Genomic DNA, 57,671 nt, shown 5'->3' on the forward strand with positions numbered 1-57,671 from the left:
GCAGTTTGGCGGTGATCAGGTTCTTGAAGATTTCCGCCCAACCGATGCCCCGGTGGATTTTCACGAAATACGGCCGGCCATCCACCACCGTGCGCAACGTGCGACGCGCAGCCAGTTCACGGAATACCTGGCCTTCGAGCTTCTCGACTTCGGCGAAGGCATCACGCCCGGCCCATAACGTCTTGAACGGTTCGGCAAGAATCAACTTCATCGTTTTGGCTCCGCCAGAATCACATCCGCAGCGTGCTGCGGCATGCTATAGAGGTCGGCCGTCTCGGCGAAGGCCAACCCATTGCGGCCCCAGGCCGCGCGCTGTGCAGAATCGGTCAACATCCGCGCCAGGTACTGGTTGAGCTGAGCCTGCTCGAACGGCTCATCCAGCACCAGGCCACTGTCGGCTTCGGCGATGTAGTGGGCATAGCCACACACGGCAGAAACCAGCACCGGCAACCCGGCCACCACGGCTTCGAGCAACACGGTGCCGGTGTTTTCGTTGTACGCCGGATGGATCAGCAGCTCGGCGCCCAGCAGGAAGCGCGGAATATCGCTGCGGCCCTTGAGGAACTGCACATTGTCGCCCAGCCCCAAGGTAGCGCTTTGCAGCTGGAAGACTTTGGGGTCGTCCTGACCGATGACAAACAGGCGCGTGCGTTTCTTCAGCTCAGGCGGCAACGCGGCCAAGGCCTTGAGGCTGCGGTCGACGCCCTTGGTCTTGAAGCCGGAGCCGATCTGCACCAGCAACAGGTCGTCATCGCCAAGGTTGAATTCCTGGCGAAACCCTGCGCGGATTTCGGCCGCATTCGGCGGCGCGCGACGGTCCTGGGCAATCCCCGGCGGCAGCAGATGGAAGCGCTCCAGCGGGGTGTCGTAATGCTTGATGAACAGCGGCTGCTGCACTTCGGAGATCATCAGGACTTGCGTCTTGGCATCCTTGGCAAACACCGCACGCTCGTACTCGGCGAAGTGCTTGTAACGGCCAAAGCTGCGGTACAGCGAATGACGCAGGTTTTGCGCCTTGTCTTCGAAGCAGCCGTCGGCGGCGTAGTAAACGTCCAGGCCGGGCATCTTGTTGAAACCGATCAGGCGGTCCACGGGGCGCTTGGCCAGATCGGCCTCCATCCACGCACTGAGCTTCTCGTTGCGCTTATGGTTGAAGAACGCCTTGACCGGCGCCACCAGCACTTCGAAGCCGGGCGGGATGTCGCCTTCCCAGATCAGCGTGTAGACCCGAATCTGATGGCCGCGCTGCTGGCACTCCAGGGCGATGCGCATGAAGTCGCGCTGCAGGCCACCGAAGGGGAAGTATTTGTACAGAACAAAAGCCAGTTGCATCAGTGCAGCTCCTCAGCCAATAACAACGTGCTCAGCCGGCTTGCCACACGCTCAGGGTTCAGGCGCGTGAAGCACAGGGGCGACTCGCGCTTGATGTCGAACCGACGCAGGTCGTCGGCCGTGGGTTGATAAGTACATTGCTTTTGCAGGCACGGCGCGCACGACCAGTCGCTGCCGAGGTGAATCTGGCCCTTGCCGTAGGCGCCAGTCAGGCCGGGGTTGGTGGGGCCGAACAGGGAAATGGTCGGCACGTCCAACGCGGCAGCCAGGTGGCCGAGCCCCGTGTCCACCGCCACGCAGGCACGGGCGCCGGCCAAGACACGGGCGACGCCAGCCAGATTGAGCTTGGGCAGCACTTCGGCGTTGTTCAGGCCTTGGGCCAAACGCTCGGCGCGGGCTTTTTCGGCGGCGTTGCCCCACGGCAGCTTCACGTCCACGCCCAGGCGGCCCATGCGCTCGGCCAGCTCGCGCCAATAGGCTTCGGGCCAGTGCTTGGTGTCCCAGGTGGTGCCGTGCAGCAGCAGCACGAAGGGTTTTTTCGGCGGCAGGCCGAGCAGTTTTTCGGTGCTCAAGCCGTAATCGCCCAGGCCTTTGGGCAGGTCATAGCCCAGCGCCACGGCGAACAGCTGGCGCAGGCGCTCAACCGCGTGTTGCCCACGGGCCACGGCCAGACGACGCGAATAGAAGCGCGCCGCGATGGGTTCACGGGCAGAGTGCTTGTCGAAGCCCGCTACCGGCGCACGCACATAGCGGGTCAGCCAGGCACTTTTGAGCAGGCCTTGGGCGTCGATCACCAGGTCGTATTTGGTCGACTGGATCTGCTGCTTGAAACGCCGCCACTCACCGCTCTTGAGGGTCTGCCAGAGGTTCTTGCGCCAGCGGCGGATGGCCACCGGGATCACTTTGTCCACCGCCGGGTGCCAGGTGGGGATCTCGGCAAAGCCTTCTTCCACTACCCAGTCGAATCGAATGCCGGGGATCGCCCGCGCCGCGTCGGTGAGTGCCGGCAGCGCATGAATCACGTCGCCCAGGGATGAGGTCTTGATTACCAGTACCCGCAACTCAGTGAACCTCGACCGCAGTGCCCTGCAACCGCTGCAAAGCTTCGTTCACCGGCTGCGGCAGTAATTGGCGCATGCAGTTGTAGTGGCCGAAACGGCAGGTACGGTCAAAACACGGGCTGCACTCCAGGCCCAGGCGCACCACTTCGACCTTGTCGGCCAGGGGCGGGGTGAAACCTGGAGACGTCGAACCGTACACCGCCACCAACGGGCGGTTCAGCGCCGCCGCCACATGCATCAGGCCGGAGTCGTTGGACACCACCGAATCTGCGCAGGACAGCAGGTCAATCGCCTCGGCCAGCGACGTGTCGCCACTGAGGTTGACCGACTCTTCGCGCAGGCCGGGAATCAGGCGCTGGCGAATCTCTTCACCCACCGGGTGATCTTTTTTCGAACCGAACAACCACACCTGCCAGCCTTCGCGAATCTTCATCTCGGCGACTTTGGCGTAGTGCTCCGCCGGCCAGCGCTTGGACTCGCCAAACTCCGCGCCTGGGCACAGCGCCAACACCGGGCGGTCCAGGGTCAGGCCGAACTTGGTCAGGGCCGCGTCGCGGGTTACCGGGTCGATCTGCAGGCTCGGGCGCGGGTACGGCTTGGGCAGCTCCGCGCCAGGCTCATACGCCAATGCCATGAAGCGTTCGATCATCAGCGGGTAGCGCGCTTTATCCAATGTGCGCACATCGTTAAGCAGCACGTAGCGAAACTCGCCGCGCCAGCCGGTGCGTTTGGGGATGCCGGCAAAAAACGGCACCAGCGCCGATTTCAGCGAGTTGGGCAACAGGATCGCCTGGTCGTACTGGCCGGCCAGGGATTTGCCGATGCGACGACGGGTGGCAAGTTCCAGGGCGCCGTGGCCGAGCGGGAAGCTCAAGGCCTTGCGTACTTCGGGCATGCGCTCAAGGATCGGCCGGCTCCACTCAGGGGCGAGCACGTCGATCTGGCAGTCTGGATGGCGCTGGCGCAGGCACTGGAACAGTGTCTGTGCCATCACCATGTCACCAACCCAACTGGGCCCAACGATCAGAATATTCATGTAGTTTCCACAAACGATGCGGGGAGGCTTATGCCTCCCCGCCCTAATAGTGTTTCAGCTCAACCCCAGCGCCTGCCAGATGCGCATCACCTGTCGCCGTTCATCGGCGAACTGATCCCCCGCCACCGTACCGGCCTCGTTCTGCAAGGCCTGGCGATGTGCCGCGGAACGGTAGGCCTTATACACCTCGCGCAGTAGATGGGCATCGGCGGCGGGCATCAACCCCACCTGCTCCAGGCCTTCCAGAATGCGGATATTGTCGGTGTAGCGCAGCAACGACGGGTGCTGGGCAGACCACGCCAAAGCCGCGTATTGCACCATAAATTCAATATCGACGATACCTCCGGCGTCCTGCTTGAGGTCGAACACCGCAGCAGCGTCGAACGCATTGGCGCCGGTACCGGCCGTAGTGGCCTTGGTGCCCAGGTTGTCACGCATTTTCGCGCGCATCTCGCTGACCTCCTGGCGCAACTTCGCCAGGTCTCGTTCACGTCCCAACACTTTAGCCCGTACCTGCTCGAACGCACGCCCCACATCCTGGCTGCCCACCAGCACCCGCGCGCGGATCAGGGCCTGATGTTCCCAGGTCCATGCTTCATTTTGTTGATAGCGGTCAAATGCGCCAAGGGAACTCACCAGCAAGCCTGACGCACCGGAAGGCCGCAGGCGCATGTCCACTTCGTACAGTTGGCCGGAGTTGGTCTGGGTGGTCAGCAGGTGAATGATGCGCTGGCCCAGGCGCGTGAAGAACTGCGCGCCGTCAATCGGTTTGGCGCCATCGGTCTCGGCCTGCGGGTCGCCATCGTGGATAAACACCAGGTCCAGGTCCGAACCATGCCCCAATTCGATGCCGCCGACTTTCCCATAACCGACAATGATGAACCCAGGATCGCACAGGGTGCCGTCCAGCCGCTGCGGCGAGCCATGGCGCGCCACGGTCTGGCGCCAGGCCAGGGCCAGCACTTGTTCGAGGATGGCTTCGGCGAGCCAGGTCAGGTAGTCACTGACTTTCATCAACGGCAGGCTGCCGGCGATTTCCGAGGCGGCCACGCGCAGGCGGTGGGCGAGCTTGAAGTGACGCAGGGCTTCCATCTGCTGCTCAAGGTCGTCTTCGGGGATGCGCGTGAGGCGCTCGCGCAACTCAGCGGCGAGTTCCGGCGCCAAGGGCGGCTTGAACAGACGACCTTCGTTGAGCAACTCGTCCAGCAGCAGCGGGAAACGGGTGATCTGCTCGGCAATCCACGGGCTGGCCGCGCAAAGGGTCAGCAGGCGGCGCAGGGCATCGGGGTTCTCCGTGAGCAGTACCAGATAGGCGGAGCGGCGGGCGACGGCCTCCACCAGTGGCAACACGCGCTCCAGCACCAAGTCCGGATTGGCATGTTCGACGGCCTGGGCCAGCAGGCGTGGGATAAACGCATCCAGGCGCTCACGGCCGAGGCGCTGCATCGCACGTAACTGCGGGCTGCCGCGCAAACCCGCCAGGGCCTTGAGCGCCTTGGGTGCGTCAGTGAAACCGCCTTCGGTCAACTGGCGGCAGGCGGCGTCTTCATCTTGGGATTCTTCCCACAGTGGCAACCACTCACCGCCTACGACCAACTCGCTTTCTTCGCCCTCTTCTTCATCCGGGTCGGCAATCACCTGGCGGAAATGCCAGTCCACCCGGCCACGCCAGTACATCAGGCGCTCATGGAATGCGGCCCAGTCGGCAAAGCCCAGCATGAAAGCGATGCGCGCCTGGTCTTCCGGGGTGTTGGGCAGCATCTGGGTCTGGCGGTCGGCAATCGCCTGGATCGCGTGTTCGGTGTAACGCAGGAATTCGTAGCCATTGCGCAACTCGGCGATCACCGCCGGCGGCAGGTAACCCTGGCCTTCCAGCGTGCCGAGCACTTTGAGCAGCGGGCGCTGCTGCAGGCTCAAGTCGCGACCGCCGTGAATCAACTGAAACGCCTGGGCGATAAACTCCACCTCGCGGATGCCGCCAGAGCCCAGCTTGATGTTGTCGGCCATGCCTTTGCGCCGCACTTCCTGCTGGATCAACTGCTTCATGGTGCGCAGCGCTTCGATGGCGGAGAAGTCCAGGTAGCGGCGGTACACGAACGGTCGCAGCATATCGAGCAACTGCGCACCGGCCACCTGGTCGCCAGCGACTACACGCGCCTTGATCATGGCGTAGCGTTCCCAGTCGCGGCCCTGATCCTGGTAGTACTGCTCCAGCGCATTGAAGCTGAGCACCAGCGCACCCGCCGAACCGTAGGGACGCAAGCGCATATCGACGCGGAACACAAAACCGTCGACGGTCATTGGGTCGAGGGCCTTGATCAGTTTTTGACCAAGCCGAATGAAGAATTCCTGGTTATCCAGTGAACGCTTCACGCCCACCGTCTCGCCGCCTTCGGGGTAAGCAAAGATCAGGTCGATATCCGACGAGAGGTTCAACTCCACCGCGCCGAGCTTGCCCATGCCCAGGATGACCATGTGCTGCGGCTCGCCGCTGCGCCGGCCAGTGGGAGTACCGAACTGCACGCAGTGGCGCTGGTACAACCATTGATAGGCCTGGTCGATGCTGGCGTCGGCCATGTCGGAAAGATCACGGCAGGTCTGCACCAGATCCGCCTGGCGGGTCAGGTCGCGCCAGATAATCCGTACTTGCTGGCGCGTGCGCTGGCGACGCAAGACGCGGCCCAGTTCGTCTTCTGTTTCAGCCTGTTGCACAGCGCCTGCAATCTGCCCGCACAGCTCGCCCGGCGCAAAGCCGCGGTCCAGCTCGCCCCAGGCCGCCAGCTCCAGCAACATCAAAGGGTCACGAACACTCTGTTCAATCACGAAATCACTGGCGGCGCACACGCGGGTGAAGTCGGCCCAGCGTTGCGGCGTCCACTCAGAAAGGCCATGATCGTCGTCCAGCGCGGCCACTGCGTCACGAAATGACTGCTCGGCCCGCTGGGCAATTGAAAGGAGAATGGCCGGCAATTCGGCCAGCGTTGGAAGGCTCATGGTCTATCCTTGATCGGCGCGCAAATGGCTTGTAGTTGTGAACGCAAGCACGGCGCTCGATGAAGGACTGTCGAACAAAGGTTATAAATAGCTGAAAATTGATAATTTTTGGCAGGTAACATTAAGCTCATACCTTTTCTTGTTCGCAAAAGATCAACAATAACGATTATGCTCACCAGCCAGACCGAGCCATACGCTCAGTCTTGTGTAGTTTTACTACTCGTATATACATTCGAAAGGCTGAAATGGCCGACGATTTGTAGTAAAACTACAGGACGCCGAAGCAACCTTCGGCCATCCAAGAATTTATGTCGTCTGCCCACAAGGCCAGTCGCAAACTTCAGGCAACCGATTCTGGTAGCCTTTCCGCCCTGGAGCAAGCCATGCAAGACCTCGATCCCGTCGAAACCCAGGAATGGCTGGACGCCCTGGAATCGGTTCTCGACAAAGAAGGCGAAGACCGTGCTCACTACCTGATGACCCGTATGGGCGAACTCGCGACCCGCAGCGGCTCGCAGTTGCCTTACGCCATCACCACGCCATACCGCAACACCATCCCCGTTACCCACGAAGCACGCATGCCTGGCGACCTGTTCATGGAACGCCGCATTCGCTCGCTGGTACGTTGGAACGCCATGGCGATGGTAATGCGCACGAACTTGAAAGATTCGGACCTGGGCGGTCACATCTCCAGCTTCGCGTCCAGCGCAACCCTGTATGACATCGGCTTCAACTACTTCTTCCAGGCCCCGACCGACGAACACGGCGGCGACCTGATCTACTTCCAGGGCCACACCTCGCCAGGCGTCTACGCCCGTGCGTTCATGGAAGGTCGCATCACCGAAGACCAGATGAACAACTTCCGCCAGGAAGTGGACGGTGGCGGCTTGTCGTCCTACCCACACCCTTGGCTGATGCCTGATTTCTGGCAGTTCCCGACCGTTTCCATGGGTCTGGGTCCAATCCAGGCGATCTACCAGGCTCGCTTCATGAAGTACCTGGAAGCCCGTGGCTTCATTCCGGAAGGCAAGCAGAAAGTCTGGTGCTTCCTGGGCGACGGCGAGTGCGACGAGCCGGAATCCCTGGGCGCCATCTCCCTGGCCGGCCGCGAGAAGCTGGACAACCTGATCTTCGTCATCAACTGCAACCTGCAGCGCCTCGACGGCCCGGTTCGCGGCAACGGCAAGATCATCCAGGAACTCGAAGGCGTGTTCCGCGGTGCCCAGTGGAACGTGACCAAAGTCATCTGGGGCCGTTTCTGGGACCCTCTGCTGGCCAAGGACGTTGACGGCATCCTGCAACGTCGCATGGACGAAGTCATCGACGGCGAGTACCAGAACTACAAAGCCAAAGACGGCGCGTTCGTACGTGAACACTTCTTCAACACGCCTGAACTCAAGGCGATGGTTGCAGACCTGTCCGACGACGAGATCTGGAAACTCAACCGTGGCGGCCACGACCCGTACAAGGTCTACGCGGCATACCACGAAGCGGTGAACCACAAAGAACAACCGACCGTCATCCTAGCCAAGACCATCAAGGGTTATGGCACCGGTGCTGGCGAAGCGAAGAACACTGCGCACAACACCAAGAAGGTTGATGTTGAAAGCCTGAAGCTGTTCCGCGACCGCTTCGACATCCCGGTCAAGGACGAAGAGCTGGAAGACCTGCCGTTCTTCAAGCCAGAGCCAAACAGCGCCGAAGCCCGCTACCTGAGCGAGCGCCGCACTGCCCTGGGCGGTTTCGTACCCCAGCGCCGCGCCAACAGCTTCGCCGTACCGACTCCGGACCTGAGCACCCTCAAGGCCATCCTGGACGGCTCGGGCGACCGTGAAATCTCCACCACCATGGCCTTCGTGCGGATCCTCGCGCAGCTGGTCAAGGACAAGGACATCGGCCCGCGCATCGTCCCGATCATCCCGGACGAAGCCCGTACCTTCGGTATGGAAGGCATGTTCCGTCAGTTGGGCATCTACTCCTCCGTCGGCCAGCTCTACGAGCCAGTCGATAAAGATCAGGTGATGTTCTACAAGGAAGACAAGAAGGGCCAGATCCTCGAAGAAGGCATCAACGAAGCGGGCGCCATGAGCTCCTTCATCGCTGCCGGTACTTCGTACTCCAGCCACAACCAGCCAATGCTGCCGTTCTACATCTTCTACTCGATGTTCGGCTTCCAGCGCATTGGCGACCTGGCTTGGGCAGCAGGCGACAGCCGTACCCGTGGCTTCCTGATCGGCGGCACCGCCGGCCGCACCACGCTGAACGGCGAAGGCCTGCAACACGAAGACGGTCACAGCCACATCCTGGCTGCCACCATCCCGAACTGCCGCACCTTTGATCCAACCTACGGCTATGAGCTGGCGGTGATCATCCAGGACGGCATGAAGAAGATGACCGAAGAGCAGCAGGACGTTTTCTACTACATCACCGTGATGAACGAGTCCTACCAGCAGCCAGCCATGCCGGCCGGTGTCGAGGAAGGCATCATCAAGGGCATGTACCTGCTCGAAGAAGACACCAAGGAAGCAGCGCACCACGTGCAACTGATGGGCTCCGGCACCATCCTGCGCGAAGTGCGTGAAGCGGCGAAGATCCTGCGTGACGAGTTCAACGTCGGCGCCGACGTATGGAGCGTTACCAGCTTCAACGAACTGCGTCGCGACGGCCTGGCCGTAGAGCGCAGCAACCGCCTGCACCCTGGCCAGAAGCCAGCGAAGAGCTACGTCGAAGAGTGCCTGGCTGGCCGTAAGGGTCCAGTCATTGCCTCTACCGACTACATGAAACTGTTTGCTGAACAAATTCGCCAGTGGGTCCCGTCCAAGGAATTCAAAGTCCTGGGCACCGACGGTTTCGGCCGTAGTGACAGCCGCAAGAAGCTGCGTCACTTCTTCGAAGTCGACCGTCACTTCGTGGTGTTGGCAGCCCTGGAAGCCTTGGCTGACCGTGGTGAGATCGAACCAAAGGTAGTGGCTGACGCTATCGTCAAGTTCGGGATCAACCCGGAAAAACGCAACCCACTGGACTGCTGAGGAGATTTTTTGTGAGCGAACTCATTCGCGTACCTGACATCGGCAGCGGTGAAGGTGAAGTAATCGAGCTGTTTGTGAAGGTCGGCGACAAAGTCGAAGCCGACCAGAGCATCCTGACCCTGGAATCGGACAAGGCGAGCATGGAAATCCCTGCTCCCAAGGCCGGCGTGGTCAAGAGCCTGAAAGTGAAGCTGGGCGACCGCCTGAAAGAAGGCGACGAACTGCTCGAACTGGAAATCGAAGGTGCCGCTGATGCGGCCCCTGCGGCTGCCCCGGCTGCCGCTGCTGCCCCCGCACCTGCCGCTGAAAAGCCTGCCGCTGCTGCCGAGGCCCCAGCGGCACCGGCTGCTGCACCGGCCGCTGCCTCTGTTCAGGACATTCATGTTCCGGACATCGGCTCGTCGGGCAAGGCCAAGATCATCGAGTTGCTGGTCAAGGTCGGCGACACCGTCGAAGCCGACCAGTCGCTGATCACCCTGGAGTCCGACAAGGCCTCCATGGAAATCCCTTCGCCGGCTGCCGGCGTGGTGGAAAGCATCGCAGTCAAGCTGGAAGACGAAGTCGGTACCGGTGACTTCATCCTCAAGCTGAAAGTACAAGGCGCCGCACCGGCTGCCGCTCCAGCACCTGCCGCTGCTCCGGCTGCAGCAAAAGCTGAAGCTGCACCGGCCGCCGCCCCTGCACCTGCTGCAAAAGCCGAGGCCGCACCGGCCCCTGCTGTTGCCGCACCTGCGCCAAGCGGCGCCAAGGTTCACGCCGGCCCGGCGGTACGCCAACTGGCCCGTGAATTCGGCGTCGAGCTGAACGCCGTATCGGCCACTGGCCCACACGGCCGTGTGCTGAAGGAAGACGTGCAGGTTTACGTCAAGGCCATGATGCAGAAAGCCAAGGAAGCTCCGGCTGCCGGCGCTGCTACCGGCGGCGCAGGCATTCCACCGATTCCGGTCGTGGACTTCAGCCGCTTCGGCGAGACCGAAGAAGTGCCGATGACCCGCCTGATGCAAATCGGCGCGTCGAGCCTGCACCGCAGCTGGCTGAACATCCCGCACGTGACTCAGTTCGACCAGGCCGACATCACCGACCTTGAAGCTTTCCGCGTTGCGCAGAAAGCCGTGGCCGAGAAGGCTGGCGTGAAACTGACCGTGCTGCCGCTGCTGCTCAAGGCCTGTGCACACCTGCTCAAGGAACTGCCGGACTTCAACAGCTCGCTGGCGCCAAGCGGCAAGGCGATCATTCGCAAGAAATACGTGAACGTCGGCTTCGCGGTAGACACTCCTGACGGCCTGCTGGTACCGGTCATCAAGAACGTCGACCAGAAGAGCCTGCTGCAACTCGCTGCCGAAGCGGCTGCGCTGGCTGCCAAGGCCCGCGACAAGAAGCTGACCGCAGACGACATGCAAGGCGCCTGCTTCACCATCTCCAGCCTCGGTCACATTGGCGGCACTGGCTTCACGCCAATCGTCAACGCGCCGGAAGTGGCGATCCTGGGTGTTTCCAAGGCCACCATCCAGCCAGTCTGGGACGGTAAAGCGTTCCAGCCGAAGCTGATGCTGCCACTGTCGCTGTCCTACGATCACCGTGTGATCAACGGCGCGGCCGCTGCACGCTTTACCCAGCGTCTGAGCCAGCTGTTGAATGACATCCGTACTATCTTGCTGTAAGTCTCTACGGGCCTCCCCTTTACCGGGGAGGCCTGGTTGCACCGATTTCCGAGCGCCACGCTCGTACCTCAACCCCGTCAATTTGGCGGGGCTTTTTTTGCTTTTTTGTACAGACAGAACAGGGTTGTACACCTTCTGTCAGCGCGCCTACAGAAATCAGCCGTCCGGCCGATAACCCACTTATAGCACTTAGCCTTCATCCTCTCTTGTCAGTCTGTGCTGCATGATGCAACCTTGCCACAGGCAGTAGAAAAGAGGGCGTGAGCCCGGCGCCGTGCGCGTTATTTGAAGTGAGTTCCCCCCATGAAAAGCCAACCCGATGTCGCCCGTATGGCGGCCGAGGTAGTGACGCAGTTACCGGTGCCTTCGCGCCTCGGTATGCTGCGTTTCGAGCGGCTTAATGAGGCTAGCTGGACCCTCCTGTACCTCGACCCCAATTGCGAGCGCCAATTCGGCCTGCCGGCGGTTGAGTTGTGCGCCCTGCTCGGCACGCCCTATGCCAGCCTGATGGAACCCCAGGCCCGCTATCAACTGCACGACACCATCCAGCAGCAACTGACCCAGAGCCCTCACTACCTGGTGCGCTACACCCTGCACACCAACGACGGCCCCCTGAGCCTGCTGGAAATGGGCGAGGCCTACAAACAACACAATCGTCACCTGCTGCGCGGCTACCTGATGGTGGTCGATGGCCTGTTCAGCGAACTGCCCTTGCTCCTTCCGACCGAAGACCTGGAAAGCCAGAACAGCCGCCTGCAAATCGCCCTGGAGCTCAACCAACGCGCCCAGCAGGAGCAACTGCAGCATCTGGAACGCGTGCGCGCCCAACAGGAGCTGATCCTGCTACTGGCGCGCCAGCGCTACACCGTCAACAATTCGTTGCAGGAAGCCGCCGAGCTGATCACGCGCAGCGCCTGCGATATCTACCAGATCGACTGCGCCAGCATCTGGAACCTTGAAGGCCAGCGCCTGGTGCCCATCTCGGCTTACCACCGCGACGATCAACAGCACCATCTGCCCGAGCCCATCGATGCCAGTTGCTTCCCGGATTATCTGGAAGCCTTGCACAGCAGCCGCGCCATCGACGCCACCAACGCCATGCGCGACCCGCGCACCCGCGAGATGGCCGAGAACCTGCGCCATAGAGACATCCACGCCATGCTCGATGCGAGCATCCGCGTCGACGGCCAGGTGGTCGGCGTATTGTGCCTGGAGCAGTGCGGCAGCCCGCGTGACTGGCAGGCTGACGAAATCGCCTTCGCCGGCGAGCTCGCGGACCAGTTTGCGCAAGTGATCAACAACCACAACCGCCGCACCGCCACCAGCGCCCTGCACCTGTTCCAGCGGGCCGTGGAGCAAAGTGCCAACGCCTTTCTGCTGGTCAACTGCGACGGCGTGGTGGAGTACGTCAACCCGAGCTTTACCGCGATCACCCAGTACAGCGCCGAAGAAGTCCACGGCCACCGCCTGGCGCAACTGCCCGCGCTGGAAAACCTCAGCGAATTGCTGTTCGACGCGCCGTCGAGCCTGGCCAAGAGCAACAGCTGGCAGGGCGAATTCAAGAGCCGGCGCAAGAACCTCGAACCCTACTGGGGCCAGTTGTCGATTTCCAAGGTGTATGGCGATAACCGTGAGCTGACGCACTACATCGGCATCTACGAAGACATCACCCAGACCAAGCTGGCCCAGCAGCGCATCGAGCGCCTGGCGTACACCGACAACCTGACCAACCTGGGCAACCGCCCGGCGTTTATCCGCAACCTCGACGAACGCTTTGCCCGCGACAGCGACAGCCCGATCAGCCTGCTGCTGGTGGACATCGACAACTTCAAGCGCATCAACGACAGCCTCGGCCACCAGACCGGCGACAAGCTGCTGATCAGCCTGGCCCGACGCCTGCGCAACAGCCTGAGCGCCGGCGGCAGCCTGGCGCGCTTTGCCAGTAACGAGTTCGCGGTGCTGCTCGACGACACCGACCTGGAGAGCGGCCAGCAGGTTGCCAGCCAACTGTTGGCGACCCTCGATAAACCCATGTTCGTCGACAACCAATTGATCAGCGTCACCGGCTCCGTAGGCCTGGCCTGCGCGCCGCTGCATGGCCGCGACCCGCAGACCCTGATGCGCAACGCCGGCCTGGCCCTGCACAAGGCCAAGGCCAACGGCAAACACCAGGTGCAGGTGTTTACCGAAGCGCTGAACGCCGAGGCCAGCTACAAGCTGTTCGTGGAAAACAACCTGCGCCGCGCCCTGACCCAGAATGAATTGGATGTGTTCTACCAACCCAAGCTGTGCCTGCGCAGCGGCCGCTTGCTGGGTATGGAGGCGCTGCTGCGCTGGAACCACCCGGAAAAGGGCATGATCCGCCCCGATCAGTTCATCAGCGTGGCCGAAGAGACCGGGCTGATCATCCCCATCGGCAAATGGATCGCGCGCCAGGCCTGCCGCATGAGCAAGCAACTGAGCGCCGCCGGCATGGGCAACCTGCAGGTGGCGATCAACCTGTCACCCAAGCAGTTCTCCGACCCGGACCTGGTGGCGTCGATTGCCACCATCCTCAAGGAAGAAGAGCTCCCGGCCAACCTGCTGGAGCTGGAGCTGACCGAAGGCCTGCTGCTGGAAGCCACCGAAGACACGCGCCTGCAACTGGACCAGTTGAAGAGTTTCGGCCTGACCCTGGCCATGGACGACTTCGGCACCGGTTACTCATCGCTGAGTTACCTGAAAAAATTCCCCATCGACATCATCAAGATCGATCGCAGCTTTATCCACGAAATCCCGGACAACCAGGACGACATGGAAATCACCTCCGCCGTGATCGCAATGGCTCACAACCTCAAGCTCAAGGTCGTGGCCGAAGGCATCGAGACCGCCGAGCAACTGGCGTTCCTGCGCCGCCATCGCTGCGACGTTGGCCAGGGCTACCTGTTCGACCGGCCCATCCCCGGCGCAGAGCTGCTTGAGATGCTCAAACGCTACCCGCGCGGGCCAATCGCCTGACAGCGCGGTAACACTCGGGCACACTGGCTGTCTGAATTCTTACCTTACTCAATCTGACTGAGAGGACTGATCATGGTCTTGCGCTCGGAAATCCTGGTGAACAAAAACGTGCTGCCTACTCAAGAACAAGCGTTGCCTGGTCGTGAAACCCCGATGAACTTGCCGGAGACGCACTTCGTCAACGGCAACCCGCTGCTGGGCCCATTCATGGACGACGTCGGCTTCGCGATCTTCGGCCTGGGTTGCTTCTGGGGCGCGGAGCGCAAGTTCTGGCAGCGCGATGGCGTGGTCAGCACGGTGGTCGGTTACGCGGGCGGCTTTACGCCGAACCCGACTTACGAAGAAGTCTGTTCGGGGCTGACCGGCCATAGCGAAGTGGTGCTGGTGGTGTATGACCAGGCCAAAGTGAAATACGAAGACCTGTTGAAGATGTTCTGGGAATTGCACAACCCGACTCAGGGCATGCGCCAGGGTAACGACATCGGCAGCCAGTATCGGTCGGTGATCTATGCGACCACGCCGGAGCAATTGGCGGCGGCAAAGGCCAGCGCCGAGGCGTATCAGGCTGAACTGACCAAAGCGGGCCTTGGTGTGATTACCACCGAGATCGACGAGGCGCCAACGGTGTACTTCGCCGAGACGTATCACCAACAGTACCTGGCGAAGAATCCCCAGGGTTACTGCGGGATCGGCGGCACTGGCGTGACTTGCCCGATCTAAGATCGACATGAATCAAAATGTGGGAGGGGGCTTGCCCCCGATGGCGGAGTATCAGTCAGTACATCTGTAGCTGACCCACCGCTATCGGGGGCAAGCCCCCTCCCACATTGGTTTAGCGCCAGACTTGGTTACTCGGCAATAAGCCAATCCATCTGCCACCCACCCTGGGTCTGGCCAAGTTTCTTGGACAGCCACGGCAGCAGTTCGCGCAACTCTTCTTCCAAGCCCCACGGCGGGTTGGCAATCGCCAGGCCCGAACCCGTCAGGGTGTTGGGCGTGTCCAGCGGATGCACCAGCAACTCCACACGCAGCAGCTTCGGCGCGCCGGTGCCGGCCAGGTCTTGGTAGAAGCGGCGCAACATGCGCTGATCTTTCACCGGGTACCAGATCGCCGCGACGGTCTGGCGCATGCGGCTGACGGCTTCCTTGAGGGAAGCGGCGCAGCGTTGCATCTCGTCGAGTTTTTCAAACGGCGGGTCGATCAGCATCAGCGCGCGTTTTTCCGGCACGGGCAGCAAGGCGCGCGGTACATGCCAGCCTTCGCCCAAGTGCACTTTGACCCGGCGATCACCCTTCATGTTGTCCTTGAGCAGCACGCCGTCTTCCGGGTGCTTTTCATTGAGCAGCACGCGGTCCTGTGGGCGCGTCAGGCGCCGTGCCAGTTCCGGCGAGCCTGGGTAGTAGCGCAACTGACCGTCCGGGTTCATCTCGTGCAGCACGCGCATGTAATCGGCTGTCAGCGGCGGCAGATCGCTTTCGCCCCACAGGCGCGCGATGCCTTCCAGGTACTCACCGGTGCGGTTGGCCTGATCGCCTTGCAAATCGTACAGACCAATCCCGGCGTGGGTGTCGAGGTAGGCGAACGGCTGCTCCTTGCGCGACATCAGGGCGATGAGGCGGGTCAAGGTCAGGTGTTTGAAGACATCGGCGTGGTTGCCGGCGTGAAAGGCGTGACGATAATTCATGGTTGCTCCTGCGCAGGGGGCGAAGTTTACCTTCTACGAGGGCAAAGGTGCAGGGCGGCGTGCCGGGCGGTGCTTATGCCCTAATGCCAGGACGCGAGCTGAAAAAAATCTAATGGCTGGCCCAGGGCGGATTTATTGTGGCGATCCACTATCCAGGGAGGTCAATAACAATCATGAAAGACGCCACCATCGCACTGCACCACGCCTTCAAGTCGGATCCGACCACCAAGGCCGTCGCCGTGCCGATCTACCAGAACGTCGCATTCGAATTCGATAACGCCCAGCACGGTGCCGACCTGTTCAATCTGGACGTGCCCGGCAATATCTACACACGCATCATGAACCCCACCAATGATGTGCTGGAGCAACGCATCTCCGCCCTCGAAGGGGGTATCGCGGCGCTGGTCGTATCGGCCGGCAGCGCGGCCATTCACTACGCGATCCAGACCCTCACCCGCGCCGGCGACAACATCGTCACCACCCCGCAGCTCTACGGCGGCACCTACACGCTGTTCGCCCATTTGCTGCCGAGCTTTGGCGTCGACGTACGTTTCGCCCGCGACGACAGTGCCGCTGCCATCGCCGAATTGATCGATGACAACACTAAGCTGGTGTATTGCGAAAGCATCGGCAACCCGGCGGGCAATATCATCGACATCGAAGCCCTGGCGGACGTCGCCCATGCCCGTGGTATGCCGCTGATGGTGGATAACACCGTGGCCACGCCCATCCTGTGCAAGCCGATCCAGTTCGGCGCCGACATCGTTGTGCACTCGCTGACCAAATACATCGGCGGCCACGGCAACTCCCTGGGCGGTGCGATCGTTGACAGCGGCACCTTCCCCTGGACCCAATACCCGGAAAAATTCCCCGGCCTCAACCAGCCCGAGCCGGCTTACCACGGCGTGGTCTACACCGAAAAATTCGGCCCCGCCGCCTTCATCGCCCGCGCCCGCACTGTGCCGTTGCGTAACACCGGCGCAGCCCTGGCGCCGATGAACGCCTTCCTGCTGCTGCAAGGCTTGGAAACCCTGGCCCTGCGCATGGAGCGTCATACGGAAAACGCCCTCAAGGTCGCGCAGTTCCTGCAAGGCCATGCCGATGTCGAATGGGTCAGCTATGCGGGGCTGCCGGATCACCCCCATCACGCATTGGCGCACAAATACCTGCAAGGCAAACCCTCGGCGATCCTGTCCTTCGGCCTGAAGGGCGGGTACGCAGCAGGTGTACGCTTCTACGATGCGCTGCAAATTTTCAAGCGCCTGGTGAATATCGGTGACGCCAAGTCCCTGGCCTGCCACCCCGCGTCCACCACCCATCGACAGATGAACGAACAGGAACAGGCCAAGGCTGGTGTGAAGCCGGAGATGATTCGCCTGTCAGTGGGCATCGAAGCGATTGAAGACTTGATCGACGACCTGCAACAGGCGCTGGGCTCAACTCAACTCTAAGGCCAGGTAATCGGTGAGCACCTCATGGCTGATATCCGGCCGACGGGCACAGTAGGCGACCTTGTGCTGCAAGGTCGCCGGTGTGAACGCGGTGTACAGGTCGGGGCGCTGCTCTTGCAGCCATTGCAGCAGGTTGTCGATCAGGGTTTGCGGTGATTGCCCTGCCAAGTGCGCCTGCAGCGCTGCTGGGACTCGCCACCAAGGGCTGGCCTTGGCCTCGGTCGCTGGCCCCGTTGCAACCGTGAGCGGTTGGCCATTGATCAGGTACCGCTGAAAAACCGGCAACACGCTTGCCGCCTCATCACCCAAGCCCTGCAACATCGGCAGAAACTGGGTGCCATCCCAGAATCGCAAAAACACCTCCGGGCCGTCCGGCAGGTAGACCTTGGTCAAGCTTTGCAGGTGCGCGAGCACGGGTTCCAGCGAACTGGACGACACCGCCAGCCAACCCCAATCCGGGGCTTCAGTGGTTGCCACCCATTCGAGGAATGCACTGTCAGGCGAGACAATGCCTACGTAAGGCATGACCTCCTCCCATTCTGCGTAAGCCGTGCCAGCCCAGATGGGTTGGGGCAGCATTCCAGCTGCGGTGGTTCGCCAGGCGGCAAGCGGCTTGGCGTCGCTGGCAGCGCTCAACACCACGAAGAGCTGCTCATTCGCAAGCAAAGGAGCCTGTGCCAGCCAGGCGCTGGGAGCCAACCGTTCAGACATGGGGATAAATTCCTTTTAAGGCTGAGTTGAATGGGTGACAGCGCACTGCCCGTTCCTGCAACGCTCACATTCCTCACAAAAGGGCGCACTACGTTTCAAGCTGGCCACCTGCACCAGGCTAAGCGGTGCGGGGATTATCGCCAGCAGTTTTTCCTGAATACCCGGCATCAACGGTGCCGCCGCCGGAGCGGGCCCGCCGCCAAGCTGGATCGGCACGCTGCTGAAAATCCCGCCCGCCGAAAGGGTGATCGATTGCCCGCCCGCCTGAATCGTCACGCTCGCCCCGGCGTCAATCACAACGCTTTGCCCTGCGCCGATCTGAATGGTCTGCCCGGCGCGCATCTGCTGCGAACCACCAACGACCAAGTGATCATCCTGCTTGAGTTCGATCAGGCGGTTGCCGTGGGTAATGCGCTGCTCTTCACCTTGCAGTTCATGGTGCGACTCGCCCCCCACCCTGATGCGACGCTGATTGTCGACCTCCACCCGCTGGTCATGCAGCACATGCTGGGTAAAATCCCGCTGGGCGCGCAAGTAGATTTCCTCGGAGCCCTTGCGGTCTTCGATGCGCAGCTCGCTGTAACCACCGCCGCCGGGGCTGCTCTGGCTACGGAAGACACTGCGGGTCTTGTCTGCGGGCAGGTCGAGGGGCACCGCCGTCGCCGCATTGGGCAGGCAACCCATCACCAGCGGCATGTCCATATCACCATTGACGAACCCCACCAGCACTTCCATACCCACTCGCGGAATAAGTACCGCACCATAGCGGTCATGGGCCCAACCGCTGGCCACCCGCAGCCAGCAGCTGGAATGGTCGTTGTGCTCCCCGAGTCGATCCCAGGCCAGTTGCACCTTGACCCGCCCGTATTCGTCACAATGAATTTCACTGTCGACGGGGCCAGTCACCACAGCGTTTTGATAACCCGCCAATGTCGGCCGCGGTTGCTCGGGCAAGGGCGGGCGAAAGATCACGTCCCACGGTGAGGCAACAAACTCATTGCGATAACCCTGACGAAAATCGCCACCGGCAACCTCGGTCACAGCCTCCTCCAGCACCTGGGGTTGTTTGCCTTCGTGGGTAACGTGCGTCACCAGCCACAAGTCATTCCATGCGTCACGCGGGTGACCGGTCAACGTGAGGAAATGGCCGCAGACCAATGCGGGATCATCACCGCTGCCACGGGCAATTCGATAGTCGCTACGGTGCCGCTCCAACACCCGTTGCGCGAGGTATTTACCGTGGGGCCGATCAGAAAAGTGACCGGGGTACCCCTGCTCTTCAAGCCGTGGCGACTGTGCGCCGGCAACGCCACTCTCCAACACCAGGTTCGGCTTACGGAAATCGTAGTCGCGCAGGTTGACCGCCGTGGTGCGGGTTGCCAGTTGCACCACAAAGCGCTTGATCGCAGGCGTATCCGCCACCATCCCGGAACCTGGCTGATAGGGCGTCGGCTGGTCTGGCTGGGCGAACACGGTCTGGTCATCGCCAAACACCAGCAGATGCCGTTCGGGCGAGTGCCGGAAGTGATAGTGAATACCCTGCTCGGCACATAGCCGCTGAATGAAGGCCAGGTCGCTTTCACCGAATTGCACGCAATACTCGCGCTCGGGGTAATGACCACTCAGGTGAAACTCGAATTGGTCGGCATGGACCCCCTGCTCCGCCAGCACCAGCGTAACGATCTGCGGCACTGTCTTGTGCTGGAATATGCGCTGGTGACTGCTGTGCTGCAGATACGCAAGCTGCGGCACGAGCTGGATCTGATAACGCGTCAGGCGCCGCCCGGAATCGCCCTGCGCCACCCGATAGACCAGGCCATGGATGCCATGCCCCTGATCGTCGAAACCGAGATAGACCTGGCGATGCAGCAAGCTCTCCAAATCGAGGTCGGGCTGCTCACTGACCAGCTCCAGGTCAAAACAATAGGGCTGGCTGACGGCTTCGGCGCCGTGAAACTCAAATACCTTGAGTTCACTCGGTTCCCCGTCAAGGGTCAGGGTAAAGGCATGTTGATTGGCAGGAGCGAACATCCGGTGTTTCTCTGCGAGGGGTAGGCGGTGGATTCTGCACCACTGCCTTGCCCTGCAGAGCGCGCGTCCGATAAATCAGTAAAGCCCTACACATGGGCGTATGAATCGCCCTCAACCCGTGAAAAAACACGCACAAAAAAAAGGCCCGCCATCCGTAGGACGCGGGCCTTTTTTTCAACTCATCGGACGCTCAGCGCCAGACGAATTACTTGTTGAGGTTGTAGTCTTTTTCCGCTGCATCAAAACGCTCAACCATACCGGCAGTCGGTGCGCCCATTTTGCTCACGAAGTAGATCGCGAGGCTGGCGAAGATGAAGCCTGGGATGATTTCGTACAGGCCCAACAGTTCGAAGTGCTTCCACACGATCACGGTGATCGCGCCGACCAGGATACCGGCCAGTGCGCCGTTGCGTGTCATGTCTTTCCAGATCACCGAGATCAGGACCACAGGACCGAATGCGGCACCGAAACCAGCCCAGGCGTAGCTCACCAGACCCAGTACACGGTTTTCCGGGTTGGCGGCCATGGCGATGGCGATCAGGGCAACCACCAGCACCATCAGGCGACCGATCCATACCAGTTCGAGCTGGGAGGCGTTCTTGCGCAGGAACGCTTTGTAGAAGTCTTCGGTCAGGGCGCTGGAGCACACCAGCAACTGGCAGCTCAAGGTACTCATTACAGCCGCCAGGATCGCCGACAGCAAGACACCGGCAACCCACGGGTTGAACAGGATTTTGGCCAGCTCGATAAACACACGCTCAGGGTTTTCGGTCACGGGACCTGCCACTTCCGGGTGCGCCGAGAAGTAGGCAATACCGAAGAAGCCTACGGCCACAGTACCGGCCAGGCACAGGATCATCCAGGTCATGGAGATACGACGCGCCTTGGCGATCGACTTGACCGAATCCGCCGCCATGAAGCGCGCGAGGATGTGCGGCTGGCCGAAGTAGCCCAGGCCCCAGCCCATCAGCGAGATCACGCCGATGAAGGTGGTGTTTTTCAGCATGTCGAAACTGGTTGGGTCCTTGGCTTCAATCGCCAGGAACGTGGTGTCAACACCGCCGGTGGCCAGCAGCACGATGATGGGCGTCAGGATCAACGCGAAGATCATCAGCGTGGCTTGCACGGTATCGGTCCAGCTCACTGCCAGGAAACCACCGATGAAGGTGTAGGCAATTGTCGCGGCAGCACCGGCCCACAGCGCCGTCTCGTAGGACATGCCGAAGGTGCTTTCGAACAGACGGGCACCGGCCACGATGCCGGATGCGCAGTAGATGGTGAAGAACACCAGGATCACGACCGCAGAGATGATGCGCAGCAGGCCGCTTTTATCTTCGAAACGGCTGGAGAAGTAATCCGGCAGCGTCAGGGCGTCACCGTTGTGCTCGGTCTGTACCCGCAGGCGACCGGCCACGAACAACCAGTTGAGGTAAGCACCGACGATCAGGCCGATGGCGATCCAGCTTTCCGACAGACCGGACATGTAGATCGCGCCCGGCAGGCCCATCAACAACCAGCCGCTCATGTCGGAAGCACCGGCGGACAAGGCTGTCACCACGCTACCGAGGCTGCGACCGCCCAGGATGTAATCGGAAAGGTTGTTGGTGGAGCGATAGGCCATCAGGCCGATCAGCACCATTGCTGCGATGTAGATCACGAACGTGATCAAGGTTGGATTACTAACGCTCATATGAGTGACGCCCTGGCTTTGTTTTTATGTAGCAGCGGTCTGACAGACGCTACCCACTGTATAGCTGGGTAAACGAACCTGCGTGCCGCGCATTTATGACTGACGTTTCCCCAGGAAAGCCGTCAGCCGATGAACCTCGTTTTACCGACGGTTGCACCTTGGTCGCGAATGCTATTCAACAAAGCAAATAAGGTGCAACCAGTTTCTTTCGAATAAGTTGCACCCAGATATGAAATCGACAAAACGCCCTGTTTTTGCTCCTTTTCGGAGCAAGAACAGCCGAAGTCAGAAGCAAATGCACCAAGACAAAGCGGATTCAGTTGTCGCCAAATTTATTTCGGATGAACGTCGAGAATTTCATGGATAAAAAAGGTTGCACCCGGTTGCACCTCTTGATGCGCAAAGCTAATCTTGCCGCCAGCTGATGCCACTCGGTAGTGGCACCCATGAGGATAAGAAAATGGCGACAACCACCCTTGGGGTCAAACTTGACGACCCGACCCGCGAACGCCTGAAGGCTGCCGCGACCTCCATTGATCGCACGCCGCACTGGCTGATCAAGCAGGCGATTTTCAATTACCTGGAGAAACTGGAGGGTGGTGCAACCCTGACCGAACTCAACGGCTTGAGCAGCAAGGACGCCGATGATGCAGGCGAGGTCCAGGCGGACCACGCGCACCAATGCTTCCTTGAGTTCGCCGAGAGCATCCTGCCGCAGTCCGTACTGCGCGCCTCGATCACCGCCGCTTACCGTCGCCCTGAGCCGGAAGTGGTACCGATGCTGATCGAACAGGCTCGTCTGCCGGCCCCGATGGCCGAAGCTACCAACAAGCTGGCCGCCTCCATTGCAGAGAAACTGCGCAATCAAAAGAGTGCCGGCGGCCGTGCCGGTATTGTTCAGGGCCTGCTGCAAGAATTCTCGCTGTCGTCCCAGGAAGGCGTGGCGCTGATGTGCCTGGCCGAAGCGCTGCTGCGCATCCCGGACAAAGGCACCCGTGACGCGCTGATCCGCGACAAGATCAGCACCGGCAACTGGCACCCGCACCTGGGCAACAGCCCGTCGCTGTTCGTCAACGCCGCCACCTGGGGCCTGCTGCTGACCGGTAAACTGGTCGCCACCCATAACGAAGCGGGCTTGACCTCGTCCCTGAGCCGCATCATCGGCAAGAGCGGCGAGCCGATGATCCGCAAGGGCGTCGACATGGCCATGCGCCTGATGGGCGAGCAGTTCGTCACCGGCGAAACCATCGCCGAAGCCCTGGCCAACGCGAGCAAGTTCGAAGCCAAAGGTTTCCGCTATTCCTACGACATGCTCGGTGAAGCCGCACTCACCGAACACGATGCCCAGAAATACCTGGCGTCGTACGAACAAGCCATTCACTCCATCGGCAAAGCCTCTCACGGTCGTGGGATTTATGAAGGCCCGGGCATTTCCATCAAGCTGTCGGCACTGCACCCGCGTTACAGCCGGGCGCAGTACGAGCGTGTGATGGACGAGTTGTACCCGCGCCTGCTGTCCCTGACCCTGCTGGCCAAGCAATACGACATCGGCCTGAACATCGATGCCGAAGAAGCCGACCGCCTGGAGCTGTCCCTGGACCTGCTGGAGCGCCTGTGCTTCGAGCCGCAACTGACCGGCTGGAACGGCATCGGTTTCGTGATCCAGGCCTACCAGAAACGTTGCCCGTATGTGATCGACTACGTCATCGACCTGGCGCGCCGCAGCCGCCATCGCCTGATGATCCGCCTGGTAAAAGGTGCGTACTGGGACAGCGAAATCAAGCGCGCCCAGGTCGAAGGCCTGGAAGGCTACCCGGTCTACACCCGCAAGGTGTACACCGACGTTTCCTACATTGCCTGCGCACGCAAACTGCTGTCGGTGCCGGAAGTCATCTACCCGCAGTTCGCCACGCACAACGCCCATACCCTGTCGGCCATCTACCATATCGCCGGCCAGAACTATTACCCCGGCCAGTACGAATTCCAATGCCTGCACGGCATGGGTGAGCCGCTGTACGAACAGGTTGTAGGCAAGGTATCCGAAGGCAAGTTGAACCGTCCGTGCCGCGTGTACGCACCGGTCGGCACCCACGAAACACTCCTGGCTTATCTGGTTCGACGCCTGCTGGAAAACGGCGCCAACACCTCGTTCGTCAATCGCATCGCCGACCAGTCCATCTCCATTCAGGAGCTGGTGGCCGACCCAGTGGCCAGCATCGAGCAAATGGCTACGCAGGAAGGCGGCTTCGGCTTGCCGCACCCGCGTATCCCCTTGCCGCGTGACCTTTACGGCAGCGACCGCGCCAACTCGGCGGGTATCGACCTGGCCAACGAACACCGCCTGGCGTCGCTGTCCTGCGCCTTGCTGGCGACCGCACACAACAACTGGAAAGCCGCGCCGATGCTGGGTTGCGCCTCCAGCGACCAGCCGTCTGCGCCGGTATTGAACCCGTCTGACCTGCGAGATGTGGTCGGCCAGGTTCAAGAAGCCACGGTCGAAGACGTCGACAACGCGATTCAATGCGCCATCAACGCAGGCCCGATCTGGCAGGCTACTCCGCCCGCCGAACGCGCTGCGATCCTGGAACGCGCCGCTGACCTGATGGAGGGCGAGATCCAGCCGCTGATGGGCCTGCTGGCTCGCGAAGCTGGCAAGACCTTCGCCAACGCCATTGCCGAAGTGCGTGAAGCCGTGGACTTCCTGCGTTACTACGCCGTACAGGCCCGTAACGACTTCACCAATGATGCCCACCGCCCACTGGGCCCGGTGGTCTGCATCAGCCCATGGAACTTCCCGCTGGCAATTTTCAGTGGCCAAGTTGCCGCCGCATTGGCCGCCGGCAACCCGGTACTGGCCAAGCCTGCCGAGCAAACCCCGCTGGTTGCTGCACAAGCCGTGCGCATCCTGCTGGAAGCCGGTATTCCGGAAGGCGTGCTGCAACTGCTGCCGGGCCAGGGCGAAAGCGTGGGTGCCCGCCTGGTGGGTGATGATCGCGTCAAAGGCGTGATGTTCACCGGCTCCACCGAAGTGGCGCGCCTGCTGCAACGCAATGTCGCCGGTCGTCTGGATGCCCAGGGTCGTCCGATCCCGCTGATCGCCGAAACCGGTGGCCAGAACGCGATGATCGTGGATTCTTCGGCGCTGACCGAGCAGGTGGTTATCGACGTAGTCTCTTCGGCCTTCGACAGTGCCGGCCAGCGTTGCTCGGCCCTGCGTGTACTTTGCCTGCAGGAAGATTCGGCAGACCGCGTCATCGAAATGCTCAAGGGCGCCATGGCTGAATGCCGCCTCGGTAACCCGGAACGCCTGTCGGTAGACATTGGCCCGGTGATCGACGCCGAAGCCAAGGCCGGCATCGAGAAACACATCCAGGCCATGCGCGACAAAGGCCGCAATGTGTACCAAGTGGCGATTGCCGATGGTGAAGAGGTCAAGCGCGGCACCTTCGTGATGCCAACCCTGATCGAGCTGGAAAGCTTCGACGAGCTGCAACGCGAGATCTTCGGCCCGGTGCTGCACGTGGTGCGCTACAAGCGTAAAGAGATCGACCAACTGATCGGCCAGATCAACGCATCCGGTTACGGCCTGACCCTGGGCGTGCATACCCGTATCGACGAGACCATCGCCAAGGTGATCGACAACGTCAATGCCGGTAACGTCTACGTGAACCGTAACATCGTGGGTGCCGTGGTCGGCGTGCAACCGTTCGGCGGCGAAGGCTTGTCGGGTACTGGCCCGAAGGCCGGCGGCCCGCTGTACCTGTACCGCCTGCTGTCGACTCGTCCTACCGATGCGATCGAGCAATCCTTCGTACGTGGCGACAAGTTGGCTGCACCGGATGTACGTCTGCGCGACGCCATGAGCCAACCGCTGACCGCCCTGAAAGCCTGGGCTGACAGCCAGTCGTTCAGCGAGCTGAGTGCCCTGTGCAGCCAGTTCGCCGCGCAGTCCCAGAGCGGTATCACCCGTCAACTGGCCGGCCCGACCGGCGAGCGCAACAGCTACGCCATCCTGCCCCGCGAGCACGTGTTGTGCCTGGCGGACGTGGAAGGCGATCTGTTGACGCAACTGGCGGCAGTGCTGGCGGTGGGTGGTTCTGCGGTATGGCCGGAAACTGACCTGACCAAGGCCTTGTTCCCACGCCTGCCTAAGGACATTCAGGCGAAGATCAAGCGCGTGGCGGATTGGACCAAGGACGAGGTGGTGTTTGACGCGGTCCTGCATCACGGTGATTCCGACCAACTGCGTGCGGTGTGCCAGCAAGTGGCACAGCGCGGTGGGGCGATTGTCGGCGTGCATGGTTTGTCGCAAGGCGAAACGGCGATCGCACTGGAGCGCCTGGTGATCGAGCGGGCGTTGAGCGTCAACACCGCTGCGGCGGGCGGCAACGCCAGCCTGATGACCATCGGCTAACTAATGTGGGAGGGGGCTTGCCCCCTCCCACATTCTGGTCCTCCATCACCCAGATCAATCTTGCTATCCACCCTCCATTCGCACACTTAGACTCAGGCCAATTCCTCCAAAGGTAAGCCGCCATGTCCGAGACGCTGCTCAGTTCCCGCAATCTGGCTTTCGAGCTGTACGAAGTCCTCGATGCCGAGGGCCTGACCCAGCGCGAGCGGTTTGCCGAGCACAACCGCGAAACCTTCGATGCGGCCATCAGCACGGCCCGCTCCATCGCCGAAAAATATTTCGCGCCGCATAACCGCAAAAACGACGAAAACGAACCGCGCTACGAAGACGGTCAGGCGATCCTGATCCCGGAAGTCAAACCGGCCGTGGATGCCTTCCTGGAGGCCGGCTTCCTCAATGCCGCCCGCAGTTTCGAAGCCGGTGGCATGCAACTGCCGACCTTGCTGTCCCAGGCCTGCTTTGCGCACTTCCAGTCGGCCAACGCAGCGTCTACTTCCTACCCGTTCCTGACCATGGGCGCGGCCAACCTGATCGAAAGCTTCGGCACCGAGGAGCAGAAGCAACGCTTCCTGCAACCGATGATCGACGGACGCTTCTTCGGCACCATGGCCCTGACCGAACCCCACGCGGGCTCATCGCTGTCGGATATTCGTACACGCGCCGAACCTGCGGCTGACGGCAGCTATCGCCTCAAGGGCAACAAGATCTTTATCTCCGGGGGCGACCATCCGCTGTCGGAAAACATCGTGCACATGGTGCTGGCCAAGCTGCCGGACGCGCCGGCCGGGGTGAAGGGCATTTCGCTGTTTATCGTGCCCAAATTCCTGGTCAACGATGACGGCAGCCTCGGTGCACGCAACGACGTGTTGTTGGCCGGGCTGTTTCACAAGATGGGCTGGCGCGGCACCACGTCGACCGCGCTGAATTTCGGCGATAACGGCAACTGTGTCGGCTATCTGGTGGGCAAGCCACACCAGGGGCTGAGCTGCATGTTCCAGATGATGAACGAAGCGCGCATCGGCGTCGGCATGGGCGCGGTCATGCTCGGTTACGCCGGCTACCTGTATTCCCTGGAATACGCCCGCGAACGCCCGCAAGGCCGTCTGCCTGATAGCAAAGATCCTACAACGGCGCCGGTCTCGATCATCCAGCACGCTGACATCAAGCGCATGCTGCTGACCCAAAAAGCCTACGTCGAAGGCGCCTTCGACCTGGGTCTGTACGCCGCGCGCCTATTCGATGACACCACCACACTGGCAACCGAGACCGAGCGCAAACAGGCCCACGAGCTGCTGGACCTGCTCACGCCCATCGTCAAATCCTGGCCCTCGGAGTTCTGCCTCAAGGCTAACGAACTGGCGATCCAGATCCTCGGCGGCCACGGCTACACCCGCGAATACCCGGTGGAACAGTACTACCGCGACAACCGCCTGAACCCGATCCACGAAGGCACCCACGGCATCCAGTCCCTGGATTTGCTCGGGCGCAAGCTGGCGCAGAATGGCGGCGCGGGGCTAAAGCAACTGATCCGCCTGATCGCCGAAACCGGCACCCGCGCCCAGGAGTACCCATCACTTACCGCCATCAGAGAACCGCTGGAACACCTGGTAGCGCGCCTGCAACAAGTCACCCTGGGCCTGCTGACGGATCTCGCCCACGGCAAGGTCAACAGCAGCCTGGCGAACTCGGCGCTGTACCTGAAAGTGTTCGGGCATACGGTGATTGGCTGGCGCTGGCTGGAGCAGGCGATTCGCGCCGAAGAAGGGCTGGCCAGGGGCAATGCGGCGGATGTTGCCTTCTATAAAGGCAAGCTCCAGGCCGCCCGTTACTTCCTGACCTGGGAAGTACCGGGCTGCCATCATGAACTGGCTATTCTGGAGGCACGCGATGATACGTGCCTGGGGATGCAGGATGCGTGGTTCTAAGGCTGGATCGCCTTGGAAATCACCTCGACCGTGGCGCTGACTTGCTCTTGGTAACGGTCGAGTTCCTGTTGATGAGCCTGCTGCAATTCGATCTGCTCGGCGCACAGGTTCAGCGCCGCCAGCACCAGTAATTTGTCACCGATCAGGGTCGGGTACTTTTTCTTGGTGGTGGCCAGGGAGGCCTTGAGCATGGTCACGGCGTGCATCAGGGTCTTGTCTTCCCCCGCTGGCGCCTTGATCGAGTAATCCTCTCCGAGAATCGAAACGACCTTTATCCCTTCATTCATGCGCTGACAGGCCCTGCGCTCACACGCTCAACCAACGCCTGGATACGGGCAGCGGTAGCGCCGTGTTTTTCTTCCTGTTCCATCAGGCTCAGTTGCAGGCTGTCGTTCTCATCCTTGGCATTGGCCAGTTCGGCCTTGAGGGATTCGTTGCGGCCCAGCAGGTCTTGATTCTGCTGTACCAGGTCGCTGACCAGTTGTTCCAATTGGCTGAGGGATGCTTCTAACATTTTGATTTCTCGGGCTTTTTCAAAGGGCGGTGACGATAAAGAAAATTCACCTCGTATGCCAGGGTTATCCCCGGCGCGCAGCCCGATTTTTAAGGGCCGGGCCGCACTTTCGAGCCTTAGTGACTGCATTTACCCGATCTGGTTCCTGAATCGGCCAAACCCCTCGTCAGATGCGACAAAAACGCACACGCCCCTTTAGACTTTAGTCGTAGGACCGATAGAGAGGCACACCCCGTCTCACCCCCCGCACGGATCGCGCTTCTCCCCAGGATTCCCGCATGTCGCTTCGTAATATGAATATCGCTCCGAGGGCCTTCCTCGGCTTTGCGTTTATTGGTGCACTGATGCTGTTTCTCGGTGTGTTCGCCCTGAACCAGATGAGCAAGATCCGTGGCGCGACCGAAGACATCACCCTGTCCAGCGTGCCAAGCATCCGTGCGCTTGATGAGTTCACCCAACTGACCCTGCGCCTGCGGGTGCTGTCGTACCGCTTGCTGACCAACCGCGAGCCGGACGTGCAGCAAAAGACCCTGGAGTCCTTCGAGCTGCGCAACCAGCAGATCCGCACCGCCCAGGACGTCTACGAAAAACTGATCGAAAGCAGCGAAGAGCGCTCCACCTACAACGAATACGTGCGCTTGCTCGGCCAGTACCATCAGATCGAAGAGCGCATGAAGAGCCTGTCCCGCGCCAATCAGGTGGAAGAGTTGCGTACGCTGCTCAATACCGAGCTGCTGAGCAACTCCGAGCAGGTCAACGCAGTGCTCACCCGTTTGCTGGACATCAACAACAAGATGGCCCTGGCGACTAACCAGGAGGCTGAAGACCAATACAACGCGGCCTTCGACCTGGTCGTGGGCCTGCTGGTGATCGCCACGGCGCTGACCGTGCTGTTTGCCTGGCTGTTGACCCGCAGCATCACCGTCCCGATCGCCCAGGCGCTGGAAGCCGCCGAAGAAGTGGCCGAAGGTAACCTGACGCGGCCGATCAAGGTTGATGGCAACGACGAAGCCGGACGCCTGCTCGCCGCCATGGCCAAGATGCAGGACAAGCTGCGCGACACCCTGCAACGCATCGCCGGCTCTGCCACCCAGTTGGCCTCCGCCGCCGAAGAGCTGAACGCCGTCACCGACGAAAGCGCCCGTGGCCTGATCCAGCAGAACAACGAAATCGAGCAAGCCGCCACCGCCGTCAACGAGATGACCAGCGCTGTCGAAGAAGTTGCGCGCAATGCGGTGAGCACTTCCGAAGCCTCGCGCAATGCCACCTCTTCGGCCGGCGATGGCCGTGACCTGGTACAGGAAACCGTCAGCGCCATCGAACGCATGAGCGGCGACGTACAAGCCACCGCCACGCTGATTGGCGACCTGGCCAATGAGTCGCGGGATATCGGCAAGGTGCTGGACGTGATTCGCGGTCTGGCCGACCAGACCAACCTGCTGGCCCTGAATGCCGCCATCGAAGCAGCGCGCGCCGGTGAAGCCGGGCGTGGGTTTGCGGTGGTGGCCGACGAAGTACGCGCCCTCGCCCATCGCACCCAGCAGTCCACCAGCGAGATCGAGCGGATGATCGGCAGTATCCAGGCCGGCACCGAGCACGCGGTGGACTCGATGCGTAACAGCACCGAACGTGCTGAATCGACACTGAACATCGCCAAAGGCGCAGGGATGTCGCTGGACACCATCAACACGGCGATTGTGCAGATCAATGAACGTAACCTGGTGATCGCCAGCGCAGCGGAAGAGCAGGCGCAGGTGGCACGGGAAGTAGACCGCAACCTGGTGAACATTCGTGACCTGTCGGTGCAGTCGGCGACCGGCGCCAGCCAGACCAGTGCGGCGAGCAGTGAGTTGTCGCGGTTGGCGGTGGATTTGAATGGGATGGTGGGGCGGTTCCGCCTCTAACTGAATGCACTCAGTTAAAAATGTGGGAGGGGGCTTGCGCCCTCCCACATTCAGATCTGCGCCCGGCGTTAAAAGCTTTTTGACAGCACCGCAATTCAACAGGTTAGAATCCCTGGCACGCAGACTGCATGGTCAGTTTGCGTCCCGTCTTGTTTGCTTATGGAGTACTGCCTTTGAATGCGACGACCATCAACAGCCTGTTCTTGATCGGCGCGTTGCTGGTGAGTGCGAGCATTCTGGTGAGTTCTCTTTCGTCGCGCCTGGGGATTCCGATCCTGGTGATCATCCTGGCCGTGGGCATGGTCGCCGGCGTCGATGGCGGCGGCATCATTTTCGACAACTACCCGACCGCCTACCTGGTGGGCAACCTCGCACTGGCCGTGATCCTGCTCGACGGTGGCTTGCGCACGCGGGTGGCGAGTTTCCGCGTGGCACTCTGGCCGGCGTTGTCCCTGGCCACGGTGGGGGTGTTGATCACCACCGGCCTCACCGGCATGGCGGCAGCCTGGCTGTTTGACCTCAATATTATCCAAGGCTTGTTGATTGGCGCGATTGTCGGTTCCACCGACGCCGCGGCGGTATTCTCGCTGCTCGGCGGCAAGGGCCTGAACGAACGGGTTACCGCCACGCTGGAAATCGAATCCGGCAGCAACGACCCAATGGCGGTGTTCCTCACCGTCACCCTGATCGACATGCTCGCCAGCGGCCAGACCGGCCTGCACTGGAGCCTGCTGACGCATCTGGTGCGCGAATTCGGCATCGGCGGCATGGTTGGCCTGGGCGGCGGCTGGCTGATGCTGCAGATGGTCAACCGCATCAACCTGGCCACCGGCCTGTATCCGATCCTGGTGATCGCCGGTGGCCTGTTCGTCTTCGCCCTGACCAACGCCTTGCACGGCAGCGGTTTCCTCGCCGTTTACCTGTGCGGCCTGGTGATCGGCAACCGCCCGGTGCGCAGCCGTCATGGCATCTTGCATATGCTCGACGGCATGGCCTGGCTCGCACAGATCGGCATGTTCCTGGTGCTGGGCCTGTTGGTCACGCCCCATGATTTGCTGCCAATCGCCCTGCCGGCCCTGGGCTTGGCGCTGTGGATGATCCTGTTTGCGCGGCCGTTGTCGGTGATGGTCGGCCTGCTGCCGTTCAAGGCATTCCACGGTCGCGAAAAAGGCTTTATCGCGTGGGTCGGCCTGCGCGGCGCGGTGCCGATCATTCTCGCGGTGTTCCCGCTGATGGCCGGCCTGCCCCATGCGCAGCTGTACTTCAACCTGGCGTTCTTTATCGTGCTGGTGTCACTGCTGGTACAAGGCACGAGCCTGCCGTGGGTGGCCAAGTTGCTGAAAGTGACCGTACCACCGGACCCGGCGCCGATCTCCCGTGCAGCCCTGGAAGTACACGTTACCAGCGAGTGGGAGCTGTTCGTGTACCGCCTGGGCGCCGAAAAATGGTGCATCGGCGCAGCCCTGCGCGAGCTGAAAATGCCCGAAGGCACGCGGATTGCGGCACTGTTCCGTGGCCAGCAACTGCTCCATCCGTCGGGTAGTACGGTGCTGGAAGTCGACGATCTGCTCTGTGTGATCGGCCATGAACACAACCTGCCAGCCCTCGGCAAACTGTTCAGCCAGGCACCGCAACGCGGCCTCGACCTGCGCTTCTTCGGCGACTTCGTGCTGGAAGGCGACGCCCAACTGGGCGCGGTTTCGGCCCTGTACGGCCTGAAGTTGGAGGGTATCGATCCGGACATGCCACTGAGCAGCTTCATCACCCAAAAAGTCGGCGGCGCCCCCATCGTCGGCGACCAGGTGGAGTGGAACAACACCATCTGGACCGTCGCGGTCATGGACGGGAACAAGATCGGCAAAGTGGGCGTCAGATTCCCCGAAGGAAGTCGCCCGGGCCCCGGACTCTTCCTCTAAACTGCGGAGCGACAGCACGCTCCCGATTCTTCACCTTGCAAGACCGGTGTCTATGCCAACCCTGCGCACGTTTCTCGCCACTGCCCTGCTGGGCCTGACCCTTTGTTTCGGCAGCGTCTATGCCGCCGACCCGCCCAGCGCCGATGCCATCCAGCAAACCCTGGACAAGCTGCCCGACCGCAAGCTGCCCGACGCCGACATGAAGGCGCTGCAAACCATCCTGCAGCAGACCCTGACGTATCTGGGCAACCAGCAGGATTACGAGCAGCGCCTGGTCGAGCTCAAGCGCCAGCTGGAAGACGCGCCGCGCCAGACCAGCGAAAACCAGCGCGAGCTGACCCGCCTCAAGGCTACCAAAATCATCCCGGTGGCCCAGCGCTATGCCACGCTGCCGGTGCCGCAGCTTGAGCAATTGCTAGTGCAGCGCACCACCCAGCAAGGCGACCTGCAAAAAGACCTGGCCGAAGCCAACAGCCTGACCATCGCCGCCCAGACCCGCCCCGAACGCGCCCAGACCGAAATCAGCAGCAGCCAGACGCGCATCCTGCAGATCAATTCGACGCTAAAGGCCGGCAAGGACAATGGCAAAGCGCTTAACAGCGACCAACGCAACCAACTGAACGCCGAGCTCGCCGCACTCAATGCCCTGATCCCCCTGCGCCGCCAGGAACTGGCCGGCAACAGCCAGCTGCAAGACCTGGGCAACAGCCAGCATGACCTGGTGGTGGAAAAAATCGCGCGTCTGGAACAAGAGATCCAGGACCTGCAAACCCTGATCAACCAGAAGCGCCTGGCCCAGTCCCAACAGACCGTGACCCAGCAGTCCATCGAAGCGCAAAAGGCCGGAGGCAGCAGCCTGTTGGCCACGGAAAGTGCGGCCAACCTGAAGCTTTCCGACTACCTGCTCAAAAGCACCGACCGCCTCAACGACCTGACCCAGAAGAACCTGCAGACCAAGCAGCAACTGGACACCGTGACCCAGAGCGACTCAGCCCTGGATGAGCAAATCAGTGTGCTCAAGGGCAGCCTGCTGCTGTCGAAGATTCTGTATAAGCAAAAACAGGCACTGCCGCGCCTGACCGTGGACCGTGACCTGGCCGACGACATTGCCAACATTCGCCTGTACCAGTTCGAGGTCAACCAGCAACGCGAACTGATCAGTTCCCCCAGTACTTATGTCGACAACCTGCTGGCCAACCAGCCACCGGACGACGTCACCCCGCAACTGCGCCGCACCCTGCTGGAACTGGCGGTCACCCGCAGCGACCTGTTGGAGCGCTTGAGCCGCGAGCTGAGTGCACTGCTCAACGAATCCATCACCCTGCAACTCAACCAGAAACAACTGCTCAGCACCGCCACCACCCTGCGCGCCACGCTCGACGAGCAGATGTTCTGGATCCCGAGCAACAAGCCGCTGGACACCGAGTGGCTGGAGACCGTGCCGGCGCACCTGAGCAAGCAAGTCACCACCCTGCCCTGGGCCTCCAGCGTCAGTGAGCTGTATGACGGCCTGACCCAGCGCCCATTGCTGTTCCTGCCGCTGTTGCTGTTGATCGGCTTCCTGCTGTGGCGGCGCACCGCGCTGTACGCCCGCCTGAAAAGGGTCCACCTGGACATCGGCCACTTCAAACGCGACAGCCAGTGGCACACGCCGCAGGCGATCCTGGTGAATATCCTGCTGGCGATGCCGGTAGCCCTGGGCCTGGCGCTGTGCGGTTATGCGCTGCAAATCGACGCCCGTGGGCAAAACGCCAACCTGGGCGCGGCATTGCTGCAGATCGCCCAGGCGTGGCTGGTGTTCTACACCGCCTACCGCATCCTGGCGCCGGGCGGCGTGGCCGAACTGCATTTTCGCTGGGAAAAACCCCAGGTCGAATTCCTGCAAGGCTGGGTGCGTAAACTCGGCCTGGTCGTACTGGCGCTGGTGGCCGTGGTGGCGATTGCCGAGCATCAACCGGCGGCACTGGCCGACGACGTGCTAGGCATCGCCGTGGTCCTGACGTGCTATGCGCTGATGGCCTGGCTGCTCGGGCGCCTGCTGCTGCACAGCCCGACCCACGAAAAAGCCTCGCTGTTCCGCAAAGCCGTGGGCCTGCTGTTTACCGCACTGCCCATCGCGCTGTTTATTGCCGTGTGCTTCGGCTACTACTACACCGCCCTGAAACTCAGCGACCGGTTGATCAACACCCTGTACCTGCTGATGTTCTGGCTGGTGATCGAAGCCACCTTCGTGCGTGGCCTGGGCGTTGCCGCCCGCCGCCTGGCCTATGCCCGAGCCCTGGCCAAACGCCAGGCCGCCAAGGAAGCCGGTGATGGCGAAGCCGTGATCGAAGAACCGACCCTGGACATCGAACAGGTCAACGAACAGTCCATGCGCCTGATTCGCCTGGCCCTGCTTGGCGGCTTTATCGCCGCGCTGTACTGGGTGTGGTCGGACCTGATCTCGGTGTTTTCCTACCTGGATAACGTCACGCTGTACGAATACACCAGCGGCACGGGTGCGAATATCAGCATGGTGCCTATCAGCATCGGCGACTTGCTCGGCGCGCTGATCATCATCGGCATCACCTTCGCCCTGGCGCGCAACCTGCCCGGTCTGCTGGAGGTGCTGGTACTGTCCAAGCTGGACCTGGCCCAGGGCAGCGCCTACGCCACCACCACCTTGCTGTCCTATGTGATTGCCGGCGTGGGCTTCGTGTCTACCCTGTCTACCCTCGGCGTGAGCTGGGACAAGCTGCAATGGCTGGTGGCCGCACTGTCGGTGGGCCTGGGCTTCGGCATGCAGGAGATCTTCGCCAACTTCATCTCCGGCATCATGATCCTGTTCGAACGCCCGGTGCGTATCGGCGACACCATCACCATCGGCAACCTGTCGGGCACGGTGAGCAAGATCCGCATCCGCGCCACCACCATCACCGACTTCGACCGCAAGGACATCATTGTCCCGAACAAGACGTTCATTACCGGGCAACTGATCAACTGGTCGCTGACCGACACCATCACCCGCGTCACCCTGAAGCTGGGCGTGGACTACGGCTCTGATCTGGACCTTGTGAGGGAATTGCTGCTCAAGGCTGCCAGGGAAAACCCACGGGTTCTGAAGGAGCCGGAACCTCACGTGTATTTCCTCAACTTCGGCGAAAGCACCCTCGACCACGAGCTGCGCATGCACGTGCGCGACCTCGGTGACCGCAACCCAGTGCTGGACGAGGTCAACCGCTATATCAACCGCGAGTTCAAGAAGCAGCACATCAACATCTCGTTCCGGCAGATGGAGGTGTACCTCAAGAACATGCACGGCCAGGAGTACAAACTGGTGCCGGTCGAGGATGATCGCAAGACCATCGCCGCGCCTGCCGCAGAGCAGGACGCCCCCGAGCCGCCGCCCGGTAAAGTCGAAGACGCGCCGGAACCGCCACCGAGCAAACTCGACTAAACGCCCTATCCCCAGCAGAATGTTCGGACATTCTGCTGGAGATGGCCGGTGAAAGCCCTCGACGAACTGACCTTCGACAACCGCTTCGCACGCCTGGGCGACGCGTTCTCAACCCACGTTTTGCCCGAGCCCCTCGACGAGCCGCGCCTTGTCGTGGCGAGCGATGCCGCCATGGCCCTGCTCGACCTCGACCCGACGGTGGCCGACACGCCGGTATTCGCCGAGCTGTTCGGCGGCCACAAGCTGTGGGCCGAAGCTGAGCCGCGTGCGATGGTCTATTCCGGGCATCAATTTGGCGGCTATTCCCCGCAGTTGGGCGATGGCCGTGGGTTGTTGCTCGGCGAGGTGTACAACCAGGCCGGCGAACACTGGGACCTGCACCTCAAGGGTGCCGGAATGACGCCTTACTCGCGGATGGGCGATGGCCGTGCGGTTTTGCGCTCGTCGATTCGGGAGTTTCTTGCCTCTGAAGCACTCCACGCGCTGGGCATCCCCAGTAGCCGTGCGCTGTGCGTGATCGGCTCCAGCACGCCGGTATGGCGCGAAAAACAGGAGCGCGGGGCGATGGTGCTGCGCCTGGCGCCGAGCCATATCCGCTTCGGGCATTTCGAATATTTCTACTACACCAAGAAACCAGAGCAGCAGGCGGAACTGGCCGAGCACGTGCTTTCACTGCACTACCCCGAGTGCAAGGAACAGCCTGAACCTTACCTCGCGATGTTCCGCGAAATCGTCGAACGCAATGCCGAGATGATCGCCAAATGGCAGGCCTATGGCTTCTGCCATGGCGTGATGAACACCGACAACATGTCGATCCTGGGCATCACCTTCGACTTCGGGCCGTTTGCGTTTCTGGATGATTTTGACGCGCACTTCATCTGCAACCATTCCGACCATGAAGGACGCTACTCGTTTAGCAACCAAGTGCCGATTGGCCAGTGGAACCTCAGCGCGCTGGCCCAGGCGCTGACGCCGTTTATCAGCGTTGAAGCCTTAAAGGAAGCCCTGGGCCTATACCTGCCGTTCTACCAGGCCCACTACCTCGACCTGATGCGCCGCCGCCTGGGGCTGACCACAGCCGAAGGCGACGACCAGAAATTGGTGGAGCGCCTGCTCAAGCTGATGCAGAACAGCGGCGTGGACTACACCCTGTTCTTCCGCCGTTTGGGGGATGAATCCGCAGCGCTGGCCGTGGCGCGGTTGCGCGATGATTTTGTCGACATGGCTGGGTTTGACGCCTGGGCCGAGCAGTACAAGGAACGTGTCGCACGGGATGGGAACTGCAGCGAAGAGCAGCGCCGTGAGCGGATGCACGCGGTGAACCCGTTGTACATCCTGCGCAACTACCTGGCACAGAACGCTATCACCGCCGCAGAATCAGGCGATTACAGCGAAGTGCGGCGGCTGCATGAGGTGCTTTCCAAGCCGTTTGAGGAACAGGCCGGAATGGAACAATACGCGCAGCGGCCGCCGGATTGGGGCAAGCATTTGGAGATAAGTTGTTCGTCGTGAAATCTTTAGATAAAGGTTTCCACTGAAACACCGAAACGCTCCGCCAGCCAACGAATCTGCCGCACGTTGAGCTGGCGCTTGCCGCTCAGTACTTCGGACACAACCGATTGAGCACCAACGCCCGGCAAGTCGCTCTGGGTGAGGTTGTGCTCGCGCATCATATAGCGCAGCACATCTACACCACTGGCGACGGGCATTGGCCGATGCGCATGATCATAGGCTTCGATCCAATCGCTGAGGATGTCCACCAAACTCATCAGCGGGCTGTCCTCATCTTCACCGATTAGGCTCAATAACTCGTCCAGGCAGCCTACCATCGCGTCGTAGTCTGCCTCGTTTTCCGGCTTTCGTAGTACTGGCGAAACGAATTGCCAGTGTTCGACCGCGACTCGCATAAGCGCGCTCATCTGATTTTTTCCTTCCATTTGTCTTTCTCATAATCGCGGTGATCAAGCAGGTGCTTGATGTAAACGTGCTGCACCTGATACTCCACGCTAGCAATCAACCTAAGCTTGTTGCCTCCAATATCAAATACATGAAACGCTCCGACCTTATCGGTGGCGGGGAACATGGTTTTCATCGCCGCAAAGTCTTTGGGGGAATTTCGCTTGATGATGCGATACCACTGATCCAACGCCGCTGCGGAACGGGGCCATTTTTCCTTTGCTTCCCAAATCCTTTTTTCACTGATGACTCGCATGCAACATCCTTATCGCATCGTGCTATGGAGGCTAAACCCGAATTGCGACTATCGCAATTTGCTATAGCCACAAGCAGACCAATGGTTCAAGACAAAACCGGCTCTAGCAGCCTAGATAGACAATCTCGCTTCGACATGGGCAGAACTGTGAGCGGATGAGTCGCATCTGCCTGACTTGATAAACCTAGCCCCCGACTCCAAATACAGTGCCATTGGCCACTTCCAAGGAGCCCTCAATGTCCGAACCTCTCGTCATCCCCTGCCCTCACTGCAACGGCCTCAACCGCATCCCCGGCGAACGCCTGGGAGATGCGCCCAAATGCGGGCGTTGTAAGCAACAGGTGTTGTTGAATAAGCCTTTTGAGCTGAAACAAGGCGACTACGCCAGCCAGATCAAGGGCGACCTGCCGCTTCTGGTCGATGTGTGGGCCGACTGGTGCGGGCCGTGCAAGTCGTTCGCGCCGGTGTTCGAACAGGCGGCCGGGCAGTTGGAGGCCAAGTGTCGGCTGGCCAAGCTGGACAGCGAGGCCAATCAGCAGTTGTCGGCGCAGTTGGGGATTCGCTCGATTCCCAGTTTGATTCTGTTCAAGAACGGCCGCGAAGTGGCGCGCCAGAGCGGCGCATTTCCGTTGCCGCAGTTGATGAGCTGGTTGCGCAGCCAAGGGGTGTAAACCAGCCCCTCAATCAACGGGATCAAATGTGGGAGGGGGCTTGCCCCCGATGGCGGTGGATCAGTACCAGGTGGGCTGGCTGACACACTGCTATCGGGGGCAAGCCCCCTCCCACACTCGATCTAGGCGCTTTCCAGCAGGTTATGCAACTCCACAAACTGCTGCGTCAGTTTATGCCGAGGGTCCAGGTGGATCAGCGGCTTGCTCTCCTGGTGCGACTCGCGCATGCGCACCGAACTGGCCAGGTACACCGGCAGCACCGGCAAGCCTTCGGCGATCAACTCCTCCAGCATCTGCTGCGGCAGGCTCGCTCGGGCCTGAAACTGGTTGACCACGATGCCTTCCACTTCAAGGCCTTCGTTGTGGTCTTCCTTCAATTCTTCGATTTCAGCCAGCAGGCCATACAAGGCCTGACGCGAGAAGCTGTCGCAATCGAAGGGGATCAGCACACGATCAGCGGCAATCAATGCTGAAACCGCATAAAAATTCAGTGCCGGTGGCGTATCGAGATAAATCCGGTCGTAATCTTCGGCCAGTTCATCCAGCAACTTTCGCAGTTTGTTGATCTTGTGCTTGGCTTCAAGCTTAGGCTGCAGGTCCGCCAGCTCTGCGGTGGCGGTGATCACGTGCAGGTTGTCGAACGGCGTTTCGTAAATATCGACCTTGTTCTTCTTCGAAAACGGTCCGGAAGACAGGGTTTGCTTGAAAAAGTCCGCGATCCCCATGGGGATGTCGTTGCCGGTCAGCCCGGTGAGGTACTGGGTAGAGTTGGCTTGTGCATCGAGGTCCACCAACAGGGTTCGATAGCCTTCGCTGGCGCTGACCGCCGCCAGGTTGCAGGCGATGCTGGACTTGCCAACGCCGCCTTTCTGATTGAACACCACACGCCGCATGGAAAAACCTCCGTGTATCAATGAATGTCCGAGTGTAGAGGGCAAAAGCGCCTGTTAGCTACCTCGTTCAACAATGCATCGCTGCATCAAAGGCAAGTCACGTACGAGTGATTAGGAACGGGCCGACAAGCCAACCCAGCCGTCCATAACGGACAATCTGTAAATCTTTACCAACAATTTGTATTCCGCCGTGAACAAACCTTTACCAAAGTTTGCTAGAACCCCACGGCACCGGGATAATGCGCGCCATTCGGCGATTGCTCCCTGTCCCGGTATTCGGGGCCAAAAGCCGCACATGGAAGCCCGCAGGGGCGGGATAACTTCTCAGTGATCAACTTCAATATCGCCCAATGGCGCGCCTGGGCCCCAGGGCTGGAGAGTGCGCACGACTGGCACGCCTGGTGCCAGGCCCCTGCGCTGCTGCCCGCCAGCGATGCCTCGCCCGACGTGTCGTTCCTGCCTGCTATGCAGCGCCGCCGCCTGAGCCGGCTGGCACGCATGGCGTTCAGCGTGGGCTGGCCGCTGGCCGAAGGCCTGCAAGACCTGCCGCTGGTGTTTATTTCCCGGCATGGCGAAACCCCGCGCACCCTCGACATCCTCAGTGACCTGGCCAACGACCAGCCCCTGTCGCCAACCCAGTTCAGCCTGTCGGTGCATAACGCGGTGATTGGCCTGTGGTCGATCCTGCGCAATGAAACCAGTGAAATGACCGCCCTCGCCGCCGCCGGCGACGGCCTGGAGCACGGCCTGCTGGAAGCCGCCGCGCTGCTCAACGAAGGCGCCCCGGCTGTTTTGCTGGTAATCACCGAAGAACAGCCGCCCGAGGCCTACGCCAGTTGGATCGTTGACGTGCCCTTCCCCTACGCCCTCGGCCTGCTGCTGACCCCAGGCGACGAGTGGCAACTGGAACTCACGCCCGGCACTGTCCAAGCCACTCAAACCCAGTGGCCCCATGCCCTGAACCTGCTGCGCACCCTGCTCACCGAACAGGGTGCCTGCCAACATGCCTGGAAGAACCGTGTATGGAACTGGCAACGCAAGCCCTGACCGACAAGCCACGGGACGCCTATTACTGGCGCCTGTTCGCCACCGCCGCCAGCTTCTTCCTGTTTGGTGTCGGTGGGCTGTGCCTGCGTTTGCTGGTGTTTCCGGTGCTCAGTTGCCTGCCGGGCAGCGCCGACAAGCATCAGCGTCGCGCCCGTCACACCATCAGCAAGCTGTTCTGGTTCTTTATTCGCCTGATGCAACGCGCGGGCGTGCTGACCTACAGCGTCGAAGGCGCCGAGAAACTCGGTCGCCCTGGCCAGATGATCGTCGCCAACCACCCGTCGCTGATCGATGTGGTGTTCCTGATCGGCCTGATGCGTCAGACCAACTGCGTGGTCAAGCAGAGCCTGTGGCAGAACCCGTTCACCCGTGGGCCGATACGCGATGCCGGCTATATCAGCAATGACGGCAGCGCAGAGATGCTGGATGCCGCCGCCGACGCCCTGCGCGAAGGCCAGACGCTGATCATCTTCCCTGAAGGCACCCGCACCACGCCCGGCGCAGCGCCCGCCTTTCATCGCGGCGGCGCCGCCATTGCGCTGCGGGGTGCGACAATCATCACCCCCGTGGTGATCAAGGTCAGCCCCACCACCTTGACCAAGGCCGAACCCTGGTATCGCATCCCCAAACGCCGTTTTCACTTCAGTTTGCGCGTGGGGGCCGATATAGAACCACAGGCGTTCGCAACACTGGGGCCCGCGCCTCAGGCTTCACGCAAGCTCAACGATTACCTGCACCACTATTTCATTAAGGAGCTCGCCGAAGATGAGCGACCAACACCGCCTTGAGCACGACATAAAGATGCTGATCATCGAGGCCCTGGGCCTGGAGGACATCAGCCCCGACGACATCGGCAGCGAGCAGACCTTGTTCGGCGAAGGCCTGGGCCTGGATTCGGTAGACGCCCTGGAATTGGGCCTGGCAATCCAGAAAACGTACGGCATCAAGATCGATGCCGACGCCAAGGACACACGCAATCACTTCACCAACGTGGCCAGCCTTGCGGCGTTCGTCACGGCCAGAAAGGCAGCTTGAGACCGGACCATGCAAACTCGTGACGATATTTTCAACACCCTGCGCGATGCCTTGGTGGAACTGTTTGAACTCCCCCCGGAGCGCGTCACCCTGGACGCCAATCTGTATCAAGACCTGGAAATCGACAGCATCGATGCCGTGGACCTGATCGACCACATCAAGCGCCAGACCGGCAAGAAGATTGCCGCCGAAGAGTTCAAGGCCGTGCGCACCGTGAACGACGTGGTAGAGGCGGTGTACCGTCTGGTCCAACCCGCCGCATGAGCCGGCTGATCGGCCTTGGCCTGTTGTTGGCGGGGCTGCTGTACCCCTTCGCGGTGTATTACGGCACTGAGCACTTTGCACCGTGGCAATTCGGGCTGCTGCTGGGCAGCCTCTGGCTGTTGCGCGCGTTTACCGGCGCACCACGCCCCGGCAGCCGCTGGATGGCGTTGGCGGTGATCGTGTTTTGCCTGTTGCTGGCCTGGTTCGACAACCCGCACTTGCTGCGCTGGTACCCGAGCCTGGTCAGTGCGTTCATGTTGGCGCTCTTTGGGCTGAGCCTGAAATACGGCCCGCCGATGGTGGAGCGCCTGGCCCGCATGACCGACCCGCAACTGCCGCCCCATGCGATTGTGTATACACGCCAGGTCACCGTGGTGTGGAGCGTGTTTTTTCTGTGTAATGGCCTGCTCGCCGCCGCCCTCACCCTGTGGGCGCCGTTGAGCTGGTGGACGTTGTACAACGGCCTGATCGCCTACGGGCTGATGGGTTTGTTGTTTGCCGTGGAATGGCTGGTACGACAAAGGGTTCGAGGCCGCATATGAATGGGTTGAAACTTGAGCACTTGCTGCTTGAGCCGCTGCAACAGCGTTGGGTCACGACCGAACCTGCCATGAATCACGCCCAGCTGTGGGAGCAATCCCTCAGTCTGGCCGCGGGCCTGCAAACGCGCGGCATTCGGCGCCTGGCGGTGCACCTGGAAGATGCCGGTGTGCTGGCGATCGCCCTGCTGGGCGCCTGGCGCGCCGGGGTCAGCGTGCTGCTGCCTGCCGATCTGCAGCCCCAGACCCGCCAACGCTGGGCCGATGCCGTCGATGCCTGGCTGGTCGACGCTGCCGATCTCGACGCGCTGTACCAGGCGCCGTTGCCTGGCGCCGCGCTCGACCTGGACAGCTGCCAACTGAGCCTGTGCACCTCCGGCTCAAGCGGCGAACCCAAGCGTATCGACAAGACCCTGCGCCAACTGGCCAACGAGGTTCAAGCGCTGGAAACCTTGTGGGGTGCGGACCTTAAAGACGCCTGCATCATCGGCAGCGTCGCCACCCAGCACATCTATGGGTTGCTGTTCCGCGTGCTGTGGCCGCTGTGCGCCGGTCGCACCTTTATGCGCAAGCAATTGGCCTTCCCCGAAGACTTGCAGCGCGCCAGCCGCGAGCACACGCAGTTCGCCTGGGTGGCCAGCCCGGCACTGCTCAAGCGCATGGGCGACAACCTCGACTGGCCGGCGCTGAGCCAGGTGTCGCGGGTGTTTTCCTCCGGCGGCGCCTTACCCGTCGAAGCCGCCGCCAGTCTTTACGAGCGTTTGCAGCAATGGCCGACGGAAATCCTCGGCAGCTCGGAAACCGGCGGCATCGCCTGGCGCCAAGGTGCGCAACCCTGGCAGCCGTTTGCCGGTGTGGCGCTGAGCCAGGACGCCGACGGCGCGCTGCGCATCGCCTCGCCTTACCTGCCCGCAGGGCATATCGAACAAACCGCTGACGCTGCGCGCATCCACGCCGATGGCCGCTTCGAGCTGCTCGGCCGCCTGGACCGCATCGTCAAACTGGAAGAAAAACGCATCTCCCTGCCCATGCTGGAGCAGGCGCTGATGACTCACCCCTGGGTCGCGGAAACGCGCCTGGGCGTGGTGCAAGAGAGCCGCGCCTCACTCGGCGCCCTGGTAGTGCTGAGCGCCGAGGGTTTGCACGCCCTGCGCAACCAAGGCCGCCGCAGCCTCACTCAAACCCTGCGCCAACATCTGAGCCAGCATTGCGAAGCCCTGGCCCTGCCCCGTCGCTGGCGTCTGCTGCGCCAGTTACCGCTGAACGCCCAAGGCAAGTTGCCCCAGGCCGATGTGACCGCGTTGCTGCTGGCGCCACGGCCAAAGGCGCCGCAGGTGCTAGAGCAGAGCGAAGCCAATGGCGAATGGACCGTGCAACTGAGCGTGCCGCCGGACCTGGCCTACTTCAGCGGGCACTTCCCGGTCACGCCGGTGCTGCCGGGCGTGGTGCAGGTGGAATGGGCGTTCAACCTGGGCCAGCAATTGCTCGACCTGCCCGCGACCTTCGCCGGCATGGAAGTGCTCAAGTTCCAGCAACTGGTGCGACCGGGCGACCGTATCGAACTGCACCTGCGCTTCGACCGGGAGCGCGGCAAGCTGTACTTCGCCTACCGCAACGGCGTCGCGGCGTGTTCCAGTGGCCGGATCCAACTGGTGGCCGAGCATGCATAAGCCCTGTGCCCTGATCCCGGTCTATAACCATGAAGCCGCAGTGCCAGCCGTGGTGAGCAGCCTGTTGAACAGCGGCCTGCCGTGCCTGCTGGTAGACGACGGCAGCAGCCCGGCGTGCGCCGCCGTGTTGGCGCAGTTGGCGACCCTGGATAACGTCACCCTGCTGACCCTGCCGAGCAACCAAGGCAAGGGCGGCGCAGTGATGGCCGGCTTCCGCGAAGCCGCGCGCCTGGGCTACTCCCACGCCCTGCAAGTGGACGCCGACGGCCAGCATGATTTGCGCGAAGTCGAGACGTTTGTGGACACCTCCCGCAGACACCCCGACGCGATTATCTGCGGCTACCCCGAATACGACGAGAGCGTGCCCAAAGGCCGCCTGTACGCACGCTACCTGACCCACGTGTGGGTGTGGATCAACACACTGTCGCTGCAGATCCGCGACTCGATGTGCGGCTTTCGCGTGTACCCGCTGGCACCGGTGCTGGCGCTGATGGACTCGGCCTATATCGGCACGCGCATGGACTTCGATTCCGACATCCTGGTGCGCCTGGCCTGGCGCAACCAGCCGATGCGCTGGCTGCCGACCCAAGTGCATTACCCCACTGACGGCCTGTCGCACTTTCGTCTGTTTCACGACAACGTGCGTATCAGCGCCATGCACACGCGGCTGTTCTTCGGCATGTTGGTGCGTGCGCCGATGATCCTGTGGCGGCGGTGGCAGGCATGAGCGACAACACCCGACACTGGGCCGACCGCGAAGAGCGCGGCAGCTACTGGCTGATGAAATTCACCGCCTTCGCGGCCAAAGTCCTCGGCCGCCGCCTGCTGAGCCCGGTGCTGTATGGCATCGTGCTGTACTTCTTCCTGTTTGGCCGCAGCGCGCGCCAGAGCGCCTGGCAATACCAACAGCGCCTGGCCGAGTGGAGCGGGCGCGATGAGTTGCGCCCCAGCCACCGCAAAGTATTTGGCCAGTTCATGGCCTTCGCCGATTCCCTGCTCGACAAACTCGACGTGTGGAACCGCAAGCTGCGCCTGGAACAGATCGAAATCAACGACCCCGCGCAATTGCGTGGGCAACTGCGTGGCGAGCGCGGGCAGATGCTGGTGGGCGCACACCTGGGCAACCTCGAAGTGTGCCGTGCCCTGGCCGAGATCGGTGAGCAAGTCACCATGAACGTGCTGGTGCATACCAAGCACGCCGAACAATTCAACCGCCTGCTGGGCGAAGCCGGTGCTACCCATTTGCGCCTGATCCAGGTCAGCGAGCTGGACCCGGCGACCATGTTGCTGCTCAGCCAGCGCCTGGACGAAGGTGAGTGGCTGGCGATTGCCGGCGACCGCGTGCCCCTGCACGGCGGGCGCACGGTGCGCGTGGACTTTCTCGGCCATGACGCCGCGTTCCCTCAAGGTCCGTGGCTGCTGGCCGGCCTGCTCAAATGCCCGGTCAACCTGCTGATGTGCCTCAAGCACAATGGCCGTTACCGCCTGACGATCGAACCGTTCACACCCTTGATCGAATGGAAACGCAGCACCCGCGAGCAGGTCATCGCTCAGTGGACCGCACGCTACGCCGCACGCCTGGGCCAGTTCTGCCTGCAAGCGCCCCAACAATGGTTCAACTTTTACCCTTTCTGGAAGACCGATGACGACGCATCTTGAGCCGGTAACCTTTGGCGAACGCCCCCTGCGCATCGAAGACGTGCTGGCCCTGGCCAACCGTCAGGCGCCCCCCCAGTTGCAGGGCGACGCCGCGTATCGCCAGCGCATCGCCAAGGGCGCGCAGTTTCTCGACTCGCTGCTGGACAAGGAAGGCGTGATCTACGGCGTAACCACCGGCTACGGCGACTCGTGCGTGGTAGCGGTGCCGTTGCAGCACGTCGAGGCCCTGCCCCGTCACCTTTACACCTTCCACGGTTGCGGCCTGGGCAAACTGCTCGATGCACAGGCCACCCGCGCGGTGCTGGCCGCACGTTTGCAGTCGCTGTGCCACGGCGTTTCCGGCGTGCGTGTCGAGCTGCTGGAGCGCCTGCATGCGTTCCTGGAACACGACGTGCTGCCGCTGATCCCGGAAGAGGGCTCGGTGGGTGCCAGCGGTGATCTGACGCCGCTGTCCTACGTGGCCGCGACCCTGTCGGGCGAACGTGAGGTGATGTTCCGTGGCGAACGTCGCCAGGCTGCCGATGTGCACCGCGAGCTGGGTTGGGACCCGCTGGTGTTGCGTCCCAAGGAAGCCCTGGCGCTGATGAACGGCACCGCCGTCATGACCGGCCTCGCCTGCCTGGCCTTCGCCCGCGCCGACTACCTGCTGCAACTGGCCACGCGCATCACCGCGCTGAACGTGGTGGCGCTGCAAGGCAACCCGGAACACTTCGACGAGCGCCTGTTCGCCGCCAAGCCGCACCCTGGGCAGATGCAAGTCGCGGCCTGGCTGCGCAAGGATCTAGCGATTGATGCGCCGACCGCGCCGCTGCACCGCCTGCAGGATCGTTATTCGCTGCGCTGCGCGCCCCATGTGCTCGGCGTGTTGGCCGACAGCCTGAACTGGCTGCGTTCGTTTATCGAGATCGAGCTGAACAGCGCCAACGACAACCCGATCATCGACGCCGAAGAAGAGCGCGTGCTGCACGGTGGGCACTTCTACGGCGGGCATATCGCCTTTGCCATGGACAGCCTCAAGACCCTGGTGGCCAACGTCGCCGACCTGCTCGACCGGCAACTCGCGCTGCTGGTGGACGTGCGTTACAACCACGGCCTGCCGAGCAACCTGTCGGGCGCGCCCGCCGACCGCGCCATGATCAACCACGGCTTCAAGGCCGTGCAGATCGGCACCAGCGCCTGGACCGCCGAAGCGCTGAAAAACACCATGCCGGCCAGCGTGTTCTCGCGCTCTACCGAGTGCCATAACCAGGACAAAGTCAGCATGGGCACTATCGCCGCCCGCGACGCAATCCGCGTGCTGGAGCTGACCGAACAGGTTGCAGCTGCCACCTTGCTCGCCGCCAACCAAGGTGTGTGGCTGCGCGCACAGGCCGAGGATGCGCGGCCGCTGCCACCGGCGCTGGCCGCCATGCACGAGGAACTGGCCAAGGACTTCCCGCCAGTGATCGAAGACCGCGCCCTGGAAGGCGAACTGCGCCTGTGTCTGCAACGCATCGCCGAGCAACACTGGAGGCTGCATGCGTAGCCCCGGCGTATTGCACAGCGACACACACATCCTGGTACCGTTTTTCGATGTCGACACCATGAACGTGGTGTGGCACGGGCACTACGTGAAATACCTCGAAGTGGCGCGCTGCGCGCTGCTGGACAAGATCGGCCACAACTACACGGCGATGCTCGAAGCCGGCTACGCCTGGCCGGTGATCGACATGCAGTTGCGCTATGTGCGCGGCGCGGTGTTTGGCCAGACCATCAACGTGCGCGCCAGCCTGGTGGAATGGGAGAACCGTTTGAAGGTCAATTACCTGATTACGGACCTGGCCAGCGGCGAGCGCCTGACCCGCGCCACCACCGTGCAAGTGGCGGTGGAGATGGCCAGCCGCGAGATGCAGTTGGCCTCGCCCAAAATATTCACTGACGCCGTAGAGAGAGCCTTGAAATGAGATCCCCTGTGGCAGCGCTAGTCCTGTTGTTAAGCATTCCAGGCCTGGCTCACGCGTTTGACCTGCAACAACTCAGCGATCAATTGGCCAAACCGTCCGTGATCCACGGCAGCTTCATCCAGGAAAAACACCTGCGCGCCCTGCCGCAGCCGTTGGTCAGCAAGGGCACCTTCGTCCTCGCCAAAGACCACGGCCTGCTGTGGCTGCTCAAGACCCCGTTGCAACAGGACTACCGCATCAGCGCCCAGGGCATCGCCCGGCGTGACGCCAATGGCTGGCAAACGCTGCCAAACAAGAGCGCCGGTGCCGAGCAGAATCGCTTGTTCCTCGCGGTACTCCAGGGCGACAGCAGCGGCTTGCAGCGGGATTTCGAGCTGCAACTGCAAGGCGAGGCCACACAATGGAAACTCACGCTGATCCCGCGCTCGCTGCTGCTGAAGCAGGTGTTCACCCAGATCAATATCGACGGTGGCGCCCTCGTGCAAACCATCGAGCTGCGGGAAACCCAAGGCGACAGCACCCTCCTGCGCATGCAGGACAGCACCGCCGAACAACCGTTGAGCGACGCGGAGCAACACGACTTTGCCCAGTGAGCGCTTGCTGCCGCGCCTGTTCCTGATCCTGCTGGTGGCCGTGCTGGCCCTGGCCGGCTGGCAGTGGCGCCATGGCGCGCCGCTGTCGGCCAACCTGATGGAACTGGTGCCGGGCAGTACGCCGGACGCCCTGGAGCTGCAGGCCGAACAGCGCATGCAGGAACCGCTGAACCGCGAGATGCTGGTATTGGTGGGGCATGCCGACCGCCAGCAAGCGGTGAACGTGGCGCAACAGTTGGGCGAACGCTGGCAGGCCAGCGGCCTGTTCGAAAAGGTGCAGTGGAACCTGCAGGCCGACCTGCCTGCGCTGCGCGAACAGTTGCTGCGTGGTCGACTGGCAATGCTCTCGACCAAGGACCGCGAGCAACTGATCGAACACCCCGACGCCTTTATCCAGCAGCGCGTGCAGGCGCTGTTCGACCCCTTCACCGGGTTCAGCCTGGTGCCGAGCCAGGATGACTGGCTGGGCCTGACCGGACGTATCCAGAACAGCCAGCCGCAACGTGGCTTGGTGCAGTTGGATATCGGCAGCGGCGCGTTGATCGCCGATGCCGACGGCAAAAGCTGGGTGCTGTTGCGTGCGCGCACCACCGGCAATGCCTTTGACATGAAACTGCCGCTGCAGGTGGCGGATTTGCTCCAGGCGAGCCGCGAACAGGCCGGTCAGCAAGGCGCGCAACTGCTGGCGGCCAGCGGTTTGTTGTACGCCGCCAATGGTCAGCAGCAGGCCACGCGGGAAATCACCTGGGTCGGCGGCGGCGCGACCGTGGGCATCCTGCTGTTGCTGCTGCTGGCGTTCCGCCGCTGGCGGGTAATGCTGGCATTCGTGCCGGTGCTGGTGGGCATGTTGTTTGGCGCGGTGGCGTGTGTGGCGCTGTTCGGCCAGATACATGTGATGACATTGGTGCTTGGCTCCAGCCTGATCGGCGTCGCGGTGGATTACCCACTGCATTACCTGTCGAAAAGCTGGAGCCTCAAGCCGTGGCGCAGTTGGCCGGCATTGCGCCTGACCCTGCCGGGGCTGAGCCTGAGCCTGGCCACCAGTTGCATCGGTTACCTGGCGCTGGCCTGGACGCCGTTCCCGGCGCTGACCCAGATCGCGGTGTTCTCCGCTGCGGGTTTGGTCGGTGCGTATCTGTCGGCCGTGTGCCTGTTGCCGGCCTTGCTCAAAGGCGTTGAGTTGCGCCCGGCGCAATGGCCTCTGCGTATCGCTGAAGGCTTGTGGCAGGTTCGTGCGGCGTTGCTCACTCGCGTGCCGAGCCCGGTGCTGCTGGCGCTGGTACTGCTGTTTTGCGCCGGCGGGTTGTGGCAGCTCAACAGCAAAAACGATATCCGCCAGTGGATCGGCGCACCGCCGCAGTTGCTGCAAGAGGCCCAGGCCGTGGCGCGGATTACCGGTTTCCAGCCCACCAGCCAGTTCTTCCTGGTGCGCGCCGACAATCAACAGCAGCTGCTGGAACGCCAGGCCGCGCTGGGCCAGCGCCTGGATCAACTGGTAAATATGGACAAGCTCAAGGGTTACCTGGCGCTCAATCAACTGGTCAACCTGCCCGCCCAGCAGCAACAGCTGCGCGATGCCCTGAACGCACTGCCACAGCACTGGCAGCCGCTGCTCGACCTCGGCGTACCGGCCAGCGCGCTGCAAGCCGAGGTCGCGCAGTTGCAAGCGCTGCCCACCGAAGACATCGACGCCGCACTGATCGGCCCGATGGCCGAACCCTGGCGTACGCTGTGGCTCGGCCCGGTGGACGGCGGCGTCGCTGCAATGGTCAGCCTGCAAGGCTTGAACAACCCGGCGCTGTTGCGAGTGCAGGCCCTGGACTTGCCGGGCGTGCATCTGGTGGATCGCCTCGGTGATCTGAACCGCGTGTTCGCCGCCACCCAGATCAGCGCCGCGCAACTGAAATTGATGTCGTGCGTGCTGATCGTGCTGCTGCTGATCCTGCCGTTTGGTTTCGGCGGCGCCCTGCGCATCGTCGCGCTGCCATTGCTGGCCGCACTGTGCAGCCTGGCCAGCCTCGGTTGGCTGGGCCAGCCGCTGACGTTGTTCAGCCTGTTCGGTTTGCTGCTGGTGACGGCGATCAGCGTCGACTACGCGATCCTGATGCGCGAGCAGATCGGCGGCCCCGCCGTGAGCCTGCTGGGTACGCTGCTGGCGGCGCTCACGACCTGGTTGTCGTTTGGTCTGCTGGCCGTGTCCAGCACGCCGGCAGTGAGTAATTTCGGCCTATCGGTCAGCCTCGGCCTGGCATTCAGCTTTATGCTGGCGCCTTGGGCCGGACAACAGAAACACGCCTTATGAATCGGATTATCGCCAAAGCGGCAAGGAGCCCTCGTGCCCACAGTTGAAATGGAACGTCGCCAGGTTGTAGTGATTGGCGCCGGCCCGTCCGGCGCCATCGCCGCCGCGCTGCTCAAGCGCAAAGGGCATGATGTATTGATCATCGAGCGCCAGTATTTCCCACGGTTCTCGATCGGCGAAAGCCTGCTGTCCCACTGCATCGACTTTATCGAAGAAGCCGGCATGCTCGACGCCGTGCAGGCCGCCGGCTTCCAGGTAAAAACCGGTGCCGCGTTCGCCTGGGGCGAGCGCTACAGCGCTTTTGATTTCAGTGACACCTTCAGCAACGGCAAGCCGACCACCTTCCAGGTGCAGCGCGGCGAGTTCGACAAGCTGCTGGCGGACCAGGCAGCGTTGCAGGGGGTGGAGATCCGCTACGGCGAGACCATCGTCGGCGTGGACTTCGCAGGCGATAGCCGCTACCTGCATGTACGCCGCGAGAACGGCAGCGAATACCACCTCAAAGCCAGGTTCGTGCTCGATGCCAGCGGCTACGGCCGCGTGCTGCCGCGCCTGCTGGACCTGGAAGCGCCGTCGAATTTCCCGGTGCGCCAGGCGGTGTTCACCCACGTTGAAGACCGCATCGAACACCCAGGTTTCGACCGCACCAAGATCCTGGTAACCACTCATCCAACCCAGCGCGATATCTGGTTCTGGACGATCCCGTTCAGCAACGGCCGGTGCTCGGTGGGTGTGGTCGCGGCCAAGGAGCATTTCGACAGCCGCGACGCCGACCTCGATGCCTGCCTGCGCGGCTTTATCGACGAAACCCCAAGCCTGTCCGGCGTGCTGCACAACGCGGTGTGGGACACCCCAGCGCGCACCATCGGCGGCTACTCGGCCAACGTCAAAACCCTGCACGGCCCGGGCTTTGCGCTGCTGGGCAATGCGGCGGAATTCCTCGACCCGGTGTTCTCTTCCGGCGTGACCATTGCCATGCGCTCGGCCAGCATGGCGGCCGGCCTATTGGACCGTCAGCTCAAGGGCGAAACCGTAGACTGGCAAACCGAGTTTGCCGCGCCGCTCAAGCGCGGGGTCGACACCTTCCGCTGCTACGTCGAAGGCTGGTACGCGGGGACGTTCCAGGATGTGATTTTCCACCCCGAAAGTTCGCCGGAAATTCGCCGCATGATCAGCGCGATCCTCGCCGGCTACGCGTGGGACGAGCGCAACCCGTTTGTCAGCGAGCCCAAGCGACGGTTGCGGATGTTGTCGGAGATTTGCGCGAGTGAGCCGGTATGAGCACTCAATACCTGAGTAAAAACTACGTCGAAGAAACCAAATTCGGCTTCTGGTTCCTGCGCAGCCACACCTGGCAGCACCATGTGCTGCGCGTGGCAATCAACGACCTGCGCAGCCTGTTCAGCGACCCGCTGCCCGAGGCGCCGGTATTGCTGGACGCCGGTTGCGGCCAGGGCAAGTCGTTCCGGTACTTGCAGCAGGTGTTCGCCCCCGAGCGCCTGATCGGCCTGGATGCCGACCCCCACAGCCTGGCATTGAGCAAGGCTGAAGCCGCACGCCAGGGCCTGGCCATCGAGCTGATCGGCAGCGACTGCGCGACCCTCGATGTGCCGGACGAAAGCGTCGATATCCTGTTCTGCCACCAGACCTTCCATCATCTGGTCGAACAACATCGCGCACTCAAAGAGTTTTACCGGGTGCTAAAGCCGGGGGGCTACCTGCTGTTTGCCGAATCCACCGAGGCTTATATCGATACGTGGGTGATCCGCTGGCTGTTCCGTCACCCCATGCACGTGCAGAAAAGCGCCGAAGAATACCTGCAGATGCTCCGCGAGCAGGGCTTTGAGTTCGGGCCGCAGAACGTTTCTTACCCGTACTTGTGGTGGAGCCGTTCCAGCGACTTCGGCCTGCTGGAACGCTGGGGCCTGCGGAATCCGCCGCCAGTGGGCCAGCGCGAAGAAACCCTGGTCAACTGCGTGGCGCGCAAGCCCCTGGCGAGTGCCGCACCATGATGCGCAGCCTGTTGATCGGCTGCCTGTTGCTGCTGAGCGCCTGCGCCAGCCAGCCGCCGTTGCCGGAAAAAACGCCCGCGCTCGCGTTGCCGATGCAACTGCATGTGCAGCGCCAGGCCGACGGCCAGAGCCAGGACTGGTTGCTGGTGATCCAGCGCGAAGGCGGCGCCATCCGCTGGTCGATGATGGACCCGCTGGGCATTCCCCAGGCCCGGCAAAAACTGATCGATGGCGCCTGGCAGGCCGATGGCTTGCTGCCGCCCAATCCCCAGGCGCGAGAGCTGTTCGCCGCCCTGCTGTTCGCCCTGACCTCGGCGGACGACGTGCGCGCGCTGTATCCGAGCGCCCAGGCGAGGGACCTCACACGGACCCTGCCGGGGCATTGGCAGATCGTCTACCAGTCTTCAGAAGTCTTCAGCGTGAACATGACCGGCCAACCCATGAGCTACCGCATCACACCGCTCGGTGCCGCCCAATGACCGCCTACCTCAACGCCCTTGGCGTGATTTGCGCCCTTGGCCGGGGTCAAGCGCAGGTCAGTCGCAACCTGTTTGCCGGTGACTGCTCAGGCATGTGCGCCGAAAACGGCTGGGTGCCCGAGCGCGTGCTGCCGGTAGGCAGTGTGCGGGGCGAATTGGCGACCATCCCAGTGGAACTCGGCCAGCAGAGCAGCCGCAATAACCAACTGTTGCTGGAAGCGGCGTTGCAAATCGAGGACGAGATCCGCCAGGCGATCCACACCTACGGCGCTTCGCGGGTCGGCATTGTGCTGGGCACCAGCACCTCGGGCATCGACGAAGCCAGCCGCGGCATCGCCCTGTACCTGCGCGACAAGCACTTCCCCTGCGACTACGACTACCAGCAACAGGAACTCAGCGCCCCGGCGAACTTCCTCGCCGACTGGCTGCAACTGAGCGGCCCGGCCTATGTGATATCCACCGCCTGCACCTCCAGCGCCCGCGCCCTGATGAGCGCCCAGCGCTTGCTCGACCTGGGGATGTGCGATGCGGTGATCTGCGGCGGTGTGGACAGCCTGTGCAAGCTGACCCTCAATGGGTTCAGCGCGCTGGAAGCCGTGTCGAACGAGCGCTGCAATCCGTTTTCGGCGAACCGCAACGGCATCAATATCGGCGAAGCAGCGGTGCTGTTTGTGATGAGTAAAGCGCCTGCGCCCATCGCCCTGCTGGGCAGTGGCGCCAGTTGCGACGCCCACCATATTTCTGCGCCCGAGCCTACCGGCAAAGGCGCATTGCAGGCGATGCGCAAAGCGCTGGTCAGTGCAAAACTGGCGCCCGAGCAGATCGGTTACCTGAACCTGCATGGCACCGCCACCCAGCACAACGACGCGATGGAAAGCCTGGCCGTCGCCAGCCTGTTCCCCGACGGCGTGGCCTGCTCATCCACCAAGCCCATGAGCGGCCATACCCTCGGCGCAGCCGGCGCACTGGAAGCCGCGTTTTGCTGGCTGAGCCTGACCCACGGCCGCGTCCCACCCCACGTGTGGGACGGCCAGGCCGACCCCACGTTGCCTGCCCTGCAATGGGCGCGCAGCGGCGATAGCCTGGAAAAACCCTGCCTGATGAGTAACTCGTTCGCCTTCGGCGGCAACAACGTCAGCCTGATTATCGGAGAGGCTCCATGACCGCTTGGCCACTCGCCGACCTGCTGCCCCACGCGGGCGACATGATCCTGATCGACCAGGTGCTGTCGTTCGATGAAGAGCAGATCCACACCCGCACCACCGTCAAGCCTGGCGGCCTGTTCAACCGCGCTGACGGTAGCCTGCCAGCCTGGGTCGGCATCGAGCTGATGGCGCAGAGCGTTGCCGCCTACGCCGGTTGCCGTGCGCGCCAGAAAGGCGAAGCGGTGGAGCTGGGCTTCCTGCTCGGCACACGTAAGTTCGAGTGCAACGTGGAACACTTCCCGGCAGGCGCCGAGCTGACCATCCACGGCCTGCGCTCTCTGGAAGACGACAACGGCATGGGTGTGTTCGAATGCCACCTGACCGGTGACGGTATCCAGGCCAGCGCCCGCTTGAACGTATTTCGACCGCCCCAGGCGGCCACTTATTTAGATGAATCGAAGGACGAAACGCCATGACTGAATCCGTACTGGTCACCGGCTCCAGCCGTGGCATCGGCCGCGCCATTGCCCTGCGCCTGGCCCAGGCCGGGCATGACATCGTGCTGCATTGCCGCAGCGGCCGTGCCGAAGCCGACGCGGTGCAGGTCGAAATCCAGGCCCTTGGCCGCACAGCACGGGTGCTGCAATTCGACGTGGCGGATCGTGCGACCTGCAAGCAGATCCTTGAGGCGGACGTCGAGCAACATGGCGCCTACTACGGCGTGGTGCTCAACGCCGGGCTGACCCGAGACGGCGCGTTTCCGGCCCTGTCGGAAGACGACTGGGACGTGGTGATGCGCACCAACCTGGATGGTTTCTACAACGTGCTGCACCCGGTGATGATGCCGATGATTCGCCGTCGCGCCGCCGGGCGTATCGTGTGCATTACCTCGGTGTCGGGGCTGATCGGCAATCGCGGCCAGGTCAACTACAGCGCCTCGAAAGCCGGCCTGATCGGCGCGGCCAAGGCCCTGGCGATCGAGCTGGGCAAGCGCAAGATCACCGTCAACTGCGTCGCGCCTGGGCTGATCGACACTGCGATGCTGGACGAGAACGTACCGGTGGAAGAACTGATGAAAATGATCCCGGCACAGCGCATGGGCACGCCGGAAGAAGTCGCCGGTGCGGTGAATTTCCTGATGTCGGCCGAAGCCGGCTATATCACCCGCCAGGTGTTGGCCGTGAATGGAGGCCTGTGCTGATGAAACGTGTAGTCGTCACTGGCATGGCCGGCATGACCTCCCTGGGCGGCGATTGGGCGACCATCTCGGCCAACTTTCGCGCCAACCGCAGCGGTATCCGGCGCATGGACGAGTGGGACCGCTTTACCGAACTGAACACGCGCCTGGCCGGGCCCATCGATGATTTCGTGGTGCCAGCCCATTGGACCCGCAAACAACTGCGCAGCATGGGCCGCGTCTCGCGCCTGGCGGTGTGGGCGGCGGAGCAGGCATTGCAGGACGCCGGGTTGCTCGGTGATGAGTCGATCAAGGACGGGCGCATGGGCGTGGCCTGTGGTTCGTCCACCGGCAGCACCGATGAGATCAAGGCCTTCGGCAATATGCTGCTGAACTCAGTGGCCGAGGGGCTGAATGCCAACTCGTATGTGCGGATGATGCCGCACACCACGGCGGCGAATATCAGCATCTTTTTTGGCCTGACCGGGCGGCTGATCCCCACGTCCAGTGCCTGCACCAGCGGCAGCCAGGGCATCGGTTATGCCTACGAGGCGATCAAGTTCGGCCGCCTGCCGCTGATGCTCGCCGGCGGCGCCGAGGAGCTGTGCCCTACCGAAGCCATGGTGTTCGACGCACTTTACGCCACCAGCCTGAAAAACGACGCCCCGCAAACCAGCCCACGTCCCTACGACAGCGGTCGCGATGGCCTGGTGATCGGCGAAGGCGGCGGCATGTTGGTGCTGGAAGAGTTGGAACACGCCCTGGCGCGGGGTGCACATATTCATGCCGAACTGGTCGGCTTTGGCAGCAACGCCGACGGCCAGCACACCACCCGTCCCGAACAGAAAACCATGCGCCGCGCCATGGAGCTGGCCCTGGAAGATGCCGGGCTGACACCCGACGCGATTGGCTACGTCAACGGCCACGGCACCGCCACCGATCAAGGCGACATCGCCGAGACCCTGGCCACCAGCAGCCTGTTCGGCAAGCGCATGCCCATCAGTTCGCAGAAAAGCTTCCTCGGCCACACCCTCGGGGCGTGCGGGGCGCTGGAGTCGTGGTTCAGCATCGAGATGATGAACCGCAACCAATACGTGCACACCTTCAACCTGGAGTCCGTCGACCCACAATGTGGCGAACTGGATTACCTGCAAGGTGAATTCCGCGAGATGCACCACGATTACGTGATGAACAACAACTTTGCTTTTGGCGGCGTGAATACGTCGCTGATCTTCCGCCGCTGGTCCTGAATTTTAAATCGATTGGAGAATACGGAATGTCTTCCTTGCTACGCGCCACCCTGATCACCCTGGCCCTGTTGACCACGGCTGGCTGCACCAACAAACCGGTGCTCAACACCCAGCATGACCTGCCGGTCAACGCCCAGGTCAGTGAAGAAAAAATGAAGGCGGTGATCGTCAACGCCCTGCAAAAACGCGAGTGGACGGTGCAGCGCCTGAGCCCGCAACTGGTGCAGGCCGAAATCACCGTGCGTAACCAGTACTACGCCGCCATCGACATCCGCTACACCCGCAACAGCTACGCCATCACCTACCGTGACAGCCGCGACCTGGGCTACAAGGACGGCAAGATCCATCGCAACTACAACCGCTGGGTGAACAACCTGGACAGCGACATCATGGCCGGCTTGCGCAGCAATGGCGTGAGTGCTGAGCAGGGCTCGGCGGCACAGTTGTTTGAGCAGACGGGCACCACCAAGTAAAACCGAGATTCTGTGGTGAGCGTGCTTGCCCGCGATGGGCTGCGTAGCAGCCCTCAGATCAGGCGCCGCATTCTGGCTGACAGAGCGCGGCGTTTTTATTGGGCGGCCTTACGCGTCAACAACTCCACAAACGCCTTCGCCATCGGCGTCTGCGCGCCCTTGCGCTGTACCAGCCATACCGAGGTCACCGCCTCGGGATCCAGCAAAGTGCGATACACCACGCCGTCAATGCGGATGCGCTGATAAGACGCCGGCAACACCGACACCCCCAGCCCCGCCGCCACCAGGCCGATGATGGTCATCGCCTCTCCCGCTTCCTGGGCGAAGTGCGGGCTGAAGCCAGCGTCGCGGCACAGGTTCAGCAGTTGGGCATACAGACCGCTCCCATAGCTACGTGGGAAAAACACAAAAGGCTCGTCAGCCAATTGCGCCAGATGCAAGCCTCGCTCGCTGCCGTCCACCAGCGGGTGACCGGCGCTCAAGACGGCGACCAACGGTTCGCGCATCAGCTCGATCACGC

47 protein-coding genes (2 of these 47 running past the window's edge) are annotated in these 57,671 nt (G+C 62.0%); 32 read left to right on the forward strand and 15 right to left on the reverse strand.

The window, feature by feature from the left end; translation table 11 throughout:
- The 5 genes in view from rfaP to glnE are tightly spaced (at most 54 nt apart) and all read right to left on the reverse strand, a layout consistent with a single transcriptional unit that may run on beyond the window.
- A protein-coding gene (gene rfaP, locus AOA60_RS06645) for a lipopolysaccharide core heptose(I) kinase RfaP (protein ID WP_099583727.1) crosses the window boundary here: on the reverse strand, positions 1-211 show its 5' portion. It extends 596 nt beyond the left edge of the window; 211 of the gene's 807 nt are visible here — the first part of the coding sequence; the start codon lies at positions 209-211; its stop codon lies beyond the left edge, outside the window.
- On the reverse strand, positions 208-1,332 hold the full coding sequence (locus AOA60_RS06650) for a glycosyltransferase family 4 protein (protein WP_099583728.1): 1,125 nt from the start codon (positions 1,330-1,332) through the stop codon (positions 208-210). The genes rfaP and AOA60_RS06650 overlap by 4 nt, the downstream gene beginning before the upstream one ends.
- Positions 1,332-2,393, reverse strand: coding sequence for a lipopolysaccharide heptosyltransferase I (gene waaC, locus AOA60_RS06655; RefSeq protein ID WP_099583729.1), 1,062 nt, complete (start codon positions 2,391-2,393; stop codon positions 1,332-1,334). The genes AOA60_RS06650 and waaC overlap by 1 nt, the downstream gene beginning before the upstream one ends.
- Position 2,394: 1 nt before the next feature.
- Positions 2,395-3,429, reverse strand: coding sequence for a lipopolysaccharide heptosyltransferase II (gene waaF / locus AOA60_RS06660; RefSeq protein WP_099583730.1), 1,035 nt, complete (start codon positions 3,427-3,429; stop codon positions 2,395-2,397).
- 54 nt (positions 3,430-3,483) lie between these two features.
- Positions 3,484-6,423, reverse strand: coding sequence for a bifunctional [glutamate--ammonia ligase]-adenylyl-L-tyrosine phosphorylase/[glutamate--ammonia-ligase] adenylyltransferase (gene glnE / locus AOA60_RS06665; protein WP_099583731.1), 2,940 nt, complete (start codon positions 6,421-6,423; stop codon positions 3,484-3,486).
- 383 nt (positions 6,424-6,806) lie between these two features.
- Here glnE and aceE point away from each other — a divergent pair, with 383 nt between their 5' ends.
- The 4 genes from aceE (at position 6,807) to msrA (ending at position 14,830) form a co-directional block, all read left to right on the forward strand.
- The gene (gene aceE / locus AOA60_RS06670; RefSeq protein WP_099583732.1) at positions 6,807-9,452 is read left to right on the forward strand and encodes a pyruvate dehydrogenase (acetyl-transferring), homodimeric type; all 2,646 of its coding nucleotides are present in this window, start codon (positions 6,807-6,809) and stop codon (positions 9,450-9,452) included.
- Positions 9,453-9,463: 11 nt separating this feature from the next.
- On the forward strand, positions 9,464-11,113 hold the full coding sequence (aceF, locus tag AOA60_RS06675) for a dihydrolipoyllysine-residue acetyltransferase (RefSeq protein ID WP_099583733.1): 1,650 nt from the start codon (positions 9,464-9,466) through the stop codon (positions 11,111-11,113).
- A 303-nt stretch (positions 11,114-11,416) separates the two neighbouring features.
- Positions 11,417-14,110 (forward strand): bifunctional diguanylate cyclase/phosphodiesterase, encoded by a 2,694-nt coding sequence (locus tag AOA60_RS06680; protein WP_099583734.1) that lies wholly within the window; start codon positions 11,417-11,419, stop codon positions 14,108-14,110.
- 72 nt (positions 14,111-14,182) lie between these two features.
- Entirely contained in the window at positions 14,183-14,830 is a 648-nt protein-coding gene (gene msrA / locus AOA60_RS06685; RefSeq protein ID WP_099583735.1) for a peptide-methionine (S)-S-oxide reductase MsrA, read from the forward strand.
- A gap of 128 nt (positions 14,831-14,958) precedes the next feature.
- Here msrA and AOA60_RS06690 read toward each other — a convergent pair whose 3' ends face one another.
- Complete coding sequence (locus tag AOA60_RS06690; RefSeq protein ID WP_016975658.1) at positions 14,959-15,795, reverse strand: 23S rRNA (adenine(2030)-N(6))-methyltransferase RlmJ; 837 nt, start codon at positions 15,793-15,795, stop codon at positions 14,959-14,961.
- Positions 15,796-15,968: 173 nt separating this feature from the next.
- On the opposite strand from AOA60_RS06690, the gene AOA60_RS06695 reads away from it, so the two are divergent.
- Positions 15,969-17,246: an O-acetylhomoserine aminocarboxypropyltransferase/cysteine synthase family protein gene (locus tag AOA60_RS06695; RefSeq protein WP_099583736.1), complete on the forward strand. Its 1,278-nt coding sequence runs from the start codon at positions 15,969-15,971 to the stop codon at positions 17,244-17,246.
- On the opposite strand, the gene AOA60_RS06700 is transcribed toward AOA60_RS06695, so the two are convergent.
- The 3 genes from AOA60_RS06700 to putP all read right to left on the reverse strand — a co-directional run bounded on the left by AOA60_RS06700 (position 17,232) and on the right by putP (position 21,678).
- Positions 17,232-17,957 carry a DUF4123 domain-containing protein gene (locus AOA60_RS06700; protein WP_099583737.1) on the reverse strand — a complete coding sequence of 242 codons (726 nt, stop codon included), beginning with the start codon at positions 17,955-17,957 and terminating at the stop codon, positions 17,232-17,234. The two genes, AOA60_RS06695 and AOA60_RS06700, sit on opposite strands and share 15 nt — an antisense overlap.
- Positions 17,958-17,972: 15 nt before the next feature.
- Entirely contained in the window at positions 17,973-19,988 is a 2,016-nt protein-coding gene (locus AOA60_RS06705) for a type VI secretion system tip protein VgrG (protein WP_099583738.1), read from the reverse strand.
- Positions 19,989-20,193: 205 nt separating this feature from the next.
- The gene (putP, locus tag AOA60_RS06710) at positions 20,194-21,678 is read right to left on the reverse strand and encodes a sodium/proline symporter PutP (RefSeq protein ID WP_099583739.1); all 1,485 of its coding nucleotides are present in this window, start codon (positions 21,676-21,678) and stop codon (positions 20,194-20,196) included.
- Between the two features lie 460 nt (positions 21,679-22,138).
- Here putP and putA point away from each other — a divergent pair, with 460 nt between their 5' ends.
- Positions 22,139-26,092 carry a trifunctional transcriptional regulator/proline dehydrogenase/L-glutamate gamma-semialdehyde dehydrogenase gene (gene putA, locus AOA60_RS06715; protein ID WP_099583740.1) on the forward strand — a complete coding sequence of 1,318 codons (3,954 nt, stop codon included), beginning with the start codon at positions 22,139-22,141 and terminating at the stop codon, positions 26,090-26,092.
- A gap of 122 nt (positions 26,093-26,214) precedes the next feature.
- Complete coding sequence (locus AOA60_RS06720; RefSeq protein ID WP_099583741.1) at positions 26,215-28,017, forward strand: acyl-CoA dehydrogenase; 1,803 nt, start codon at positions 26,215-26,217, stop codon at positions 28,015-28,017.
- Here AOA60_RS06720 and AOA60_RS06725 read toward each other — a convergent pair.
- Together AOA60_RS06725 and AOA60_RS06730 are read right to left on the reverse strand one after the other, a co-directional pair.
- The gene (locus AOA60_RS06725; RefSeq protein WP_032890345.1) at positions 28,014-28,304 is read right to left on the reverse strand and encodes a cell division protein ZapA; all 291 of its coding nucleotides are present in this window, start codon (positions 28,302-28,304) and stop codon (positions 28,014-28,016) included. The two genes, AOA60_RS06720 and AOA60_RS06725, sit on opposite strands and share 4 nt — an antisense overlap.
- Positions 28,301-28,531, reverse strand: a complete 231-nt coding sequence (locus AOA60_RS06730) for a hypothetical protein (RefSeq protein WP_099583742.1) — start codon at positions 28,529-28,531, stop codon at positions 28,301-28,303. The genes AOA60_RS06725 and AOA60_RS06730 overlap by 4 nt, the downstream gene beginning before the upstream one ends.
- A gap of 278 nt (positions 28,532-28,809) precedes the next feature.
- Here AOA60_RS06730 and AOA60_RS06735 point away from each other — a divergent pair, with 278 nt between their 5' ends.
- From AOA60_RS06735 to selO, 4 genes are all read left to right on the forward strand, one after another.
- A complete protein-coding gene (locus AOA60_RS06735; RefSeq protein ID WP_099583743.1) occupies positions 28,810-30,435 on the forward strand; it encodes a methyl-accepting chemotaxis protein in 1,626 nt (541 codons plus the stop codon).
- A 173-nt stretch (positions 30,436-30,608) separates the two neighbouring features.
- Positions 30,609-32,351, forward strand: coding sequence for a potassium/proton antiporter (locus AOA60_RS06740; protein WP_099583744.1), 1,743 nt, complete (start codon positions 30,609-30,611; stop codon positions 32,349-32,351).
- A gap of 52 nt (positions 32,352-32,403) precedes the next feature.
- Positions 32,404-35,787 carry a mechanosensitive channel MscK gene (mscK, locus tag AOA60_RS06745; RefSeq protein WP_099583745.1) on the forward strand — a complete coding sequence of 1,128 codons (3,384 nt, stop codon included), beginning with the start codon at positions 32,404-32,406 and terminating at the stop codon, positions 35,785-35,787.
- Positions 35,788-35,835: 48 nt separating this feature from the next.
- Positions 35,836-37,299 carry a protein adenylyltransferase SelO gene (gene selO, locus AOA60_RS06750; protein WP_099583746.1) on the forward strand — a complete coding sequence of 488 codons (1,464 nt, stop codon included), beginning with the start codon at positions 35,836-35,838 and terminating at the stop codon, positions 37,297-37,299.
- A gap of 5 nt (positions 37,300-37,304) precedes the next feature.
- Here the strand turns inward: selO and AOA60_RS06755 are convergent, their stop codons facing one another.
- Both AOA60_RS06755 and AOA60_RS06760 read right to left on the reverse strand, forming a co-directional pair.
- The gene (locus AOA60_RS06755; protein WP_099583747.1) at positions 37,305-37,706 is read right to left on the reverse strand and encodes a type II toxin-antitoxin system HigA family antitoxin; all 402 of its coding nucleotides are present in this window, start codon (positions 37,704-37,706) and stop codon (positions 37,305-37,307) included.
- Positions 37,703-37,999, reverse strand: coding sequence for a type II toxin-antitoxin system HigB family toxin (locus AOA60_RS06760; protein ID WP_099583748.1), 297 nt, complete (start codon positions 37,997-37,999; stop codon positions 37,703-37,705). Before AOA60_RS06760 ends, AOA60_RS06755 begins: the two co-directional genes overlap by 4 nt.
- A 236-nt stretch (positions 38,000-38,235) precedes the next feature.
- On the opposite strand from AOA60_RS06760, the gene trxC reads away from it, so the two are divergent.
- Complete coding sequence (gene trxC, locus AOA60_RS06765) at positions 38,236-38,670, forward strand: thioredoxin TrxC (protein ID WP_099583749.1); 435 nt, start codon at positions 38,236-38,238, stop codon at positions 38,668-38,670.
- 122 nt (positions 38,671-38,792) lie between these two features.
- Here the strand turns inward: trxC and AOA60_RS06770 are convergent, their stop codons facing one another.
- Positions 38,793-39,563: a ParA family protein gene (locus AOA60_RS06770; RefSeq protein ID WP_099583750.1), complete on the reverse strand. Its 771-nt coding sequence runs from the start codon at positions 39,561-39,563 to the stop codon at positions 38,793-38,795.
- A 327-nt stretch (positions 39,564-39,890) separates the two neighbouring features.
- Between AOA60_RS06770 and AOA60_RS06775 the strand changes: the two genes are divergently transcribed.
- From AOA60_RS06775 to AOA60_RS06870, 20 genes are read left to right on the forward strand one after another with little or no spacing between them, the layout of a single operon-like run.
- Complete coding sequence (locus AOA60_RS06775) at positions 39,891-40,610, forward strand: beta-ketoacyl synthase chain length factor (RefSeq protein ID WP_099583751.1); 720 nt, start codon at positions 39,891-39,893, stop codon at positions 40,608-40,610.
- Complete coding sequence (locus tag AOA60_RS06780) at positions 40,586-41,398, forward strand: 1-acyl-sn-glycerol-3-phosphate acyltransferase (protein ID WP_099583752.1); 813 nt, start codon at positions 40,586-40,588, stop codon at positions 41,396-41,398. The genes AOA60_RS06775 and AOA60_RS06780 overlap by 25 nt, the downstream gene beginning before the upstream one ends.
- Positions 41,376-41,645 (forward strand): phosphopantetheine-binding protein, encoded by a 270-nt coding sequence (locus AOA60_RS06785; RefSeq protein WP_078823008.1) that lies wholly within the window; start codon positions 41,376-41,378, stop codon positions 41,643-41,645. The genes AOA60_RS06780 and AOA60_RS06785 overlap by 23 nt, the downstream gene beginning before the upstream one ends.
- Before the next feature lie 9 nt (positions 41,646-41,654).
- A complete protein-coding gene (locus AOA60_RS06790) occupies positions 41,655-41,909 on the forward strand; it encodes an acyl carrier protein (RefSeq protein WP_003187949.1) in 255 nt (84 codons plus the stop codon).
- Positions 41,906-42,451, forward strand: coding sequence for a hypothetical protein (locus AOA60_RS06795; RefSeq protein WP_099583753.1), 546 nt, complete (start codon positions 41,906-41,908; stop codon positions 42,449-42,451). The genes AOA60_RS06790 and AOA60_RS06795 overlap by 4 nt, the downstream gene beginning before the upstream one ends.
- On the forward strand, positions 42,448-44,118 hold the full coding sequence (locus tag AOA60_RS06800; RefSeq protein ID WP_099583754.1) for an acyl-CoA synthetase family protein: 1,671 nt from the start codon (positions 42,448-42,450) through the stop codon (positions 44,116-44,118). Before AOA60_RS06795 ends, AOA60_RS06800 begins: the two co-directional genes overlap by 4 nt.
- Entirely contained in the window at positions 44,111-44,845 is a 735-nt protein-coding gene (locus AOA60_RS06805; protein WP_099583755.1) for a glycosyltransferase family 2 protein, read from the forward strand. Before AOA60_RS06800 ends, AOA60_RS06805 begins: the two co-directional genes overlap by 8 nt.
- Positions 44,842-45,777 carry a glycosyl transferase gene (locus AOA60_RS06810; protein ID WP_099583756.1) on the forward strand — a complete coding sequence of 312 codons (936 nt, stop codon included), beginning with the start codon at positions 44,842-44,844 and terminating at the stop codon, positions 45,775-45,777. Before AOA60_RS06805 ends, AOA60_RS06810 begins: the two co-directional genes overlap by 4 nt.
- The gene (gene hutH, locus AOA60_RS06815; protein WP_099583757.1) at positions 45,761-47,302 is read left to right on the forward strand and encodes a histidine ammonia-lyase; all 1,542 of its coding nucleotides are present in this window, start codon (positions 45,761-45,763) and stop codon (positions 47,300-47,302) included. Before AOA60_RS06810 ends, hutH begins: the two co-directional genes overlap by 17 nt.
- Complete coding sequence (locus AOA60_RS06820; protein WP_099583759.1) at positions 47,295-47,720, forward strand: thioesterase family protein; 426 nt, start codon at positions 47,295-47,297, stop codon at positions 47,718-47,720. The genes hutH and AOA60_RS06820 overlap by 8 nt, the downstream gene beginning before the upstream one ends.
- Positions 47,717-48,313 (forward strand): outer membrane lipoprotein carrier protein LolA, encoded by a 597-nt coding sequence (locus AOA60_RS06825; RefSeq protein ID WP_099583761.1) that lies wholly within the window; start codon positions 47,717-47,719, stop codon positions 48,311-48,313. The genes AOA60_RS06820 and AOA60_RS06825 overlap by 4 nt, the downstream gene beginning before the upstream one ends.
- The gene (locus AOA60_RS06830) at positions 48,303-50,615 is read left to right on the forward strand and encodes an MMPL family transporter (protein ID WP_099583762.1); all 2,313 of its coding nucleotides are present in this window, start codon (positions 48,303-48,305) and stop codon (positions 50,613-50,615) included. The genes AOA60_RS06825 and AOA60_RS06830 overlap by 11 nt, the downstream gene beginning before the upstream one ends.
- 33 nt (positions 50,616-50,648) lie before the next feature.
- Positions 50,649-51,896, forward strand: a complete 1,248-nt coding sequence (locus AOA60_RS06835) for an NAD(P)/FAD-dependent oxidoreductase (RefSeq protein ID WP_099583764.1) — start codon at positions 50,649-50,651, stop codon at positions 51,894-51,896.
- Positions 51,893-52,627, forward strand: a complete 735-nt coding sequence (locus AOA60_RS06840; RefSeq protein WP_099583765.1) for a class I SAM-dependent methyltransferase — start codon at positions 51,893-51,895, stop codon at positions 52,625-52,627. The genes AOA60_RS06835 and AOA60_RS06840 overlap by 4 nt, the downstream gene beginning before the upstream one ends.
- Positions 52,624-53,106 carry a hypothetical protein gene (locus AOA60_RS06845; protein ID WP_099583767.1) on the forward strand — a complete coding sequence of 161 codons (483 nt, stop codon included), beginning with the start codon at positions 52,624-52,626 and terminating at the stop codon, positions 53,104-53,106. Before AOA60_RS06840 ends, AOA60_RS06845 begins: the two co-directional genes overlap by 4 nt.
- Positions 53,103-54,269: a beta-ketoacyl-[acyl-carrier-protein] synthase family protein gene (locus AOA60_RS06850; RefSeq protein WP_099583769.1), complete on the forward strand. Its 1,167-nt coding sequence runs from the start codon at positions 53,103-53,105 to the stop codon at positions 54,267-54,269. Before AOA60_RS06845 ends, AOA60_RS06850 begins: the two co-directional genes overlap by 4 nt.
- On the forward strand, positions 54,266-54,727 hold the full coding sequence (locus AOA60_RS06855) for a hotdog family protein (protein ID WP_099583770.1): 462 nt from the start codon (positions 54,266-54,268) through the stop codon (positions 54,725-54,727). The genes AOA60_RS06850 and AOA60_RS06855 overlap by 4 nt, the downstream gene beginning before the upstream one ends.
- On the forward strand, positions 54,724-55,452 hold the full coding sequence (gene fabG, locus AOA60_RS06860; protein ID WP_099583771.1) for a 3-oxoacyl-ACP reductase FabG: 729 nt from the start codon (positions 54,724-54,726) through the stop codon (positions 55,450-55,452). Before AOA60_RS06855 ends, fabG begins: the two co-directional genes overlap by 4 nt.
- Positions 55,452-56,678 carry a beta-ketoacyl-ACP synthase gene (locus AOA60_RS06865; RefSeq protein ID WP_099583773.1) on the forward strand — a complete coding sequence of 409 codons (1,227 nt, stop codon included), beginning with the start codon at positions 55,452-55,454 and terminating at the stop codon, positions 56,676-56,678. The genes fabG and AOA60_RS06865 overlap by 1 nt, the downstream gene beginning before the upstream one ends.
- Before the next feature lie 26 nt (positions 56,679-56,704).
- The gene (locus AOA60_RS06870; protein WP_099583774.1) at positions 56,705-57,151 is read left to right on the forward strand and encodes a hypothetical protein; all 447 of its coding nucleotides are present in this window, start codon (positions 56,705-56,707) and stop codon (positions 57,149-57,151) included.
- Between the two features lie 95 nt (positions 57,152-57,246).
- Here AOA60_RS06870 and AOA60_RS06875 read toward each other — a convergent pair whose 3' ends face one another.
- A protein-coding gene (locus AOA60_RS06875) for a LysR family transcriptional regulator (RefSeq protein WP_099583775.1) crosses the window boundary here: on the reverse strand, positions 57,247-57,671 show its 3' end. It continues 469 nt past the right edge of the window; 425 of the gene's 894 nt are visible here — the last part of the coding sequence; the start codon falls outside the window, past its right edge — the gene reads right to left on this strand; it ends in the stop codon at positions 57,247-57,249.

The sequence above is a fragment of the Pseudomonas sp. 2822-17 genome, from assembly GCF_002742485.1.
In the GTDB taxonomy this organism is placed as follows: Bacteria; Pseudomonadota; Gammaproteobacteria; order Pseudomonadales; family Pseudomonadaceae; genus Aquipseudomonas; species Aquipseudomonas cyclaminis.

Excerpts from the sequence above, each read along its gene's own strand:
- trxC (WP_099583749.1), top strand. The coding sequence starts at position 38,236 with ATGTCCGAACCTCTCGTCATCCCCTGCCCTCACTGCAACGGCCTCAAC.
- AOA60_RS06735 (WP_099583743.1), top strand. The coding sequence starts at position 28,810 with ATGTCGCTTCGTAATATGAATATCGCTCCGAGGGCCTTCCTCGGCTTT.
- AOA60_RS06870 (WP_099583774.1), top strand. The coding sequence starts at position 56,705 with ATGTCTTCCTTGCTACGCGCCACCCTGATCACCCTGGCCCTGTTGACC.
- putP (WP_099583739.1), bottom strand. The coding sequence starts at position 21,678 with ATGAGCGTTAGTAATCCAACCTTGATCACGTTCGTGATCTACATCGCA.
- AOA60_RS06650 (WP_099583728.1), bottom strand. The coding sequence starts at position 1,332 with ATGCAACTGGCTTTTGTTCTGTACAAATACTTCCCCTTCGGTGGCCTG.
- AOA60_RS06760 (WP_099583748.1), bottom strand. The coding sequence starts at position 37,999 with ATGCGAGTCATCAGTGAAAAAAGGATTTGGGAAGCAAAGGAAAAATGG.
- AOA60_RS06700 (WP_099583737.1), bottom strand. The coding sequence starts at position 17,957 with ATGTCTGAACGGTTGGCTCCCAGCGCCTGGCTGGCACAGGCTCCTTTG.
- AOA60_RS06840 (WP_099583765.1), top strand. The coding sequence starts at position 51,893 with ATGAGCACTCAATACCTGAGTAAAAACTACGTCGAAGAAACCAAATTC.
- AOA60_RS06850 (WP_099583769.1), top strand. The coding sequence starts at position 53,103 with ATGACCGCCTACCTCAACGCCCTTGGCGTGATTTGCGCCCTTGGCCGG.
- aceE (WP_099583732.1), top strand. The coding sequence starts at position 6,807 with ATGCAAGACCTCGATCCCGTCGAAACCCAGGAATGGCTGGACGCCCTG.
- putA (WP_099583740.1), top strand. The coding sequence starts at position 22,139 with ATGGCGACAACCACCCTTGGGGTCAAACTTGACGACCCGACCCGCGAA.
- hutH (WP_099583757.1), top strand. The coding sequence starts at position 45,761 with ATGACGACGCATCTTGAGCCGGTAACCTTTGGCGAACGCCCCCTGCGC.
- AOA60_RS06695 (WP_099583736.1), top strand. The coding sequence starts at position 15,969 with ATGAAAGACGCCACCATCGCACTGCACCACGCCTTCAAGTCGGATCCG.
- AOA60_RS06785 (WP_078823008.1), top strand. The coding sequence starts at position 41,376 with ATGAGCGACCAACACCGCCTTGAGCACGACATAAAGATGCTGATCATC.
- AOA60_RS06705 (WP_099583738.1), bottom strand. The coding sequence starts at position 19,988 with ATGTTCGCTCCTGCCAATCAACATGCCTTTACCCTGACCCTTGACGGG.
- AOA60_RS06755 (WP_099583747.1), bottom strand. The coding sequence starts at position 37,706 with ATGAGCGCGCTTATGCGAGTCGCGGTCGAACACTGGCAATTCGTTTCG.
- AOA60_RS06790 (WP_003187949.1), top strand. The coding sequence starts at position 41,655 with ATGCAAACTCGTGACGATATTTTCAACACCCTGCGCGATGCCTTGGTG.
- AOA60_RS06805 (WP_099583755.1), top strand. The coding sequence starts at position 44,111 with ATGCATAAGCCCTGTGCCCTGATCCCGGTCTATAACCATGAAGCCGCA.
- mscK (WP_099583745.1), top strand. The coding sequence starts at position 32,404 with ATGCCAACCCTGCGCACGTTTCTCGCCACTGCCCTGCTGGGCCTGACC.
- waaF (WP_099583730.1), bottom strand. The coding sequence starts at position 3,429 with ATGAATATTCTGATCGTTGGGCCCAGTTGGGTTGGTGACATGGTGATG.
- AOA60_RS06690 (WP_016975658.1), bottom strand. The coding sequence starts at position 15,795 with ATGAATTATCGTCACGCCTTTCACGCCGGCAACCACGCCGATGTCTTC.
- AOA60_RS06730 (WP_099583742.1), bottom strand. The coding sequence starts at position 28,531 with ATGTTAGAAGCATCCCTCAGCCAATTGGAACAACTGGTCAGCGACCTG.
- AOA60_RS06725 (WP_032890345.1), bottom strand. The coding sequence starts at position 28,304 with ATGAATGAAGGGATAAAGGTCGTTTCGATTCTCGGAGAGGATTACTCG.
- glnE (WP_099583731.1), bottom strand. The coding sequence starts at position 6,423 with ATGAGCCTTCCAACGCTGGCCGAATTGCCGGCCATTCTCCTTTCAATT.
- AOA60_RS06855 (WP_099583770.1), top strand. The coding sequence starts at position 54,266 with ATGACCGCTTGGCCACTCGCCGACCTGCTGCCCCACGCGGGCGACATG.
- fabG (WP_099583771.1), top strand. The coding sequence starts at position 54,724 with ATGACTGAATCCGTACTGGTCACCGGCTCCAGCCGTGGCATCGGCCGC.
- AOA60_RS06680 (WP_099583734.1), top strand. The coding sequence starts at position 11,417 with ATGAAAAGCCAACCCGATGTCGCCCGTATGGCGGCCGAGGTAGTGACG.
- AOA60_RS06800 (WP_099583754.1), top strand. The coding sequence starts at position 42,448 with ATGAATGGGTTGAAACTTGAGCACTTGCTGCTTGAGCCGCTGCAACAG.
- AOA60_RS06825 (WP_099583761.1), top strand. The coding sequence starts at position 47,717 with ATGAGATCCCCTGTGGCAGCGCTAGTCCTGTTGTTAAGCATTCCAGGC.
- msrA (WP_099583735.1), top strand. The coding sequence starts at position 14,183 with ATGGTCTTGCGCTCGGAAATCCTGGTGAACAAAAACGTGCTGCCTACT.
- AOA60_RS06820 (WP_099583759.1), top strand. The coding sequence starts at position 47,295 with ATGCGTAGCCCCGGCGTATTGCACAGCGACACACACATCCTGGTACCG.
- AOA60_RS06865 (WP_099583773.1), top strand. The coding sequence starts at position 55,452 with ATGAAACGTGTAGTCGTCACTGGCATGGCCGGCATGACCTCCCTGGGC.
- AOA60_RS06795 (WP_099583753.1), top strand. The coding sequence starts at position 41,906 with ATGAGCCGGCTGATCGGCCTTGGCCTGTTGTTGGCGGGGCTGCTGTAC.
- AOA60_RS06810 (WP_099583756.1), top strand. The coding sequence starts at position 44,842 with ATGAGCGACAACACCCGACACTGGGCCGACCGCGAAGAGCGCGGCAGC.
- AOA60_RS06770 (WP_099583750.1), bottom strand. The coding sequence starts at position 39,563 with ATGCGGCGTGTGGTGTTCAATCAGAAAGGCGGCGTTGGCAAGTCCAGC.
- AOA60_RS06780 (WP_099583752.1), top strand. The coding sequence starts at position 40,586 with ATGGAACTGGCAACGCAAGCCCTGACCGACAAGCCACGGGACGCCTAT.
- AOA60_RS06845 (WP_099583767.1), top strand. The coding sequence starts at position 52,624 with ATGATGCGCAGCCTGTTGATCGGCTGCCTGTTGCTGCTGAGCGCCTGC.
- AOA60_RS06720 (WP_099583741.1), top strand. The coding sequence starts at position 26,215 with ATGTCCGAGACGCTGCTCAGTTCCCGCAATCTGGCTTTCGAGCTGTAC.